Annotated in this window: 44 protein-coding genes (2 of these 44 cut by a window edge); 30 read left to right on the forward strand and 14 right to left on the reverse strand. The window is 44.3% G+C overall.

Annotated elements, in window-relative coordinates; all coding sequences use genetic code 11:
* The 4 genes from P0M28_RS00390 to P0M28_RS00405 all read right to left on the reverse strand — a co-directional run.
* A protein-coding gene (locus P0M28_RS00390; protein WP_302207357.1) for a ParB N-terminal domain-containing protein crosses the window boundary here: on the reverse strand, positions 1-788 show its 5' portion. 166 nt of this gene lie to the left of the window's left edge; 788 of the gene's 954 nt are visible here — the first part of the coding sequence; the start codon lies at positions 786-788; its stop codon lies beyond the left edge, outside the window.
* Positions 789-1,332: 544 nt separating this feature from the next.
* On the reverse strand, positions 1,333-1,530 hold the full coding sequence (locus P0M28_RS00395) for a hypothetical protein (protein WP_302207358.1): 198 nt from the start codon (positions 1,528-1,530) through the stop codon (positions 1,333-1,335).
* 104 nt (positions 1,531-1,634) lie between these two features.
* A complete protein-coding gene (locus P0M28_RS00400) occupies positions 1,635-2,435 on the reverse strand; it encodes a tetratricopeptide repeat protein (RefSeq protein WP_302207360.1) in 801 nt (266 codons plus the stop codon).
* Positions 2,422-3,039 carry an RNA polymerase sigma factor gene (locus tag P0M28_RS00405; RefSeq protein WP_302207361.1) on the reverse strand — a complete coding sequence of 206 codons (618 nt, stop codon included), beginning with the start codon at positions 3,037-3,039 and terminating at the stop codon, positions 2,422-2,424. Before P0M28_RS00405 ends, P0M28_RS00400 begins: the two co-directional genes overlap by 14 nt.
* A 293-nt stretch (positions 3,040-3,332) precedes the next feature.
* On the opposite strand from P0M28_RS00405, the gene P0M28_RS00410 reads away from it, so the two are divergent.
* From P0M28_RS00410 to P0M28_RS00425, 4 genes are all read left to right on the forward strand, one after another.
* Positions 3,333-4,337, forward strand: coding sequence for a hypothetical protein (locus P0M28_RS00410; protein WP_302207363.1), 1,005 nt, complete (start codon positions 3,333-3,335; stop codon positions 4,335-4,337).
* Positions 4,338-4,542: 205 nt separating this feature from the next.
* Positions 4,543-4,665, forward strand: coding sequence for a hypothetical protein (locus P0M28_RS00415; protein WP_302207364.1), 123 nt, complete (start codon positions 4,543-4,545; stop codon positions 4,663-4,665).
* A 292-nt stretch (positions 4,666-4,957) separates the two neighbouring features.
* On the forward strand, positions 4,958-5,257 hold the full coding sequence (locus P0M28_RS00420) for a GIY-YIG nuclease family protein (protein WP_302207365.1): 300 nt from the start codon (positions 4,958-4,960) through the stop codon (positions 5,255-5,257).
* A gap of 395 nt (positions 5,258-5,652) precedes the next feature.
* Positions 5,653-8,436, forward strand: coding sequence for a CHAT domain-containing protein (locus tag P0M28_RS00425; RefSeq protein ID WP_302207366.1), 2,784 nt, complete (start codon positions 5,653-5,655; stop codon positions 8,434-8,436).
* 167 nt (positions 8,437-8,603) lie between these two features.
* Here P0M28_RS00425 and P0M28_RS00430 read toward each other — a convergent pair whose 3' ends face one another.
* Both P0M28_RS00430 and P0M28_RS00435 read right to left on the reverse strand, forming a co-directional pair.
* Complete coding sequence (locus P0M28_RS00430) at positions 8,604-9,656, reverse strand: ABC transporter transmembrane domain-containing protein (protein ID WP_302207367.1); 1,053 nt, start codon at positions 9,654-9,656, stop codon at positions 8,604-8,606.
* 203 nt (positions 9,657-9,859) lie between these two features.
* Entirely contained in the window at positions 9,860-10,906 is a 1,047-nt protein-coding gene (locus P0M28_RS00435) for a P-loop NTPase family protein (RefSeq protein WP_302207369.1), read from the reverse strand.
* Between the two features lie 207 nt (positions 10,907-11,113).
* Between P0M28_RS00435 and P0M28_RS00440 the strand changes: the two genes are divergently transcribed.
* The 8 genes from P0M28_RS00440 (at position 11,114) to P0M28_RS00475 (ending at position 18,701) form a co-directional block, all read left to right on the forward strand.
* A complete protein-coding gene (locus P0M28_RS00440) occupies positions 11,114-12,115 on the forward strand; it encodes a DUF2490 domain-containing protein (protein ID WP_302207370.1) in 1,002 nt (333 codons plus the stop codon).
* Between the two features lie 300 nt (positions 12,116-12,415).
* Positions 12,416-13,042 carry a DUF6624 domain-containing protein gene (locus P0M28_RS00445; protein WP_302207371.1) on the forward strand — a complete coding sequence of 209 codons (627 nt, stop codon included), beginning with the start codon at positions 12,416-12,418 and terminating at the stop codon, positions 13,040-13,042.
* A 141-nt stretch (positions 13,043-13,183) separates the two neighbouring features.
* Positions 13,184-13,714: a Crp/Fnr family transcriptional regulator gene (locus tag P0M28_RS00450; RefSeq protein ID WP_302207372.1), complete on the forward strand. Its 531-nt coding sequence runs from the start codon at positions 13,184-13,186 to the stop codon at positions 13,712-13,714.
* A gap of 59 nt (positions 13,715-13,773) precedes the next feature.
* Positions 13,774-14,649: an N-acyl homoserine lactonase family protein gene (locus P0M28_RS00455; RefSeq protein ID WP_302207373.1), complete on the forward strand. Its 876-nt coding sequence runs from the start codon at positions 13,774-13,776 to the stop codon at positions 14,647-14,649.
* Positions 14,650-14,865: 216 nt separating this feature from the next.
* Positions 14,866-15,915, forward strand: coding sequence for an aminoglycoside phosphotransferase/kinase family protein (locus tag P0M28_RS00460; protein ID WP_302207374.1), 1,050 nt, complete (start codon positions 14,866-14,868; stop codon positions 15,913-15,915).
* Between the two features lie 116 nt (positions 15,916-16,031).
* Complete coding sequence (locus P0M28_RS00465; protein WP_302207375.1) at positions 16,032-16,880, forward strand: HAD-IIA family hydrolase; 849 nt, start codon at positions 16,032-16,034, stop codon at positions 16,878-16,880.
* A 296-nt stretch (positions 16,881-17,176) separates the two neighbouring features.
* Positions 17,177-17,968 (forward strand): carbonic anhydrase, encoded by a 792-nt coding sequence (locus tag P0M28_RS00470; RefSeq protein ID WP_302207376.1) that lies wholly within the window; start codon positions 17,177-17,179, stop codon positions 17,966-17,968.
* 37 nt (positions 17,969-18,005) lie between these two features.
* Positions 18,006-18,701 carry a DUF2490 domain-containing protein gene (locus P0M28_RS00475; protein ID WP_302207377.1) on the forward strand — a complete coding sequence of 232 codons (696 nt, stop codon included), beginning with the start codon at positions 18,006-18,008 and terminating at the stop codon, positions 18,699-18,701.
* Between the two features lie 182 nt (positions 18,702-18,883).
* On the opposite strand, the gene P0M28_RS00480 is transcribed toward P0M28_RS00475, so the two are convergent.
* The gene (locus P0M28_RS00480; RefSeq protein ID WP_302207378.1) at positions 18,884-20,239 is read right to left on the reverse strand and encodes an amylo-alpha-1,6-glucosidase; all 1,356 of its coding nucleotides are present in this window, start codon (positions 20,237-20,239) and stop codon (positions 18,884-18,886) included.
* Between the two features lie 239 nt (positions 20,240-20,478).
* Between P0M28_RS00480 and P0M28_RS00485 the strand changes: the two genes are divergently transcribed.
* The 5 genes from P0M28_RS00485 (at position 20,479) to P0M28_RS00505 (ending at position 23,958) form a co-directional block, all read left to right on the forward strand.
* Positions 20,479-21,255 carry an SDR family NAD(P)-dependent oxidoreductase gene (locus tag P0M28_RS00485; protein ID WP_302210953.1) on the forward strand — a complete coding sequence of 259 codons (777 nt, stop codon included), beginning with the start codon at positions 20,479-20,481 and terminating at the stop codon, positions 21,253-21,255.
* Between the two features lie 154 nt (positions 21,256-21,409).
* Entirely contained in the window at positions 21,410-21,721 is a 312-nt protein-coding gene (locus P0M28_RS00490; protein ID WP_302207379.1) for a putative quinol monooxygenase, read from the forward strand.
* 55 nt (positions 21,722-21,776) lie between these two features.
* Positions 21,777-22,631: a fumarylacetoacetate hydrolase family protein gene (locus P0M28_RS00495; protein ID WP_302207380.1), complete on the forward strand. Its 855-nt coding sequence runs from the start codon at positions 21,777-21,779 to the stop codon at positions 22,629-22,631.
* 74 nt (positions 22,632-22,705) lie between these two features.
* On the forward strand, positions 22,706-23,038 hold the full coding sequence (locus tag P0M28_RS00500) for an L-rhamnose mutarotase (protein ID WP_302207381.1): 333 nt from the start codon (positions 22,706-22,708) through the stop codon (positions 23,036-23,038).
* A 134-nt stretch (positions 23,039-23,172) separates the two neighbouring features.
* Positions 23,173-23,958, forward strand: a complete 786-nt coding sequence (locus tag P0M28_RS00505; RefSeq protein WP_302207382.1) for an L-fucose dehydrogenase — start codon at positions 23,173-23,175, stop codon at positions 23,956-23,958.
* A gap of 41 nt (positions 23,959-23,999) precedes the next feature.
* Here the strand turns inward: P0M28_RS00505 and P0M28_RS00510 are convergent, their stop codons facing one another.
* The 3 genes from P0M28_RS00510 to P0M28_RS00520 are packed head-to-tail and all read right to left on the reverse strand — an operon-like array spanning position 24,000 to position 26,609.
* The gene (locus P0M28_RS00510; protein ID WP_302207383.1) at positions 24,000-24,539 is read right to left on the reverse strand and encodes a nuclear transport factor 2 family protein; all 540 of its coding nucleotides are present in this window, start codon (positions 24,537-24,539) and stop codon (positions 24,000-24,002) included.
* Positions 24,539-26,242, reverse strand: coding sequence for a M56 family metallopeptidase (locus P0M28_RS00515; protein ID WP_302207384.1), 1,704 nt, complete (start codon positions 26,240-26,242; stop codon positions 24,539-24,541). Before P0M28_RS00515 ends, P0M28_RS00510 begins: the two co-directional genes overlap by 1 nt.
* Complete coding sequence (locus P0M28_RS00520; protein ID WP_302207386.1) at positions 26,235-26,609, reverse strand: BlaI/MecI/CopY family transcriptional regulator; 375 nt, start codon at positions 26,607-26,609, stop codon at positions 26,235-26,237. The genes P0M28_RS00515 and P0M28_RS00520 overlap by 8 nt, the downstream gene beginning before the upstream one ends.
* Before the next feature lie 231 nt (positions 26,610-26,840).
* On the opposite strand from P0M28_RS00520, the gene P0M28_RS00525 reads away from it, so the two are divergent.
* The 5 genes from P0M28_RS00525 (at position 26,841) to malQ (ending at position 36,676) form a co-directional block, all read left to right on the forward strand.
* Positions 26,841-27,335, forward strand: coding sequence for a hypothetical protein (locus P0M28_RS00525; protein ID WP_302207387.1), 495 nt, complete (start codon positions 26,841-26,843; stop codon positions 27,333-27,335).
* 406 nt (positions 27,336-27,741) lie between these two features.
* Complete coding sequence (treZ, locus tag P0M28_RS00530; protein ID WP_302207389.1) at positions 27,742-29,583, forward strand: malto-oligosyltrehalose trehalohydrolase; 1,842 nt, start codon at positions 27,742-27,744, stop codon at positions 29,581-29,583.
* A gap of 171 nt (positions 29,584-29,754) precedes the next feature.
* Positions 29,755-32,217, forward strand: coding sequence for a DUF3536 domain-containing protein (locus P0M28_RS00535; protein ID WP_302207391.1), 2,463 nt, complete (start codon positions 29,755-29,757; stop codon positions 32,215-32,217).
* Positions 32,218-32,366: 149 nt separating this feature from the next.
* Positions 32,367-35,105 (forward strand): malto-oligosyltrehalose synthase, encoded by a 2,739-nt coding sequence (gene treY / locus P0M28_RS00540; protein ID WP_302207393.1) that lies wholly within the window; start codon positions 32,367-32,369, stop codon positions 35,103-35,105.
* Positions 35,102-36,676 carry a 4-alpha-glucanotransferase gene (gene malQ, locus P0M28_RS00545; RefSeq protein WP_302207394.1) on the forward strand — a complete coding sequence of 525 codons (1,575 nt, stop codon included), beginning with the start codon at positions 35,102-35,104 and terminating at the stop codon, positions 36,674-36,676. Before treY ends, malQ begins: the two co-directional genes overlap by 4 nt.
* A gap of 184 nt (positions 36,677-36,860) precedes the next feature.
* On the opposite strand, the gene P0M28_RS00550 is transcribed toward malQ, so the two are convergent.
* Positions 36,861-38,513, reverse strand: coding sequence for a hypothetical protein (locus P0M28_RS00550; protein ID WP_302210954.1), 1,653 nt, complete (start codon positions 38,511-38,513; stop codon positions 36,861-36,863).
* A gap of 717 nt (positions 38,514-39,230) precedes the next feature.
* On the opposite strand from P0M28_RS00550, the gene P0M28_RS00555 reads away from it, so the two are divergent.
* From P0M28_RS00555 to P0M28_RS00590, 8 genes are all read left to right on the forward strand, one after another.
* Positions 39,231-39,818: an aspartyl/asparaginyl beta-hydroxylase domain-containing protein gene (locus P0M28_RS00555; RefSeq protein ID WP_302207395.1), complete on the forward strand. Its 588-nt coding sequence runs from the start codon at positions 39,231-39,233 to the stop codon at positions 39,816-39,818.
* A 309-nt stretch (positions 39,819-40,127) separates the two neighbouring features.
* On the forward strand, positions 40,128-42,524 hold the full coding sequence (locus P0M28_RS00560) for an ABC transporter permease (protein WP_302207396.1): 2,397 nt from the start codon (positions 40,128-40,130) through the stop codon (positions 42,522-42,524).
* Between the two features lie 99 nt (positions 42,525-42,623).
* Entirely contained in the window at positions 42,624-45,026 is a 2,403-nt protein-coding gene (locus tag P0M28_RS00565) for an ABC transporter permease (RefSeq protein ID WP_302207397.1), read from the forward strand.
* A gap of 106 nt (positions 45,027-45,132) precedes the next feature.
* Complete coding sequence (locus P0M28_RS00570; protein ID WP_302207399.1) at positions 45,133-47,568, forward strand: ABC transporter permease; 2,436 nt, start codon at positions 45,133-45,135, stop codon at positions 47,566-47,568.
* Positions 47,569-47,710: 142 nt separating this feature from the next.
* Entirely contained in the window at positions 47,711-50,089 is a 2,379-nt protein-coding gene (locus P0M28_RS00575) for an ABC transporter permease (RefSeq protein WP_302207401.1), read from the forward strand.
* Positions 50,090-50,130: 41 nt separating this feature from the next.
* Positions 50,131-50,487, forward strand: a complete 357-nt coding sequence (locus P0M28_RS00580) for a helix-turn-helix domain-containing protein (RefSeq protein WP_367281890.1) — start codon at positions 50,131-50,133, stop codon at positions 50,485-50,487.
* Positions 50,488-50,691: 204 nt separating this feature from the next.
* A complete protein-coding gene (locus P0M28_RS00585) occupies positions 50,692-53,154 on the forward strand; it encodes an ABC transporter permease (RefSeq protein WP_302207402.1) in 2,463 nt (820 codons plus the stop codon).
* Positions 53,155-53,254: 100 nt separating this feature from the next.
* Entirely contained in the window at positions 53,255-55,651 is a 2,397-nt protein-coding gene (locus tag P0M28_RS00590; RefSeq protein ID WP_302207403.1) for an ABC transporter permease, read from the forward strand.
* Positions 55,652-55,707: 56 nt separating this feature from the next.
* On the opposite strand, the gene P0M28_RS00595 is transcribed toward P0M28_RS00590, so the two are convergent.
* From P0M28_RS00595 to P0M28_RS00605, 3 genes are all read right to left on the reverse strand, one after another.
* Positions 55,708-56,553, reverse strand: coding sequence for a MotA/TolQ/ExbB proton channel family protein (locus P0M28_RS00595; protein ID WP_302207404.1), 846 nt, complete (start codon positions 56,551-56,553; stop codon positions 55,708-55,710).
* An 82-nt stretch (positions 56,554-56,635) separates the two neighbouring features.
* Positions 56,636-57,082, reverse strand: coding sequence for a LuxR family transcriptional regulator (locus P0M28_RS00600; protein WP_302207405.1), 447 nt, complete (start codon positions 57,080-57,082; stop codon positions 56,636-56,638).
* A gap of 160 nt (positions 57,083-57,242) precedes the next feature.
* Positions 57,243-57,671, reverse strand: the 3' portion of a protein-coding gene (locus tag P0M28_RS00605) for an inorganic diphosphatase (RefSeq protein WP_302207406.1). It continues 72 nt past the right edge of the window; the window shows 429 of its 501 coding nt (coding positions 73-501); its start codon lies off the right edge, out of view; it ends in the stop codon at positions 57,243-57,245.

Raw genomic sequence — 57,671 nt, forward strand, 5'->3', positions numbered from 1 at the left:
TCTTTCAGCTTCAATTCGTCCGATGCATCTTTGATTCGGGCATCTTCTTCCATCATGGCCTGCTTCTCTTTATTAGCCTGCTTAGCCCGGCGAATAGCTTGCGCTTTGTTGTAAAGATCAGCCGCATTTTTAACCTTACCTACTTTACGAGCGTCTTTTTCCTGAGCAATGAGTTGAACATCACCCTTCTTCACTTTCACATTTCCTGATAAAATATCGTGCTTAAGTTCAGGATTGGTTCGCCCAATAAGCTCTAGCCCCTTCGCAAATTCAGCATCTCGCAAAATGGTACGGTCACTTACGTTAAACTCTTTGGCAAGTATTTCGGAGGTTTTATCGCCGCTTTGACCGCTAGAGAGCACTTTATCGTACCCGCCTCGCTTTTTCTTCATTCGCTCATACTTCAATCCTCGAAAGTAGCTAAGCTGGTCGGGGTTTAGGTTACGCCGCCCCAATTGGTGGTTAAGCATCCAATCTTTCGCTTGTTCTTTACTAGAAAAAGTATGTAAGCGTATCTTAAAAGAAATTCCATTACGCTGGCAGATATCCAGACGGTTATGTCCGTCGATCAATACCATTTCGCCATCGCTCTTTTTCCAGACCGTAAGCGGATCTAGGCACCCATTGTGCTTAATATTTTGCTCAAGCTGCTGTTTAGAGTCAGCCGTGAGGGGAGGAATAAAGCGTTTTAAATCACTTTGAACTTGGATGTCGCCAGTATTGACTGTACCAAGTTCGGCTCCATTGTCGCCAATAACAACGGCTTCCTGCATTGCAGTGTCTTCCATAAATTTGAAATTAATACGTCGTTTAAAAATTTAAATAAAAGAAAATAGTTATATGGTTTTAGTAAGAATATTAATACCGGCAATTAGTTATGCTACAACGGTGTATCTGCTTTGTAGAAGTAGGTGCAGAATGAATAGAGATACTACTCTTGCTTCCAGAATAAAATTTTGTCCCACTGTTCATCCTCTGCAATAACTTTTATAAAATTCTAAGTTGCCAAATAGTCTCTGTATGGGGCGATCAGACTGTATGATTAAGCAACCATTAATTAATGGGTAATACTTATAACGTAACAAAACTAAATAGATTGGGCAGTTATCGATTTCAAATAAAGGCTAAATTTTTATAAACCTCACCATTATTAGGTATAAAATATGAATTAAGAAATTTGAACCAAGCTCATTATTTTAATTTATTTATATAAAATTAGATTAAAATTATTTAACGCTTCGCTAAAATTCCTTTTACTGGTTACCTGTGCTTCTTTTACACCGAGATTAAAACCCACGGTAGTCAAATTGTCGAATTTCACCACTTTTGCTGCTAAGAATCGTCACCCTCGTCAATATCATGCTTTCCTAACCATTCGCTCCAGGTGGGAATTTTTCGGGCTGCCGGATGCAGCGAAGGATCGTAGAGTACTTCCTGATACTCGCCGTAAGAACGCCTAAGTAGCTTTTGAAATCCCTCAGGCAATTCTGACCACTTGAGTTTCTTCTTGGGGGTCTTAAGATCGGTCATGTAAAATATTTCTGGTATAATCTACTGTTAACCACTATTGTTTTATCTGTACGGAAAAATTCCGAAATGGTTAATATCAGCTTGCCCTTTTGCTCGAGGTTCATTTAGTTTTTCCACTTCAGCATTCTCAGCTTCCACAGATCAGCACCAGAAATATTTTGCCGAAAATTATGATTAGGGTCTTGACTGATTTTTTCCAACAACTCTTCTGCTTTATCAAAATCACCAATCTCAATAAGGGCCAGTGCCTGATAATAATCTGTTTCTTGGGCAAACATGGGTGCTTCCTGACTGCGGTTCTGCTGACGAATACTTTCAAACTGCCGAACTGCTTGCTCGAAAGTAGCCTGCTGCATATAACTCATGGCTGCCAAAAACTGATCTTGCACCCCGGGGTTAGTCATTTGCTCAAACTGCTGAGTTAACTGGGCGTAGTCTTTCACTAAATATAAAGAGTCTATTACCGATGCTTCCGTTCCCGCATCCCGAGTAACCGGAAGCTTATACTCTACGTAATGACCATTGTACCAACTGTCGGTGCTCACTGTGGCATACTGGATAAATAGATAGCCTAGCCCCCCCACCAACACAACTGCAGCTACTCTGGCTACCCTAGTCCACAGGGAAATAACCGGAGTTGAATCAGGCGTAGTTTCCGATACGGGTTCTGAGGCTTGTTCCGCCACAGCGATTGGGCGGTACTTGGTATGCCATCGCTGTACTCTTTGCTGAATAGCGGTAGAATGAACCGCATCTTGCGCCAAGCGAATAATCTGTACATCCTGCTGCAAATCAGCATCTTCACTAATCGTTTTTTCTACGTACTGCGTATCAGCTTCACTCAGTTCGCCCTGGAGGTACTGCTCCAGAATCTCGATCTTATTGTTCTCATTAATATTCAACATAGCGAGACATTGTTTTTAAGTTTTCTATAATCGTAGGGGAGCTTTTCACATTACTGATTAGCTCCTTCAGACATTTGTATTTCTTGTTCCTGATTACTTGCTCATTGGTATACTGCGGCAAGTACTCCAGTATTTCTTTGATCGAGAGGCTTTGATAGTAAAACAACTCCAGAATTTTACGGCAGGTGCTACCTAGTTGGTCGAGTAACGCCACAATGAGAGCTTGCTTTTCTTTGTAAGCCAAATGTTCGCTTACATCCGGCTCAACATCATCGCGAGCATCTTCGTAAACTTCGTGTCGCCGGGTAGTACTTTTCCGCTTTCTCAGCTCACTAATCCACAAGTTGCGGGTAAGCGTGTACAGGAAAGATTTTACACTGGCCTGACCTCGATATTTTTCTTTTTTTACCATTTCAATAAAGGCCACAATTGCTTCCTGAATTACGTCGGCAGCATCGTCTTCATCGCCACTATTATTTCGCACATAATTCTCCAAAAGACCGTAGTATTCACGATAAATAAACTGAATAGCTTCGTCAATATCTTGTTCGGTTGTAATTGCATGAACTACCTGTTGGTCATTGTAATCTCGGGCAACGTGCATGAATAATTATCAGTTTAAGGTCGATGTAATTGGGAAGTTTGTAACCGTTTGCTGGAAAAATAGTAAAAATATTTAATGCGATAGGCTTTCTACTTTGTTTTCCGCAGTAATGAGCTCAAACCACTGCATCGATCAGCGGTATACTGTTAATTTTTTATTATACTTTTTACAACAGCATCTTACTTATATTTAAGATCAACTTTTTTTCTAACTATTTTTTCAAAATCCCGGTTACATTACCATTTTGGCATACGACACTGAAGAAAGTTTTAAAAAATTAACCTCAAACAATCATGCGTAACCCACAAAAAGCCATTCACTACACATTTGGACTACTTTTTCTTTGCCTGACGATCTTGTCATGCAATGATGACGACGGTGTTGACGACCCCACTCCGATAGAGCAAGATACTACTGTAGTTACAAATCCGCCGCCAGCTCCACCCTCCCAGCCACCAGCTCTGCCCTCCTTTGACTGTTCGGTATTTACCTACCCCGATACTTTGTTTTTTATTTCAGAAGCTCCAAACAATTTGGTAAGCCCCGATTCAGCCCTGGTAGGTACTTACAGTTCGTATCCTTTGGGGTTAGCGATTGACCCTGCTACCGGAGTGATTGACGTGAATGCCAGTGAGACGGGGCTTAAGTACGAAGTTCGTTTCATTCCTACGGGCACTACCGATACTTGCCGGACGTTTGTAACGATTTCCGGTATTAATTACTTGGATAAGATTTACGTGCTAAGCACCGGCGATAGCCTGGCTCTGCCCATTTATAATGCTAGTCCGATGGCGATGCTTCCTTGTAATGATGACGATGATGATGAGGACGACGAAGACGATGATGATGGGGATGATGACACTGATGATGACGATAGCGAATGCGAATTTGACGATGGTGCCGATGATGACGATGGGGATGGTGACGACGATGAGCCGGCTCCCGGACAAGAAGTAATTCCTCAGGGGGTAGCGATTAACAAAGCTGACGGATCAATCAACCTCCAGCAAACGCTCAATAACGGCACCTTTGGTTCCACTACTCCCGCCAACGGTACTTTTCAGGACTATACCATCTTCTACCGGCTCAACGATGCCAGTAACGAAGCATTAAACTCTATTGATGTTCGCTTCTACTACTACGAAACCGAAGAGGATGTCCCCCAGTCGATTATAGATGAGATTGCTGACCGCAATAGTTTTACCTTCACGAACAGTCGCTTACTAAAGAATGCTAAAACAATGGATAGAAATGGCCGACCGCCTTATCTGTTGATTGTTAGAACACCACAAAGATAGCCAAAGAGACGAGTAATCTCAATGATCTCTCGTCTGGCGATGAAAGATTTTTTATTGACTATTTGTAACATTTAAGGTTAACCATAGGTATTGATAGTATATCTATTAACTTTAAAAGCATTACCTATGAAAACGACATCTCTTTTTCCCTGATGCTTTACTCTCTTCTTTGATTACTTGCTGAGTGAAAAATACAAAACGGGAGATGGCTGAACCACGATGGCTTCGCAGAGCCTCGCTATTCCATAGTGGCCTTGACGATATAGGAAGCAACCAAGCTTCCCCTTGCCGTCATCGCGACGTAGGAATCGATCTTACGCCCCGGTAGGAAGAAACGGTACATCAGACAAGTACACAGCGGGAATACATAGCGAAGAGATCGCTTCGCAGAGCCTCGCGATGACGGTACATGAAACAAAATATCCTCACACCGTCATCGCGACGTAGGAAGCGATCCCACACTATGGCGGGTGGGAATTGTGGGTAGGTACACATATACATAGATCGCTTTGCGGAGTCTCGCCCACTGCGTGGCGCGATGGCGTGGAATATGAAAGTTTTTTTGTAAAATTGTCAGGAACTGTTTCCTTCCCACTGCATCGCTAACAATCTTAATTACTATGGAACGAGGGGGCTGGGTGTACATGATGACCAATCAACAGAACCGGGTACTGTATACCGGGGTAACCGCTAACCTTATTGCCCGGATACACGACCACCGTACCCAGCGTTACTCGAAGAGCTTCACGGCACGCTACCGCCTGTACCGACTGGTTTACTACGAAGGCTTTTCCCGGATTGAGGAGGCCATTGCCCGAGAAAAACAAATCAAGGCGGGTTCGCGCCGAGCGAAAGAACAGCTTATCAATGGTATGAACCCGCAGTGGCGGGATTTGTGGGAGGATATTCAGCAATGGTGAGGCGGTTGAGTAAACAGCAACTCTTTACCGTCATCGCTTCCCCCGGAATCTGTCCGGGGGAAGCGATTGCGCGGCAACCGTCTTACGCCCCGGCGGGGTACGTTGTGTAAGGTGGCTGTAATTTCAGGACGGGAGATGGCTTCGCGGACTCGCCATGACGTTATAGGCAACTAAACTGCCCCCACCGTCATCGCGACGAAGGAAGCGATCCCACGCCCCGGTGGGAGAGCCACATGTGTGTGGGAGGCACTTAGACTTCAGGGCGTGATATGGCTTCGCGGACTCGCCATTCCATAGTGGCCATGACGGTATAAAGAAACTACCAACAAAATAATTAATCATTAGTTTACGTACCGACTGTGGTTGCCTTTTTCTAACTTGAGGCCGACAACCGTATGAGACGATTCGTATTCTGCTTCCTTTCCCTGTTTACCCTAACCCTACCACTGTACGCTCAGCCTGATACTCTAGTTACTTACCAACAAGCTGAAAGTTACTACAACACCGACGTTCCCACGGCTGAAACGGATAGTCTAGCCCTTGTTAACTATTTAAAAGTCATTGATGAATTGTCAGGAGATAACAGTGTAGAAAATGCCCCCTTTCTACTGGATAGCTACGAAAAAGCCGGAATTATCCATCAGATTTACGAAAGAAATGAGCAAGCAGTTGGAATGTACCAAAGCGCTATACATACGGCTGAAAAATTTTCTCTGAGTGACTCACTCCTCTATCGCCCCTATTTATACATTGGTAACGCTTACTACGCTCTACATAGTTTTGACTCGTCTCTGGTGTACCTCAAAAAAGCTGAAGAGCTTTTGGGGCTATACAACCTAGAGGAGGCTGATCGAATCTATAACGCATTAGGGATGATCTACTATGAAGCAGGAAATTACGAGCAAAGTATCAATTACTTTTCTCGCGCACTAGAGGCATTGAATAAGTTGGGGATCAATGACCCACAGGCTACATTCACATTTACCAGTAATATTGCTTCAGCTTTAGGGCTATTAAAAAAGTATGATTTGGCAGCAACAATGTACAAAAGCTTAATTCCGTTGGGTTTAGAATTGAATGAAGTCTATCTTAATTTAGGGGCGACATATCTTGAGGAAAAAAAAACTAACGATGCTTTATATTATCTCAACAAGATTGATTCTACAAAATCCTCAGATTTAAAACAAATTATAAAATATGTGAGCATCGGAAATGCACTTTTGTTACAAAAAAAGACCTCCTCAGCTAAAGATGAAGCACTGAAAGCTCTTAAGTTACTAAAGAGCGATTCTACTGTATCTGGTGAGGAATTTAAAGGAAATAGATATGCTGGAGACGTGTATCGATTGTTAGGAGAAACCTCTCTCCAGCAAGACCAACTACAAGAAGCCCTACGCTACTACCAGCGAGCCATTATTCAGTTTGACTATGGTTTTAGTGATACCACGGTATTCAGCAACCCTCACGATTTTGCTTCGGCCTTTAGCAACTTCGCATTGTTTGGTAGTCTTACCGCCAAAGCGCATTGTCTGGAATTACTGTACCAACAGAACCAAACATCTGATTACTTAGTCGCTGCTCTGGATACCTATCAGTCGGCTTTTAAGATGGCCGATTACGTAAACAAGTGGTTTGACAATGAAAACGCTCGCCTTTTTTTAGCCGATGAAGTACTACCCGCCTATCAGCAAGCGGTAGCTTTTGCGGTATCAGCTTACGAACACACCCAAAACCCAGCTCATTTGGAAACGGCTTTCCGTTGGGCGGAGCAGAGTAAAGCGAATGCCCTGGCTGCCGCCTTGAAAGAAAATACAGTACGCAACTACACGGGCTTACCCGATTCGCTCCTCACCCAAGAACGTACTCTTCAGCAAAATTTATCCCGCCTGTTTTTGCAGATTGACCAAGCCGAGACCGAGGAAGAAATAGGTGTACTAGAAACTGAAATAAGGGATACTGAGCTAGCCCTCTCGCGGCTGCAAGATCGCCTGCACGATTTTCCGGCCTACCGTCAGCAAAAATTTCAGTACGATAGTCTGGATATTACTTTCTTGCAACAAGAAGTACTCGATAAGCAAAGCGCGGTGTTATCGTACTTTTTGAGCGATAGTATTATTTACTTATTTGCCTTGCAGTCTCAGCAGCTCACCTACTACACCGCCCCTCGCGATTCGGTGTATGCAAATAATCTGCAACGACTACAGCTTGAGCTGAGGACAATAAAAGCGGGGCAGTCTTATCAGGGTGCCAAACTAGCCAAACGTTTATACGAGCAATTACTGCTTCCGACCCAAACGGTACTGAACAAAACCTCGTCGCTTATCATCATTCCCCATCAAGAGCTAAATTATCTTCCTTTTGAGTCGCTAATAAATCCTCAAGACGACTACTTGCTCGCCAGTCATAGTGTTAGTTATCAGTATACCGCTTCCTTTCTTCAATCTGACCCGGTTTTAGTAGATAATCTGAATAGTGCCCTCGCCTTAGCTCCTTTCTCTGCGAATGAAGCTTACGAACCCACGGGGCTAAGCCCACTAACTTATTCCGTGACGGAAACTGCCCAACTTGGTGGAGTAATACTAGAGCACCGCGAGGCCACGAAGGCTAATTTTTTGCGGTATAGCGACGATGCTTCTATTATTCATCTGGCTACTCACGCCGTTGCTAACAACGAAGACCCTTCGCGCTCGTATATTGCTTTTTATCCTTACACGGAAGCCGACAGTGCTTACAAGCTATTTGCTCATGAGTTATATAATCTTCCCCTGCAAGAAACCCAATTAGCTTTTCTTAGTGCTTGCGAAACTGCTACTGGTAAGATGATAAGTGGGGAAGGAATTATGAGTTTATCGCGAGCATTTGCTTACGCAGGTTGCCCTAACCTAATTACTTCGCTCTGGAAAGCGGAAGATAATGCTACTGCCTACCTGAGCGAGCGTTTTTACCAATATTTAAGTAAAGAGTACAGCATTGCTGACGCACTACGCCAAGCCAAATTAGATTTGCTGAACAACCTGAAGCTTGCCCAGTTTCACGCTCCTACCTACTGGTCTCACTTGGTTTTTGTCGGTACTCCCCGTTCGTCCCAATTATCTACTGTTACCCCTTGGATTATTGGCTCCGCCGGAGTTCTGGCTGTCTTACTAATTTTTATGTGGCTGCATACGAAGCGGAAATAGCCCTCACAATAGAGGATATTTCGATAAATTTCTAAGGTTCGTGATGTCACGAACCTCGGGGTAGATAATTATCAGAATAAGGTTTAATGGAGTAACTCTATGCACCGACGGGCGGGATACCGTGTCTCTTACCCGTCATCGCGATCATTCATAGACTCTGATACTAATCAAGCTATCATGGGCTTGGCCTCAACTGGCTTATTCTTCCCTGAAGCAGCTATCCTCTTTACTTCTCCCTCTTCTTCCTTATTCAAAAACACTTCAATCTTATTGAGCGAAAGCATACCCCGCCGAAGTACGCCCGGTACTTTAAACAACCTTCTTAGTGGTGCAATTACCGAAGCCAGTACCAATAAGTACACTAGCAACGCCCCGCCACTGATTTGTAATTCGGGGTGTACTGCCACCTGCCACAGTAGAATTCCGGTGAGTACGTGTCCCATAAGTGGGGCAAGCATCTGCCGCGCGTTTTCCGAGACGTGATACGCCCGATCAGCCGCCAATAGCTTGTGGGTTTTCTTCCGAAACTTCCGGATTACCTCTTTTTCTCCCGCTACGGTCTTAATCTCTTCGTGCTGGGCAAACTTGCTGGCTACGTAGGAAAGCATAAAGCTTTTACGGTTACGCTTCTCCTTAATTAACGGATTTTGGTAGCGGTCTAACCCAATCATTAGCGGAATGTACAGCACTAATGATATTAGTAAAATAGTACTCAACGTTACGTTCAGCAAAAAGAGAATACCAAAGCCCGATAGCAAAAACAGCAAATCTTTTATCCCTCCGTGCAAGCCCTTTATCAATAAGTTTTTCACACTACTCATATCCCCGCTGTAGCGCAGCAAGTAGCGTCCGTAAGGTTTGTGCTGGAAGGTTTCGGGCGACCAGTTGATTTGTGTCGCAAACAATCGCTGGGTCACCTGATGAATAAACTGTTCGGCCTCCCGGGTAATCCAGTACTTTTCGGCGTAGGTAAATACTGCCTTTAAGACAATCACCCCCACGAAGAAAATGAAAAAGGCTTCCATCGTCTCTAGCTGCACTCCGAAGAGCTTGAGCAACTTAGTACGGTTGGTGATTGACTGAAAGTGAATGTCAAAGAATGCTCCCAGCGATACCGAAACCATAAACGTACAAACACTGCCCAGCCAGCCCAGTCCTAAAATGACTAAAAGGTATATTCGTCGGGTGCGCCAAAATTCAGCTAATAGAGAAGTAGACATAATCTTTAAAAAAATGGGAACCCGAATACCGAATTCCGGATAATTTCATACACTGTTTTACTTATTACACGGCTTTTATTAAAAGCAGTTGGCAGAAGGCTATAAGTTTTTCTGCTAACTGTCTACCAGAACCGGAAGACGTATCATGGATTCTAGTCTTCCGGTCCCCGTCGGCCGCCCATGTACTTTCGGTTTTTATTAGTTCATTGGGCAATGCGAAGTTGAGCGCGAGCTATCACTTCCTTGGCCCCCTCTCCAGTAAGGTCTTCCAGATTGTAGACTGGTACCGAGCTATGCCCCTTCACTTCTTTTACTAACAACGGACTAGCGGTAAACATACCACATAGGGCTGTCGGAGTAATACCCCACCCTTCAAGAGTCTGTATTCCTTGGATGGCAGCCAAGCTATCGCCAGCGGAGAAGATCACTTCATCTACCGTGTTCATAAAGCGATGGTTGGTCATCAGCATCTTGGTTTCCCGCTGAATAATCCCGTCGGCAATTTCTATAACCACGTAGTCGGGTTGCTTTTCTAGCGTAAGACGAATTAATGATTCATACAGGTTAAGCAGTTCGGTTTCGGAGCAGAGGTAGGTAGAGGGGTAGCCAAAATAGCTAAAGTCAGTAGAAATATCGGCACCCAAGTCGTAGGCTAGATCCGCATCTTTGGTATAAACCGTTCCGGTAAGTTTAACGTAGGCCACTTTCTTTTCCTGCTTTTTCAATCCGTGAACCAAGTAAGCTGCCGAAGTGGTTTTGCCACTGTCCATTGAGGAGCCTACCGATAAAATTACTTTCGTACGAGAAGCACTCGCTCCCGAGAATGTGTGCATTTGCTCGGCTTTCAATTGCTTGGTATTAATTACCTCTCCGGCAGCATCGGTAGCGTACCCTACTATCTGTAAGCAAGTAGGGCCAACCCGGTGAAATTTGCTGTGCATACTGTGTACCTGCCCTACGGTTCCGCCCCCACCCAAGATGTGAAACTCTTGTTGCACGGTGTCCGGCACGTAGCCTTCAAACTGGCCGGTAGCGTAGCGGGTACCAAAGGCGGCCATAATCCGGTCGCCCGGCATCAGCGAGACGTTACGTCGGGCAGATGATTGCATTTTGGTGTGTTTTCCAATGCTGAGGACTTCAAAGATGGCTACATCGCCTACCTGCGGTACGTAGTATTGAGGGCGAGCGGTATCTACTTGATATGTGTTTACATCAGAGCAAATAAATGATTGTTTAATGCGCGTTTCCATAGGAGTTTAATTTTAATTAGTTATGCGATTTTTTTGTTGTGATTGATGCGATCTAAATTGCTTTAGATGCCCCTATGTCGCAGTGCATCGATCAAACGTAACTGCCTTCCAGAAAAAAAATCAAAATTTTTCAGATCTACTTTTTTTCCTTCTCTACTGGTTACACTCGCTCACCTTTCCACGACCTTGCTCAAACCTTTATTTATCATGGCACGACGAACTACATCACTCGCTATTATTTCCGGACTCAGCATAGGCATTATAAGTACGCTACCTTTTACTGCCGAAGCGCAGTACCGCGGGGTACGCTTCAACGTAAGGGTTCAAAAGAACTTTGAGTTGAAAAACGAACAGGAAATCTCTTTTCAGCAGCACCTGCAAATCACCCCTGATTTTATAGAAGGCGGTATTATTGAAACCGATGATCCTGACTTTCAGGAGATTGATTTTATTGACCCTGTTTTTCTTCCCGAAGAGGAAGATGACGACTGGGATGATGAGCAAGACGAGAAATGGGAAGAGGACAACGACAACGAGTGGGGTGATGATGGCGACGACGACAGGTGGGATGATGAAGAAGACGACTGGGACGATGAAGAGAACACAGTGCCACCGGGGGGAGGAGTGGCTGGCACCCCCACAACCACCGAACCAATAGTAGATGAAATGCTTCGCGAACCCGACCGCATTGAGCTAGGCTTTCGGGGAGCTAGTAGTGTAACGCATCGCCTTCCGCTATCCGAAAACTTTGATTTAACCAATGGGTACACTTACTTCATCCGACCTAACCGCATCAACACCCACCGTATCCATACTGATTTATTTTACGGCCAACGGATCTTTGAACGCCGCTTTACTTATTCTTCCCGCTTACGTCTGCAACATAGTGCCGGAGAAATTAAGCGCGACATTCGCGTGAGCAGCTACGCTCGCCTAAACTCCCAACTACGACTACGCGGAAAGGTATCCCCCTTTATACGCGCTGAGATCCTGTACCGGATTCGCCTTCAACGACGCGATAGTGAATTTAATCGGGTACGGGCTGCTGTGGGTACCGATTTTCGGATTAGCCGCCGCCACCGCATCCGCTGTGTTTACGACTTTCAACGTCGCTTTAACCGCTCCAATCCTGAGAACTCCAGCGTGCTCAGTTTTGAGTACCGCTTCCGCTTTGCCGATAGCCGAATGGATCGCTGGGAAGAGGATTAAATTTACTTTTATTAGAGTAATGCTTTCAGACAAGTAATCCCTCTCATTTGCTAACCATTAGAAACGCTAAACTAAATCCGAAAAGGTATTCTTGAATAGTAAAACGTTTACAAACGGGAGTAATCATCGATAAATACTTAGATTCTTATTAACGGTTCGGCAGAGCATAATGATGTGAATTATAATAAAAGCTGTTTTAATTATGTTTTTTCAAAAAAAATCTGCTAGATCAACGTGGGTGTATAGAAAATATACGCAATATTGCGTATATCCAAAAGTTGGCAATAATTACAAAAAAACATGAAAAGATTCATTTTAGTAATAACGATTGGGGTTTTCTCATCATTATGTTACAGCCAAAGCGCACAACCCAATAAGAAAGAATTAGACACATTAAAAACTAAACTCGAGACTCTTTTTATGGAAGACCAACTTTTCAGAAGACTATACCAAGATGCTGAAAAGAAATTTGGACAGGATTCTGCCGAAATGGAATACTTCTGGAAAGTTGTTGAAGAACAAGATGATAGAATCGAATTAGAATTTATTGCGATAATTGAAAAATACGGGTGGCTTGGAATTAGTGAAGTTGGTAGATTAGCTAATACCGCTCAATTTAGCATAATGCAACATAGTTCGATAGAGACTAAAAAAAAGTATGCGCCATTAATGAAAGAATCTGTTTTAATTAACGAATCGCAACCAGTACAGTACGCAAGATTAATTGACAGAATGCTTGTTAATGATAATAAACCACAAATTTATGGCTCACAAATAACCCAAGATGAGACTGGAAATTCGATTTTCTTTGAAATTGAAAAACCTGAATTAATCAATAAACGCAGAAAAGAAATTGGTTTAGACGGAATTGAAAATTTTGCAAAACAAAGACAAATTGAATGGAATGTTGTCCAAAAAGAAAAATAACTATTGCCAATAATGGCTATAAGTAATTGCTTTTTCTCGCCTACCTCTGAAAATCCTCGCATATTTTCAATTTGGTGTGTGCTTGCAGAATTAAGTGCTAAACCCACGCGACTACTCGTAGCCGAGACCGTAAAGCTCTAAATGATTAACAAATCCGAAATACTGGAAAAGCATTTTAACTTACAAGAGCTGCGCGCCGGAGAATACTTCGTAAAGGAAGGGCAATATTCCAAGCATATCGGGTATGTAGAGGCTGGATTGCTTCACTCCTACCAGATAGATCGGACAGGCGATACAGTTACTACCAATTTTTTTCTACCAGAGGCATTTTGTGGTTCATTTTTCAGTTTTTACCGCCATGCCCCGGCATTAGATTCTGTAAAAGCAATTACGGAGGCTCGCATTCATACGATTGGATATGATCAACTACAAGCCTTGTTTCGGGAAGATTTGGGCATCAATCAACTGGGGCGACTGGCTATAGAAGAGGTGTGTATTGAAAAAGACATCAGGCTTACCAAAATGCTGAAGCTTGATGCCAAAGACCGTTACCTGTGGTTTATCAAAGAATATCCGGCTGTTGTTGAGAAGTCCCCTCTAAAATTCATTGCTAGCTACCTGGGCATGAAGCCCGAATCATTGAGCAGAATCAGAAGAGAGTTAATTTCCTAACATAGGTCAATCCAAAGTCCGGTTTATTCTAAGTTCTTTGTGTCATAAAAAATACTGTTATGACACACACATTATCAAAACCAATAAGATTTAAAGAAGGAGACGGTGCGCTTCACGGCTTTACCACGGGCAGGGTTAAGGTCAAATCCAAATTCAGAACTGCCCAAGGCAATGCATTTACCTCCAAGATTAACTTTCTTCTGGATCGCCAATTTACAGAATATATGCCGATTATGGTTTGGGTACTCGACCACCCGGAAGGAGTATTTGTTGTTGATACGGGAGAAAATGCCAAAGTGAGTAATCAGGGGTACTTTAAAAAAGAAGGCCCTTTGGCAAACTACATCAACACCAAATCATTCATCTTTGACGTTGAACCCGAGGAGGAAATAGGCCCCCAATTAAAAAGACTTGGCTACAGTGAAAGCAGCATAAAAAGCGTGGTTCTTACCCACTTGCACCTTGACCACTTCGACGGCCTACATTATTTTGAGACTACCGATATTGTGATCAATCAGCTAGAGTGGGAAAAACCTAGCTTCGCCCTGCCCAGTTTATACCCTGAGTGGTTTTCGCCAAGTACGGTTCAGCTAAAAGAAGCCAGTGACCGTCATTTCAAGCACTCCCTCCCGTTGGTTGCATCTGGCGAGATAAAACTAGTCCACACTCCAGGACATACTGTTGGACATTGCTCAGTACTGGTAAAAACTGCTGATATGCATTACTTGCTAGCCGGGGATATCACTTACAATCAGCATCAATTGCAAAACAATATTTACGCTGGCGGACATCAAAGCTTTAGGCTTTCCGGAAGTACCTATCAGGCAGTTAGAGAGTACGCCTCAAAAAACAAACTCGTATACCTTCCATCCCACGATAATCAGGCATTGGATAGGATACAGAACGATACATATTTAACGACCGGGCTTCGTTAATGAATGAAATATAAGGGCGAACAAGACTAACTTACTCCTATATCGTAGCCCACTTACGGAGTGTAGTTAGGAAAGAAGAAAACACAAGCCTTTTTTTGTATAAAAAATAACAAGCGGAAGCGAAGCAGAAATTGTAACAATTTATTCGTCACTACTACTAGAATCTTTGTAAATAGCATCAGAACATAGTAGTCCCGATAAATTGTCTGCAAAGAAATGAGGTTTATAAACTTTGAAAATATTATTAGAGATGCGTGGGAAGAGTACGACCCCTCCCGCAATGTAATTTCAGTCACTGATATTAGTGCTAGGGTTTCTACCAACCACGTATTTCGGGTAAAACTGGAAAACAACGATGCAGTTATTGCCAAACTTTCGTACTTCGGTTACTACGAGCACTTTGTGGAAGACCACACCCTTATTAATGCCCTGGCAAATAACCTAAATGCCCCCTACCATCACTTCTTGGCACGGTCGCTGATGAAAAGAAATCATCTCTATACCTACCAGTATTCCCAGTCTAGCATTAACGTATGGGTAATATTTTACAATCCGGTAGGGGTGAAAAGGAAATTACCGCGGGTACTAAGTGAACTTCAGATTAGGCGGCTGGGACAAGAGGTAGCCAAATTTCATCGAGCGTGCTTCAAGCTCAAGAATATTCTGCCCGATTGGTCTAAAACTATGGCGATTGATATTGAGCAGTTGCGTAAAATCTTAGACTCAGATGATGGTCAATTTGAGCACCGTATGCATATCAAAAGCATTCACCAACAATGCGATACCCTCTTTGAAAACATGCAGGAGTTGGGAGCCTATGATCTACCCGCTATTCCGGTATTTGTAGATTGGAATATCGGTAACTTTTCGGTAGATGAAGACTTTAACTTTTACTCTCGTTGGGATTACGACTGGTTTCGGATGAGTTCGCGAGTAATGGACTTTTATTTTTTTAGCCGGGTTTGTTCCTCCATCGGCGATCAAACGAGCTTTAGCTACCTGATTGACCCCTTGATGGAAGAGCGTTTTCTGTGGTTTTTGGAAGAATATCATCAAGTGTATCCGCTGTCGCGCGTAGAAATATTATTTATGAAAGAAGCCTACCGGTTCTTCATTCTGAACTACGTGATTAAAGACGGTCGGTACTTCTTCCACGAAATTTATGCCTCTCGTTTGCAGCAAGAAGCTCATTCGGTGTATTTTCCTGAGCTAGACCAGAAGTTCAGTGCAGATAAAATCTTGGCTAAACTGGGGTTGAGTGAGTGAACGGAGATTATTTTCGATACATCGTTTTTCCAAACTTGAACCTCGTAAAATTGCTAATTGCTAATTACCCTCAATTCTCGCTTTCAGCATTTTTATTAACTTCTTAATTTTCCCAAATGGATATTCAGTTATTTAAGTCTATTGCCGACCAATATAAAGTCATATTTTTTGATGCGTTTGGAGTGCTAAAAAATTACGAGGGATTGATCGATGGGGTTGAAGAAACGATGAATTATTTGCACGAGCGAAACATAGGGTTTTATGTGCTTACCAACGATGCCTCGCGTAGCCCGGCTGAACTTTGCAACAGCTTTCAACAGTTGGGTCTTACGGATATTACCGCAGATAAGATTATCTCTTCGGGTATGCTGGCCCGCGAGTATCTGGGCTATAAAGTAAAGCAAGGAACCGTAGCCTACTTAGGCACACCTGAATCTGCCCACTACCTGGAAAGCCTAGCGTTGAAAACAATTTCTATCAAAAATCTAGAGTTAGCTCAGGCCGAAGAGATTGAGGCGGTAGTGTTTATGGATGATGAGGGCTTCGATTGGAGTGAAGACCTTAACAAATTACTCAACTTACTACGTCGCCGCAATATTCCGGTTGTGGTTGCCAACTCTGATCATACCTATCCGGTGTCCAAAAGCCGAATTGCCATTGCCATTGGCGCCATTGCCGATATGGTAGAGAATCTCATTGGTAAGCGCTTTCTGCGGTTTGGCAAGCCCGACGCTCAAATGTTTGTTTTCGCCTACGATCATGTGCAACCTTTTCACCCCACTGATAAAAGTGAAGTACTAATGGTTGGCGATACGCTAGAAACCGATATTATCGGGGGCAATAAGTTTGGACTAGACACTGTACTCGTACTCTCAGGAAACACAGCTCCGCATCAAGCTGAACAAGCCATTCTCTCTACCGGAATCACCCCAACGTACGTATGTGACTCCATTGCCATTACGTAATTCTCTCTAGAGCATGGTTGTACCCTGGTTTAACTGCAAATAATGTAGCAGCGATACTTAACATCTCTGACGTATTCTTGAGCAAGGGAGTAAGACGTAAACCAAGATATTTCTAATCATATTTTCTAGAACTTAAACGCATCACACCCCGTTGCATTAATAGTCAATGTACACTAAGAATTTTTAAAAGCTGATTGACACATTTTTCCAAAATTGGTAGATACCTGAAACAGAAATAGTAGGTTTTAGGTGTAAGCCTCAACACATTTACCGTTTACAACATTTTTTTATTACACATGAAAAAGTTACCATTCATCGCCTCTATTGCTGCAGCATTCATACTTTTTTCCTTGGCAGGCTACGCCCAGCAAACCGCTAAAATTACTAATTTACTGGAATTGGAAGAAGGCCAATATTTCGCCGACCGAGATAGTGCCTACCTTGATCCGTACTATGGCTTGAAAAAATTGATCTACGGAAATAGGCGCTTTGCTGAAAATAAGAGTATTAAGCCTCGTCAAACTGATGCTGACCTTAAAAATAACGAACTAGGCCAAAAGCCCTTCGCTACTATTATTGGTTGCGCGGATAGCCGGGTTCCCAACGAAATTATTTTCGATCAAGGGGTTGGAGATTTGTTTATCACTCGTACTGCTGGGCAGGTGATGGCCGAGGCGTCCTACGGAACGATTGAGTACTCTTCTGAGGTGCTAAATACTAAGCTGATTGTGGTACTAGGACACGAATCATGCGGAGCGGTGCAGGCGGCTATGCAGCTCCCAGAAAATCCTCCTGGCCACGTAGTCACGCTTATTAACGCCATTAAACCAGCTTCACTGGTTGCCAAAAGAGCCAATGTAGGGGAAGAGGAATCTCTAAATTTAGCTATCCGACAGAACGTACTAGAACAAGTTAATTTACTAAGAGGGTTAGAACCCGTGCTGAGCCGAAGCTTTGAGAAAGGTAATCTTCTAATTGTTGGGGCGGTTTACAACCTAAGCACCGGTGAAGTAGAATTTCTTGAAGAAACCGTTACCAGCTTACCAAAATTTGCCCAAAACCAAGAACCAGCCAAAGCAGAGAAGTAAGTTCACTTCGCCAACATAGCTTTATTGATTTAGAATCATGCGAAAAATACTGCTGGCAGGAATACTGATATTCCTGAACCTATTGGGCTACGCACAAGGTGGTCCCGATGAAGATCAACTGGGTGCTTGGTATATGTACTTTTTTAACAAACGCTTCGGCGAAAGCCAATTCGGAATACAAGGTGATTATCAGTTTCGGTTTTGGAACTTAGGAGGGGATCTGGAACAGATACTCTTGAGAACCGGGGCAACGTACCGTCCGAAAAATGCTGATATACTATTCACCCTAGGCTACGCAAATATTACCACGGGTACCCCGGGTGAGAGTACTAGCCGGACGAATGAAAATCGGATTTATCAGGAAGCATTGTTTTCTCAAAGAATTGGTAGCCGATTTCTACTTACCCATCGGATACGGTACGAGCAGCGATGGGTAGCAGATCAAGATTTACGGACTCGGTATCGGTATAATTTGTTCGTGAATGTGCCCCTCAATAATACTGATTTGGCTAAACGTACGGTTTATCTAGCACTCTATAACGAAATATTTATCAACGGACAAACTGATGTTGGCGACGGCCTAACAGTACAATTTTTTGACCGAAACCGTACTTACTTAGGAGTTGGTTACGGATTACTGGATAACTTGAGGATGCAGGTTGGCTGGATGAAGCAAACCACGGCTAATTGGAGTAAAGGGCAAGCCCAGCTAAGCCTACACCATAATTTTTAGGCAGTAAGTGAGATCATAAAGATGCTATTTTCGGTTCCAGATGATTTCATGTGGTGAGAGAGACTTGCAAAGTTTGTGATGATCGTATCGCTCTTAATCATAAGAAGAGTAAACTTCGTACGTCTTTCTCATAATGACCAAAGGAACTTAAACCACACAGATTCCCCTGTAACCTTATTTTCTTACTCTTTCAGTTCTTCTTGTAGAAAATCAATACATAACGCCGCTGACCAAGAGAAGCGATGGCTACCGTAACCCTGCTTTTCTTTTCCTACCACATCTTTAATAGGATCAAAGTATTCGTAGAAGCCGTAGTGGCTAATTAGCTCTAACGATTCTTGCTTAAGCTGCTCAGCTAAATCAGCAAACCCGTAGTGCTTCAGTCCGTGATGTAGCATCCAGTTCATGTTGATCCATACCGGACCACGCCAGTACTTTTTAGGGTTGAATTTTGGACTTGTCGGGTTGTATGATGGGCATAGATACTTATTTTGATCAACCGAACCGCTAAATGATTCGCTTAACAAACGGTCAACAATTTGCTGCGCTTGCTCTTGGCTAGGAATATGGGCGTATACCGGAATCAAACCTGATGAAGCTTGCATCTCAATGCGCTCATCGTTGTGTAAATCGTACGCATCGTAGATACCTGTTTCGGAATTCCACAGCTTTTCGTTCATCGACTTTATCGATAGCTCGTTCCACTCCATCAACTGATCAATGCCTTCACCGATTAACGCTGCTAGCTCAATTAGTGCTTGGTTAGATTTTACCAAAATGCAGTTGAACAGCGGATCTTGAATTACAAACGGGCAACGCTCTAAAATAGCTTCTTCGTTATAATCGCATTTGCGGTAGATATCAATTAGATGAATGTAGCGATTGTAATCGTAGTCAGTCGGGCGGTGTTCGGCATGACCGTTATCCAAATCTTTGCGTTTATATGGCGGGATTTTGATTTTATCAAAGGTAATTCGCTCCATCGGAGTATCCCAGGTTGGCGAGTTATCGGTACCCGACTCCCAGGGGTGGCGGATATAGACCAACCCTTCGTTAAACGGATCGCGATGATCGTAGAAGTAATGGTGCATCTTCAGGATTTTCGGAAACATCTCCTTCACAAAATTCAGTGCCCGTTGCTTGTCCTGAGCATTATTATAAATGTGCTGGAGCACAAATCCATGTACCGGAGGCATGGTGATTCCTGAGGTCTTTTTATTTTCGGGAGCATTGAACGACCGCCACGTTTCCCAAAAATCGGAACTCGGAAAATAGTTATAGTCAAACTCCGGGTTGAAAATAATCTGCGGAACCATACCGTTCTTCCACTGTCCGCTAAACAGCGAACGGAGCTCCGACTCAGCCCGATCCATATGGTAGTGAGAATAGCCAATCGCAATAAATCCCGCATCCCAGTTCCACTGATGAGGGTATAGGTTAGGAGCCGGCTTGGTGAACATACCCGTCCAGTTTCCGGCTAAAATATCTTTTGCTTCGGCTACTAGCGTTTTAGAATCTATCAATTCTGTAGTATACATAGTCTTCTTTCGTTTATTACATTGTAGGCAAGTAGTTATCTAACTGACGCTACTACGCTACAATTGTTTGGCAATGGTCTCAGTTTTGCGTTTACCTGACACTTTTTAGTTTTTTCAATCCAATTTAACATAAATGATACCAACTTATTTGCAATAAATTGTATTCTACAGTATAAACTCACTTCAATATTATTTGTAGCTTTGGCAGTAACTAAGTCAACTTAACTGAATCTATGCCTATTTTTGATTTGTCTGAACAGGTTGCCGTTATCACCGGCGGGGGGAAAGGAATTGGTCAGAGTATTGCCGAAGTGTTTGCCAAGCAGGGATCTGAAGTCCATATTCTGGAAATTGATAGGGCAAGTGGGCAAGAAACCCAAATGAAAATAGAGCAGGCGGGTGGCCAAGCTTCGGTGCACGCTTGCGATATTTCTCAGCAGGCTGAGGTAGTAGCGGTAGCTGAGCGAATCTTTCAGCAAAGTGGCTCGATCGATATTTGGGTAAACAACGCCGGAATTGCCCACATCGGCAACGTAGAATCTACCACTGAGGAGGATTTTGATCGTATTTATGCCGTCAACATCAAAGGGGTGTACAACGGTATGCGTGCCTGTGTACCTTTAATGAAGCAGCAAAAAGGTGGGGTTATCTTAAACTTAGCCTCAGTGGCCTCAGTGCTGGGTATCTCCGATCGCTTCGCTTACTCTACCAGTAAGGGTGCCGTACTTACCATGACTCTTTCGGTGGCCAAAGACTACGTAAAAGACAATATTCGCTGCAATTGTATTGGCCCGGGGCGGGTACATACTCCCTTTGTCGACGGTTTTCTAGAGAAAAACTATCCGGGGCAAGAAGCCGAGATGTTTGAAAAGCTTTCCCAAACCCAACCCATTGGCCGAATGGGAAAACCTGAAGAAATTGCTCATTTAGCGCTATATCTTTGTTCCCAGGAAGCGGGCTTTATCACCGGAAGCTTTTATCCGATTGACGGTGGGTTTATTACCCTAAACAGTTGACAGAGTAGGAAGTACTGACTGATAATTGCAGACATAGCGCAGATGAGTAATGATTAGTAAGCAGTGTAAACAGAAGGGAAGGAAGAAGTGTAAACTGTGGTCTATCGACCGTCGTCTGTTGACCAAAAATCAGCAGCAATTTAGCCATTGAACCATGAACAAATACGGACTACACGGAAAACTAACCGCGACGGGAGGCAAGGGAGAACAACTGGCTACTATTCTGCTGGAGGCATCCCGTTTGGTTGCTTCAGCAAAAGGTTGTCACCTTTATTTAGTTAGTCAGGATCAAGCTCATCCAGACGACGTGTGGATTACCGAGGTTTGGGATAGCAAAGAAGACCACGATCATTCTTTAAAAGATGAAAAGGTGCGAGCACTGATTACCCAAGCCATGCCACTACTAGCCGGAAAGCCCGAGAAAGGGCAAGTGCTTGATGTTCTGGGGGGAGCTGGCATATCTTAAACTAACTTAATTTTACACTTTTTATCATAACCAACTTCACACACTACCAAACACTATGAAACTATTCCGATTTGGAAACCCTACTTCTGAAAAACCCGGTATCAACTACCAAGGAAAGAATTTAAACGTCCAAGCTTTCGGGGAAGATTATACTCCCACATTTTTTGCCAACGATGGATTAAACCGCTTGCAGAACTGGCTGAACGATAACGCGGATAGCTGCCCCGAAGTAAGTGATACTGAGCGAATGGCTCCTCCCCTAGTACAGTCAGGGAAAATTATTTGTGTAGGTTTGAACTATAGAGACCACGCCTCAGAAAGTAAGATGGAGCTTCCAAAAGAACCCATCATTTTCTTTAAAGCTACGTCAGCCATTGTTGGGCCTAACGATGATTTAGTTATTCCTAAAGGCAGTGAAAAAACCGACTGGGAAGTAGAACTCGCCGTAGTAATCGGCAAAAAAGCGTCTTACGTTTCCGAGAGTGAAGCGATGAACTACGTAGCTGGTTATATGGTGCACAACGACTACAGTGAGCGGGCTTACCAGTTGGAACGCTCGGGGCAGTGGGTAAAAGGAAAAAGCTGCGACACTTTTGCTCCTATCGGCCCTTACTTAGTTACTAAAGATGAGATTGAAGATGTGCACAACTTAAATCTTTGGCTCAAAGTAAACGGAGAAACCAAGCAACAAGGCACTACGGCTGACTTGATTTTTAATGTGCCCCATCTGATAAGCTATTTGAGTCAATTTATGAGCTTACAGCCCGGTGATATTATTTCTACGGGAACCCCAGCCGGAGTAGGCTTAGGCTTTGATCCTCCAATATTCTTAAAAGCCGGCGATGTGGTAGAACTTGGCATTGATGGCCTGGGCAGTTCTCGCCAAGAAGCAGAAGCATACCAAGGATAAAAGTTAACAGTCCATAGCCGACGGTCCAGCACGAGGTAACTGTGGACTGTCGGCTATGGACTGTGGACTAAATTATGAAAGACTACGCGCAAACCGTTAACCTTAAGAACGACCCGGAGGTAATTCGTGAGTACGAAAAGCACCACGCTGCCGTTTGGCCCGAAGTGCTCTCGGCTCTGAAAGAAGTAGGGGTTATTGATATGAAGATTTATCGGTTGGGTCGCCGCCTGTTTATGTTTATGCAAACTGAAGATGATTTTGATCTGAACGTAGATATGCCTCGCTACCTTGCATTACACCCGAGGTGTCGGGAGTGGGAAAGCTTAATGGGAACATTTCAGGAAAAAGTGCCCGAAGCCCAACCTCACGAAAAATGGGCCATTATGAAAAAAATATTTGAATTCTAAGCCCTGTGAAGGCAAGAGGATCAGATACCGACTGATTTACTAAAATTTTCCGTATTCTTTTCTTCGTTTTCCAATGACAATCAAAAATTTGTAATTTTCTAGTTTACAATCAGCCATTTAACGATTTACTTCTTATGGATTTACACCTTGCTAATAAAGTAATAGTTGTTACGGGCGGAGCCAGTGGTATTGGTGAAGCTATTGTACGAGGAGCCGCTCAGGAAGGTGCTATTCCCGTGATAGTCAACCGAAGGCTCGAGCGGGGCGAGAAACTAGTTGCCGAACTCAAGCAGGCCGGATACCAATGCCTCTTCGTTCAGGCTGACCTAAGTGAGATTGATCAGTGCCAACGAGCTGTTCAAGAGACAGTCGACCAACTAGGGCGATTGGATGTGCTGGTTAATAATGCCGGAATAAACGATGGTGTTGGCTTGGAAAGTGGTTTTCCTGAGGCGTTTATGCAGTCGTTACAAAACAACTTACAGCATTACTACTCATTGGCGCATTACGCCCTACCCTACCTGAAAAAAGCGAGAGGAAATATTATTAACATCAGCTCTAAAACGGCAGTAACTGGGCAAGGAGGCACATCGGCCTACGTTGCAGCTAAAGGTGCTCAACTAGCCCTGACCCGCGAGTGGGCCACCGAGCTACTCCCTCACGGAATCCGAGTGAATGCGGTACTTCCGGCGGAGGTGCTTACTCCTATGTACGAAACTTGGTTGAACAGCTTGGCCAATCCAAACGAAAAGAAAGCACAAATAGAGCAGCGTATTCCCCTGGATCAACGCATGACTACTGCTCAGGAGATTGCCGATACGGTACTGTTTCTGGCTTCTGATCGCTCCTCCCATACCACTGGTCAACTTCTCTTTCCCGATGGTGGCTACACGCATCTGGATCGGGCGATTCATTCCTAGACTACGCGCAATTAGTTATGTAGGTTCCTGGGTGAGGTTGCTTATTCACCGTTGTGGCCTATTCCCGTATTTTGAAACAGCCCCTTGGGCTGAATCACATCAACTCTAACTACTTTTTCGTTCTCAAATGTGAAAACTTCTACGATATTTTGTCCAACCTTGTCAGCTTCTTCAAACCAAACTTTATCGTGCATAATCACTTTGTTGTCTATTTCTACCAGATGCTGTATTTCCGAACGAACATTGGGGTGACTCTCAAAGTGTTTAGCTCTGTTCTTCATTAAATTCGCTCTTCCGTCAACCTTCATTTCCGATTCTACGAATACTTGAACTTCGTCAGCAAAGCCTTTTACATATTTTTTAGCATCCTGTTCATTCACCGCATCTATCATTTCCTTAATGATTCTGCTTTGCTCGCCAGTAATTTCATATTTGGGTGGTTGCTCAACATTGCATCCGACTGTAACAAAAAAGGTCAGTAGCGTAATTTGTATTATTCTTCTCACTAGTTCGTCACAATTAATAAAATGGTAACAGGACTCATCGAAGAGTCCTTTATTAATAGCAAAAAATGTCTTCACTAATCTTCCGCGATTGAAATAGCCATCGGTGCTTCCTTTTTGAGGGCAGAATACATCTCTGCGTATTTTTTATCCGTGCCTTTTTTTTCAAAAATATCCCAATAACCTTCGCCGTATCTTGCTTGGGTTCGCTCTTCGTATAGCTGATAGAAGGCTTTTTGGAGATGATGCACGTTCGTTAGGTACTCGCCATAGGTATTATCATCGCTAAATCGGGCACTTACTACGTAATTGGTTTTTTGCTGAGCTACCTGATCTTTCACAAAGTCATATGTCTTCTGCTGATTTGCCAAACCAGTATTTTCGCCCATAACAACTTTTAAGAGGTTCAGATTATTTTCTCTAGCGTATTCATCGGTAACGATCGGAACACTCAATTCTGAATTATTTTCGGGAAGAGGAGGAAGCATTAACCGTACATTTGTTGACTGTCCATCTGACGTTTGTCCTATGTACAGCACCTTGAGTTGATTGGCTCTTCGCATTTCTCGCTGTACTTTCCTCACCAACGACATTAACTGGGTTCGATCAATTGTTAGAACCATAACGATTCTCTCTTCTGCCTCTTTTTCTAATACTGAAGCAAGTTCATCAAGCTCGACCACTTCACCATTGACAGTAACTATATTTTCATTCACAGTTATGTCTACGGTGGCAGTTGGATCAGACAACTTAAAATGAGAAGCAGTAATTACTGGTACATCAATTTCTTGGCTAACACCAGTTGTAGAAGCTTCCGTCTCAAGCAGCATCTGCTCATCAAGCTTGGAGTTACACTGCACAATTACTAAGCTAAAACCTAGTACTGCAAATAGAGTTAGGACTACTTTGGCTTTGCCTGCCCATCCTGATTTTTTTACGTTCATCATGGTTATTCTCTTTTTAATGAATGATAAATTAAAATGATGTATCAACCCGTAGGAGTTGGTGCTGACCAATTGCCTCAAAAGCAAGGTTTGATACGCAACTAAGGAGTAACCCTGATCGATCGTTTTTTTGTCTGCTATGTATTCATGCGTTGTTTTTAGGGATTTTATCAGTTGCCAGACCACCGGATTAAACCAGAGTACCGCCGCTGAAAGTTGAACAAATAATAAATCTACCGAATGCCTTTCTCGGATATGCACCTTTTCGTGGGCCAGTATTTGGGCAAAGTCTTCACCCAGCACTATATCTTGATGTACAAAGACAGAGTTCAGGAAAGAAAAAGGAGCAGTTGAGTGTGAAACTTTTACCACTCTCACTTCATCAATTACTTCTGTTTCATTACGAATCATTAGTCGGTGAACCCAAATGTACAGCCCGATAAGCCGAAAAATCACTACCGCGAAGCCAATTCCATAAATAGCAAGAGCAATAGTTATTAGTGAAGAATAGAAACTGGTTTGTTCTTGAACTAATACTTTCTCACCGTCTGGTTCAGCAGTATGATTTTCTATATTGGCTGACCAACTCTCAAATGCATCGTAGTAGAAGAATCGGACTTCACTCAGTTCCTCAATAGGCTCATTTATCGCACTGCCAAATGAGAGTGATACATCAAAACTCAACAACGGGAACAAGAAGGAAAACACCGGAATAGCCAGCAGAAAAAAACGGTTAAGCCCGAAGAAAGTCTCCTTACGAAGCAATAGTAAATACAAAGCATAAAGTACTACCAGTATCACACTAGCTTCCAACAAGTATACAATCAAGCTAGTCATCTTTCTTTAACTTTAAGTCCTTCAGCATTTTCATCACTTCATCTAGCTCTTTTTCGTCCAGCTTTTTACTTTCCGAAAAGAAGTTGACAACTTGCTTGAGCGAATTATTGTAGTAATCCGATACCAGACGGGAAAGCTGCCCTTTGCGGTACTCCTCCTTAGAAATGAGTGGATAGTACTGGTACGATTTTCCGTAGGCTTGATAGTCTACAATATTTTTCTGCACCAGTACCCGCACAATGGTTGACACCGAATTGTAAGGAGGTTTTGGGTCGGGGTACTGCTCGATAATATCCTTGATAAAACCGCGCTCAATATCCCAGAGAATTTTCATAATCTTCTCCTCAGCCTTAGTTAAAGTCGTCATCACTTGTTGAGTTTTATTGATCAGCAAGACAAGTGTACAACTTAATTTTAAGTTAATCAACTTATTTATAAATAATTTAACTTAAAATTAAGTTTCTAGTGAAATCTAGGGCTTTGCTAATGATATTCTCTTCAGAAAAATTATTGTTGGAACGATGTAAGTGTTATTTCTTCCAACGATTTTCTGAATTTGACCGTCTTTATGCTAACTGGTCAGGTTAATCAACTCACAATGAAAAGCATTTGCTTCTTTGCACTACTTCTTTGGCTCTGCAATATTGCTCCTGCTTACAGCCAAAGTGGCTTGGATAGTATCTCTCCCCCGTCTACTTCTAAAATTAAGTGGATGGAGCGACAAGGGTTTCCGGTTACCCATTATCAATGGAATGAGCCCGAGGTGAACCTTCGTTTGCAAAAAGCCCTAAAGTACCGGAGCCGCTCCCAGCTTTATGTTATCAGTGGCTCAGGGTTGGTGCTCTCGGGAGTGGCACTAACCACCGCGGGTTTTTTCGGATTTATGTTTGAACTACTCTTTGCGCCAGTATTTGCTTCAAGTGGTGATTATAAATCTAATTTTTCTCGTTATGGTACCATAATGATTATAGGAGGTATTTCGGCAGGCACCGGAATTACGCTTACACTGACTGGAGGACAGTCTAACTGGAGAAAGGCGCAGAGAGAGATGAGACAAGCCCGAAGAAAATACGATTCTAGTCAGCGCCCCTAATCCTTCAAACCATATATTTACGCTAGTAAAACCACTAGTGCCTTGTCAAGTTTAAAGCAGGTATCCTGGTTGGGTTCCAAAAACATCATCGCAATCATTGGCGGTAATAGGAAGCGATCTCATGCACAAGTGGGCACAGAATAGAGGGGTTTAGATAGCCAAACCGCATCAATCAAGCCACATTAACTTCGCTATTCTATCGTAGAATGACCACCGTGAGGGCATAGAAAAAATAGAATCTATCAGCTTTACATGATACTCCGCCAATAAACAGTCTACTTAATATCAGTTATTTGTAATTTCACTTTTTAATACCCTACCAAACGGCGAACTTTATTGAATAATATTCGTTTTAGCATCTTTAACTAATGCGTACTACCGCAATTTTTTAGTAATACTTTTTTTCATGCAACCCACTCTTGGAGCTAACCATCAATCAGGTAAAACCACTTTTACAGTTTGGTCACCCTTGGCAAAATCACTAGAGGTTATTATCAGCGGTAAAGATACGCAGCCACTAACAGTAGGTGATTTCGGTTACTGGACAAGTTCTGAAATGGATACCGTTCAGCCGGGCGATCGCTACCAGTATCGTATTGATGGCGGATCCCCTCGCCCCGACCCGGCCGCGCTTTCGCAGCCCGACGGAGTGCACGGTGCTTCGGCAGTGGTAGATTTGCCAGCGTTCAACTGGTCGGATACTCACTGGCAGGGAATTGCTCTGCGAGACATGATTATCTACGAACTGCACGTAGGCACCTTTACGCCCGAGGGTACTTTTGAAGCGATTATTGGTAAGCTAGACTACTTAAAAGATCTGGGCGTTAACACCATTGAGCTAATGCCCATCGCCCAGTTTCCGGGAAACCGTAATTGGGGCTACGATGGGGTTCATCCTTACGCAGTTCAGCACTCTTACGGCGGAGCAGTTGGCCTTCAGAAGCTAGTGAATGCCTGTCACCAACAAGGCATCGCGGTACTGCTAGATGTGGTTTATAATCATTTGGGGCCAGAGGGTAATTACCTCTCGGAGTTTGGCCCTTACTTTACCGATAAACACCATACACCTTGGGGGTTAGCAATAAATTTTGATGATGCCTACTGTGACGGAGTACGGCACTATTTTCAGCAAAATGCCCTGATGTGGTTACGCGATTTTCACATTGACGGACTACGCCTCGATGCTATTCACGCTATTAAAGACTCGGGTGCTAAACACTTCTTAGCCGAGTTGAGTCAGGCTAAAGAGTTACTATCCGAGCAAACCGGACGAAACTACGTGCTAATCGGCGAATGTGACCTGAACGATCATAAGTATATTAGTCCGCAACAAGTTGGTGGCTACGGCCTAGACGGACAGTGGATTGATGAGTTTCATCACGCATTGCACACCATGCTTACCGGAGAAGATGACGGTTACTACGCCGATTTCAGTGACTTTTCCCATCTAGCAAAAGCTTACGAAAAAACCTATGTGTACGACGGTATTTATTCGCCCTACCGCAAACGCACGTTCGGCAATAGTGCCGAAGGCCGCCCCCACTCCCAATTCGTAGTATTCGCTCAGAACCACGATCAGGTGGGTAACCGAATGCTGGGCGACCGACTTACCGAAACCTTGCCTTTTCCCGCGTTGAAACTAGCGGCTGGAGCAGTATTGGTTTCACCTTACGTTCCTATGCTATTTATGGGCGAAGAGTACGGGGAAACCCGACCGTTTCAGTACTTTGTCAGTCACACTGACCCTGAGTTAGTGGAGGCCGTACGGCAGGGACGGAAACGGGAGTTTGCGTATTTTCAGAAAGAAGATCAGGAAGTGCCCGACCCACAATCCGAAGAAACATTTAACCACTCTAAACTATCGTGGGATTGGTCAGTACTAGAGTCACAGTTATTATTCAAGTATTATCAGGCACTAATTAAATTACGCAAAGAACTTCCAGCTTGGCAAGACGATAGCCGACCAGCCCTAGAAGTTACAGTACCAGAGCCTAAGATTATCTTACTCACCCGGCAACATACGGCCGATGAGTCGGTAGCTCCTACGCTCATTGTGCTTAACTTCTCCAAGAGATCAACCCTATTCACTTTACCAATGAGTCGCGATGAAACCTACGAGAAAATTTTCGATTCGGAAGATACTGCCTGGGGCGGAGAAGCTCCGCAGGCTAATCTTATAATGGCCCACGACACTTCAAGCCAGCTACTTCCCTACAACCTAGCCATCTACCAGCGCAGCACCGAATAATGAGCAATGAGCAATGAGCAAAATTACGAGGTCCAAGTTTGGAAAAACAACGCATCAAAAATAAATTCCGGTCTCCGGTCTCCGGTCTCCGGTCTCCGGTCTCCGGTCTCCGGTCTCCGACATCCAAGTATGACAATCAAGCAATCGAACTATTGAACAATCGATATAATTATGAGCAATAAAAATAAGTACGTTTGTATTCACGGGCATTTTTACCAACCTCCTCGCGAAAACCCCTGGTTGAACCGGGTAGAGGTACAAGATTCGGCCTATCCGTTCCACGACTGGAATGAGCGAATCACGGCCGAGTGCTACTCCCGGAACTCGGCGGCTCGAATTCTGGATGAAAAAAGACGCATTCAGGATATCATCAACAACTACGCTAAAATCAGCTTCAACTTTGGCCCCACGCTGTTGCAGTGGATGAAATTGAAGGCCCCCGACGTGTACGAAGCCATTCTGGAAGCCGACCGACTTAGCCAAGAACAATTCAGTGGGCACGGTTCGGCCATTGCCCAGGCGTATAATCACCTAATTGTTCCGTTGGCTAACGCCCGCGACCAAGAAACGCAGGTACTCTGGGGGATCCGCGATTTTGAAGCACGCTTTAAGCGCTACCCCGAAGGAATGTGGCTGCCCGAGACCGCCGTAAATACCGAGACGCTAGAAGTGTTGGCCAAGCACGGCATTAAGTACACCATACTCTCTCCTTACCAAGCCCTAAAAGTTCGGAAGATTGGAGCGAAAGACTGGCAGGATGCTACCGGAGCCAAGGTTGATCCTCGTCGTCCTTATCTTTGCAATCTTCCTTCCGGGCAAACGATCGCTTTGTTCTTTTACGATGGGCCGGTCTCTCAGGGAATTGCGTTTGAAGGATTGCTTAACAACGGAGCAGCCTTCGCCGGACGACTAATGGATCAGCTCGACCACGGTGATAAGAAACCGCAGATTATGCACATTGCTACCGACGGAGAAAGCTACGGCCACCACCACCGCTACGGTGAAATGGGTCTCTCCTACTGTCTGCATCAAATTGATAATGACCCGAACGTATCCTTAACTATCTACGGTGAGTTTTTGGAAAAGCACCCCCCGGAGTACGAAGCCAAAATTATAGAAAATACCGCCTGGAGCAGCACGCCTCACCTAGAACGATGGTCAGAAAATGGTGGCGGAAATACCGGAGGGCACCCGGAGTGGCATCAACACTGGCGAAAACCGCTCAGAGAGGCCTTTGACTGGCTACGCGATACCGTTAATCCCATCTACGAACAAGAAATTCAGTCATTAGGAGTTGACCCGTGGTATCTTCGCAACGAGTACATCACGGTGATACTAGACCGTTCCCGCGAAAATGTGGAGCAGTTTATTACTCAACATTTTGGTTCGGATTTGACCAATCAACAAAAGATCAAGATTCTGAAACTGCTGGAAATACAGCACCACGCCATGCTGATGTACACTAGTTGCGGTTGGTTCTTCGATGAGGTTACAGGCATTGAAACCATGCAAGATATTTTGTACGCCGCCCGGGTGCTTCAGCTTATTGAGGACGTAACCGGCACAAATTACGAACGTCATTTTCTGGAACTATTGGCGAAGGCTGAGAGTAATATCCCGGAACATCAGAACGCAGCGGTGGCTTACGAATTATTTGTACGCCCCTCTATTGTCGATATGCCCCGGGTGGGTGCCCACTACGCCGTTTCCTCGCTTTTCACCGAATATCCCGAGCAAACTCGTATCTATAGCTACGATGCCAAAGCGGAGAACTTTGAGTTACTAGAAGCTGGTAAATACAAACTTGCCATTGGCAAGGCCGTGCTAAACTCGGAGGTAACGCTTGAAGAAGCCCAGATTACCTTCGCTACATTACACTTGGGCGATCATCATCTGTTTGGAGGAGTGCGCGACTATTTTGGCGAAGATGCTTTTCAAGCCATGCGAAATGAAGTGGTTCCCGCTTTCAAGAAAAGTAGAGTACACGAAGCGATTGTGTTGCTAGATAAGCATTTTGGCACCCACAATTACTCGTTTTGGCATCTGTTTAAAGACGATCAGAAGAAGATTCTTAGTCAAGTGCTCGAGCAGACCCTAACCTCAGTAGAAGGAACCTTCCGTCGGGTGTACGAAGATAATTACTCGCTACTGCAAGCAATGAAAGAGCTTAGCATCGATCCTCCTAAACCGTTGAAATTTCCGGGTGAGTTCACGATCAATGCTAACCTGCGCCGCTTGCTACAAAGCGATGAAATTAATATGCGGGAGCTGAATATGCTCGCCGACAGTCTGGAGCATCTGTCGGTAGAAATTGATCATGTGGGACTGAATTACCAAGCAGCCGAACGTATCAATCAGCTTATGAGAAATTTTAAGAATGATCCGGAAAACGATCAGTTGATGCACAAAGTGGTTCAGTTGATTCAGGCCTGTAAAAAGGTGCATCTTGCTCCTGACCTGTGGGAAGCGCAGAATATCGCTTTCACTACGTATCACCAGAATTATCGTCAGAAATGCCAACTTCGTGATGCCGACGATGAAGAAGCACGCGCCTGGTGCAGTGCCTTCGAGACGCTATTCCGAGAACTTAACATTCACGTAGTTGATGATGCCCCCGTACCTCAGCTTTCATAATTTTAGTTATTGGAAACGGGAGGCCGGAGTCAGGAGGCCGAACCTCAGATTACCCTGGGACAAACTGATCATAAGTAATATTTCATGTTTTTCCGGACTCCGGTATCCGGTCTCCCGTTTCCGTCCTTCATCATCCATGTCAATTAATTATGTACATCCCCCAATCAACCTACCGCTTACAGTTTCACGCCGACTTTAACCTGAGTCGCTTGCGAGATATTTTAGATTATCTGCAAGCGTTAGGGATTTCTACCGTATACGCCTCCCCTATTCTGGCCGCCCGGCTGGGCAGCACCCACGGCTACGATGTGATTGACCCACTTCAGATTAATCCTGAAATAGGAACCGAAGCCGCGTTAACTGAGATTGCTGAAGAACTTCGGAAGCGGAATATTGGCTGGATTCAGGATATTGTACCTAACCACATGGCCTTCGATCCGGCTAACCCCTGGATTACCAGTCTGCTGGAACTGGGGCCTCGTTCTCCGTATTTCGAGCACTTCGACGTAGATTGGTGGAATGAGCACCCGGATAATTACGGTAAGCTAATGCTGCCCATATTAGGCGAATCGCTGACTAGCGTACTGGATTCTGATCAACTTCGGCTTTCTTTCGACGACTTGGGCTTGGCGGTTCGTTATTACGAAAACCGAATACCGCTCAGCGCAGCTTCGTATACCGGAGTTCTTACCAACATTATTGACCAAACTAGTGATCCCGAAGATAAAGCGCAATTCACTAGGCTCCTAGTTGCTTTAGAACCATTCGCTCTAGACATTGCGGGTGCAGCCAACCCTGATGAGTGGCATCACTTCAAAAATCAGTGGCAAGATGTGTTCCTGAAAGATAAGTTTCGTTTAACGCTTACCGAAGCTATTGAGCAGCTTAACGATAATGATGCGTTTATTCAAGAATTGCTCGATAAGCAGCACTTTCGGTTGGTTTACTGGAAAAAAACTGAGCGAGAAATCTACTACCGCCGATTCTTCACCGTAAACGATCTTATCTGCCTCAACATGCAGAACCCTACCGTATTTGATGATTATCATCAGTTGTTGAGCGCGCTCATTCAGAAAGATATTATTCAGGGCTTACGCATCGATCATGTTGATGGACTTTTTGATCCTACCCAGTACCTGGAACGACTGCGTAATTTAGTAGGCAGTGATACTTACTTAGTGGTAGAGAAAATTCTTGAGGAAGAAGAGGTAATTCCAAATGAGTGGCCTATTCAGGGAACCACCGGCTACGATTTTTTGGTACAGGTGAACCGGTTTTTTAGTAGCTCCACGCAGTCCGATCAACTAAGCAAACTCTATCGGCTGTGGGAGCCTGAAGAGCGATCGTACACTGATATTGTATACGATAACAAAATGTTCATTTTTCGGGAGCGGATGCAGGGCGAACTGAATAATCTTTTTCGCTCGCTAGAAACACTCAAGATTATTCCCGAAGCAAACACAGCTTCTTCCGAAGAGTTGCAGGCAGCACTGGCTCATATGCTGGTGGCTTTTCCGGTTTACCGTATTTACGATAACCAGCTACCGCTCGCCGAAGAATCGCTTCAGTTGCTGGGTAAGATTTTTTCTGAAGCCCAAAATAAAGCTCCGCAGCTCTCAGCAGCATTTGATACGCTACGCGCTATTTTCAACGGAGTGCCCGATAAAAGTGAAGAGGTTAATAAAAATACCCTGTATTTTATTCAACGCTGCCAGCAATTTTCCGGGCCACTAGCGGCCAAAGGCATTGAAGATACTACTTTTTACCAGTATTATCGGCTGATTTCGCGCAACGAGGTAGGCGATAACCCCGATCACCTGGGAATGATCACTAATGAACTTCATCAGTGGTTGCAGTCGCGCTCTTTACTGACTATGAACGCCACGTCTACCCACGATACCAAACGCGGTGAAGATGCCCGCATCCGAATTAATACGCTGAGCGAACAGGTAGATGAATGGACGAAGTTGAGCACCAAGTGGAAGAATGACCATCGGCAGTACTGCACTGAAGTAGCCGGAAAGTGCTACCCTACCAATAATGATGTTTACTTCGTCTATCAGACCTTAGTAGGAACCTACCCGTTTCATATCTCTCCGCTAGAAGACAATTATACCGAACGTCTAGGCAACTATTTGGAAAAAGCCGTCCGAGAAGGCAAGGCAAATACGAACTGGTCGTCACCCAATGCCGATTATGAGAAAAGTCTGGCGGACTTTACCAAAAGCATACTCAGCAATGCTGACTTCCTGGCGGAGTTAACTGATTTTGCCCAACCACTGGCGCGTAAATCGGTAACGTATTCTTTAGGTCAGACCGTACTAAAAGCAATGGCTCCGGGTGTACCCGACATTTACCAAGGAACCGAGTTTTGGGATTTAAGCATGGTTGACCCCGATAATCGCCGTCCGGTAGATTACTCCGCCCGCAGGCTTTTACTTGAGCAGTTTTCTCAAGACTCCGACACCTTATCGCAAGCCCGACAGTTAATCGCTAACCCTGATGATCCGGCGATTAAAATGTATACGCTCTACCACAGTTTGCAACTACGAAAGCGATGGCCCGCGCTATTCGCGGAGAGCTATTATCAACCACTGAAAGTTACCGGAAAGTATGCAGCTCACGTATTGGCGTTCTTGCGTCGCCACCAAGATCGTTTCGTACTCGTCGTCATTCCCCGGGAAGTTATTCAACTACTATCCGAAGACTCATACTTCCTGCTCGGGGCACAATGGGAAGATACGGAGGTAGCTATACCGGAGCTTCCGGCTGGTTTCTGGCGCCATGAGTTCACTGGCGAGATTGTTCACCGTTCGGAAACATCTCTTCCAATTTCTGCTATCTTGCAACATTTCCCGATTGCTATTCTAACTAACCAACAATCATGATAACCCAACGGCGGAGTGGCGTCTTACTTCATATTACTTCATTACCTTCGGAACACGGCATTGGGAACTTAGGCCCCGAAGCCTACCGCTTTGCTGACTTTATGCAGCGCAGCGGGCTTACCTACTGGCAAATCCTTCCGCTAAATCCGGTAGATCAAGGCAGTGGTTACTCACCCTACAGTGGCCTTTCTGCCTTCGCGGGTAATCCCTTGCTCATCAGCCCGGAGCTACTAGTGAAAGACCGTCTGTTGCGAAAAGAAGAAGCAGCAGTCTCTACCCGTTTTCGGGCGGATCAAGTAGATTTTAAGAAAGTAGTGCCCGCCATTCGTGCGTGGCTCGACTTGGCGTTTACCCGATTTGCCCGCAGTAAAAGCAAGCGTCTACGCCAAGCCTACGAGCAGTTTTGCATGTACGAGGCCGATTGGTTGGATGACTTCGCTGACTTCACGGCTTTTCGCCAGCACTTCGGGGGCAAGAGCTGGGAAAAATGGCCATCAGAAATTCGTGATCGAGATGTGTTGGCGATGGATGAGCTAAAGACAAAAGTGCGAAAGGGTATCGATCAGACCAAGTTTGAACAGTTCATCTTTTTTCGTCAGTGGAATACGCTCAAAGTCTATTGTCAAAAAAAGGGGGTTAAGTTTTTAGGTGATATTCCGTTTTACGTAGGCTACGACAGTGCCGATGTGTGGGCGCATCAGGAGATATTTAAACTCAAAAAGTCTAAGCTGCCCAAGACCGTCGCGGGAGTGCCTCCCGATTACTTTAGTGAAACCGGGCAGCTCTGGGGTATGCCTATATTCAACTGGAAGGAGCTGCAAAAGAAAAACTACCACTGGTGGATGCACCGGGTCAGTCATAACTTAGCCATGTTTGATCTGGTTCGACTAGATCATTTCCGAGCCTTCTCTGCTTTCTGGGAGGTAAATGCTTCCGAAAAAACTGCCATTAACGGTAAATGGAAAAAGGGACCGGCCGACAAATTTTTTAGACGCCTAAAAAAGAAGCACCGAAAGCTACCAATTATTGCCGAAGACTTGGGCGATATTGACCAACCCGTGCATGATCTGATGAGTGAGTTTGGTTTGCCCGGCATGAAGGTACTACACTTTGCTTTCGGCCCCGGTATGCCCAAGAGTGGCTATATTCCTCATCATCATGTGCCCAACACAATTGTGTACACTGGAACCCACGACAATAACACGAGCCGGGGCTGGTTTAAACGCCTGAGGGTAACTGACCAAAATAATGTATCCAGCTATTTGCAGCAGCCGGTAACGGAACAAAACGCGGCTTACCTACTAAGCTGCTTAGCGATGCAATCGGTGGGCAAACTCTGTGTTATTCCTATGCAGGATTTTCTAAACCTAGGAGAAGAAGCTATTATGAATCGCCCTTCTACTCCGAGCGGCAACTGGGGCTGGCGCATGAAACCCGATGCCATCACCACTCCCCTAGCCCGGCAGATAAAAAAAATGAACCAGCTCTACGACCGTCTACCGGAACCCATAGTGCTAAAGAAAACCCCTCGTAAGTCGGCCAAGAAAAAAGCAAAAGCGACTGATTCTTGAATGTCAATCAACGGCTCACAGTCCACGGTCAACAGTCTATAGTCCACAATGGTCATTCGTCCTTTGTCGCTAGTCATTGGTTGGTCATTAGTCATTGCTAATTGCTCACTGCACATTGTTCATTGCTGATTGCTCCCCGCCAACAATCCATTATCACCCCTTTCATATTTTCACTGCTAATTCCTCACTGCTCAGTAATTACTTTCACTCCCTTGAACATAAACGGGTTATCGCTGAGCCTCAACTTCTGGCCGCTAGCAATAGTAACATTCTTGAGAATTACTTCTTGTGTTTTGACGTAGGGAAACTTCTCTCGGTAAGAATTGTCCGTCATCTCCGGGTTAAAATCGGCAAAAATAGCCGGCCCCGGGTAGTCTTCTGGGTGATTAGAGTCGTCGATGTGAAGATTCTCGATAGTAATTCGTTGGGGCATGTAGCAAACGTATCCGAAATTATGCTGACCAGTATAGTGGCCACTGATTAGACTAGCGGTGCTTGGTCTACCGCCATTGGGCACAAACACACAGTCCCGAATTACAAATTCGCCTTGCCAGGTACTGCCGTAGTCGGGGCGTAGGTTAATAAGACTTCTACCTCGGATGGTGCTATTCTCTACGGTGAAGGTTCCCGTACCAATGGCATTAATGCCCATATGCCCCAGCGTAGAATTGCGGATGGTAGCATTGGCCACCCCCATATGGGCATCGAACCGAGAAAGGGTGCAGCTATCGTAGAGCAGATTCTTGCAGTAATTTGATCCTAAAATTCCCCAGTAAGTACGGTCATTAATGTCATTAGTCTGGCTACAGTTTACAAACGATACATTCAGCGCGCGAGTGACCGAAAGATCGTAGGAACCCATTGAGACGAGCTTCCCGGCTCGGCCAATAGTTCGGTAGGTTTTATGTCCGGTTAGGATGGTATTCTGAACCGTGACGTGCGAGCAGTCGCGAATATTGAGAAAACCACCGTAGGGTGCTCCATGTTCGCCTTCGCCCGTAATGCGATGCTCTAATTGGTCTACCAGCACATTAGAACGCCTGATGGCTATATTCCGACTGTAGTAGGTGTACTTGGACTCTGCCTGATTGGCAATGGTAGTAAAACGTCCTCCGGTAATACGTAACGTATCTTCATCAATAGGCAGTGCGGTGATCTCCGTAATCTGATCAAAACTCCAAATAATCGGAGTGTTTATGTCCACATTACCATCTTTATCAACAACGAAGATATCCGTCTGAGGGGCACCATTGTTTTGATTTAGCCCGTAGCGGATATACCGTCGTACGGTAGAATCAGTAACCGTAATCAAGCAGGGCTCTGGCAGGGAAATAGTAATTTTTGCTTGATTCTTTTTCAGAGAGTTGATCCCAGTAGGGTTGAATGCTTGCTTACTAGAACTAACCATAAAGATCGAGGCTTCACGGTTTTGCACCTCAGTATCATCAATAATGAAGGCGGCTGTACCAAAATCAGTATCGGTTTGGATAACTGCAGTTCGCTCCTTACCACCAATGTAATAAGTAGCTTCTTCGTTGGCCTTCACGCGTAAGTTATGTTGATTGGCAAATGCGTGGGTCGCCACAATGGCATCCATATCATCGGTTTTACCATCGCCTTGGGCACCAAAATCACGATAACTAACGAGTCCGGCAGTTTTAAACTTAGCTGCATCTTTCGGCGATACATTCACCTGCAACGCTCCGCTTTTACTGGTGTGTACTTTTGTTTTCTTCTTTTCAGAAGTAATCACTACATTTTCAGAGGGGTTGCCCGTTTGGCCCACTGCTACCACTACACTGGTTAGCAGGAAGAAAAATAAGAGGCAGTATTTCATCATAAGTGTAGATAGCTGGTTGTTGAGTGAATCGTATGACAAACTGATCATTCTCGCGCACAAACGCAAAATACGATCTCGCTGGCGATAAAGAAAGCCCAGCTCATCGGATATTGCCACCCTCAATAAAATCGGGAGTAATCGGCTAAACGTCGACAATGCTTATTATCAGGCCAAGGGGTTAGTACCCTGTAAAGTAAACAATTATACATTTTAAATGTCATTGCGAGCGTTCTACGCTGGATGAGGAACGAGCATGGCAATCTTGCACTACGGCGAGCGGTACGTGAGATTGCGGCATCGGCCGTCCGACACGCTGCTCATTCTTCACAGCTCGCAATGACGGCACTAACACAGCATACAGAAACTTATTTTACAGTGTAGTTAGTAAGCAGTAAGACAAAATACGTTATGCATTTTCCCCCGCGCCGTGTAGGCTTTTTTAAAGGAGGTAGGGGATTTCTAGCATTTATTTTTCCTATTCAGCCAAATAGCTATCATCAATTTGATCTTGTCTTACTGCTTACGTAGTGTTATCATAAGTAAAAAATGAAGTTTGACACATGTTCGCAAAGTAGTGCGTGTCTGTGACCAAGAAAAAAAACAGGCCGATTAAAAAAAATATTTTTTTTTAGAAGAAGCAGTTACGTTCGGTCTACCCACAGCGACATAGGGGCATTAAAAGCATTTTTAAAACCAATTTAACGAGATAACAAAATGAAGTACTTTAAGCGCATCAAACAGAACATCCCTACCCAGCCTTTTTTAGATCAAATAAATTCCATTGAGGATGCCTGGGCTGGCTCGACCGGACGCCAAGATAAAATAGCAGTACAACGCGAAGCGCTTGCCATCCCCCTACGTGGCTTGAGAAAATCGGCCATTGGTGATAGAAAGCGTCGGGATGTACACGAAAGCCGATGGACTACTGGCAGTCAACAGTACCCTCTCTTTGTTGAGTTTCTAAACAACTTTGCCCAAGAACGAAATGAAATTTTGGGACGGGCTAAGGTCGTCTGTTTACCCGCTGGTAAGCAGGTATACCCGCACATTGATCGGGGTGAATACTATCGCGTTCGTAATCGTTATCATTTTGTTTTGCACTCAAGCCTGGGGTCCTGGATGAAAACGGGTGATGAAGAAGTACGTATGCAGGAAGGTGAGCTATGGTGGTTTGATAACAATCAAATGCACGAAGCCCGCAACGATGGCGATCAGGATCGTATCCACGTGATTTTTGATATGCTGCCAGCTGAACTGGAGGAGGAAGTATTCGGAGCGCAAAGCAGTAGTCTGGCATCCTGAAAAAATATCTAATCACAGAAAGTGAAATATCAAATGAGACTCCTTTGTTGTTCACCCAGATGTCGGTCGCGGTGATCCAAAGGAGCCTCTCTTCCATCATCTGGGAGATCCAGGATATTTATGGATAATTAGTTAACAAAATCACTCAGCTAGCAGTCAAACCCAGAGCAACTAGGTCTAGAAAAATAGTATCCTAGCTCGTTTAGCTACCACTCACTGCACTCTGGCGGTCGTTGACTGCAAAATGATAGTTTTTCCGAGACTCATTAGATAGTTTAGATGATGGGTAATGATTGTGAATAATGAACGATGAAAAGCATTACTCATCCATCATTAGTCATTATGATAAAGAACTATCTCAAAATCGCCTACCGCAACTTTATCCGAAGTAAAACCTATTCCTTCATCAATGTGCTTGGCCTAGCTCTCAGTATGTTTTGCGCCATACTGATTATCCTCTGGATTCACGATGAGCTGAGCTACGAATCATTCTGGCCGAACTCCAAGCAGATTTATCGTTTAGTCCAGGCTCCAGAAATGAGCGATGGCACTGTGTTCAAAGCAGCCGCCAATACAGCATCTACCCCCGAGCTACTGAAAGAACAGTTTCCTGGCATCGATGAGTACACTCGCTTTCGCCCTTTCCCCGGTCGATCCTTAGTTGAGTACGGCGAGGCGAAGTTCTACGAAAATACTACCTACGTAGACTCGACCTTCTTTCAAGTTTTTCAACTTCCCTTCATTATTGGAAACCCGGCTACCGCACTCGATGATCCTAACTCAGTAGTCATCAACGAACAACTAGCCCAAAAGTACTTTGGTGAGAATTGGCAGCAAGAAGACATCTTAGGCAAGATACTGACGATTGACCAAAATCTTAATTTTGCCATTAGCGGGGTTACTGAGAATTTACCAACCAATACTCATTTTCAGTTCGATATTCTGCTACCATTCCGCAAGTTATACGAACTCGGTTTTAATTTGAGTAATGACAATAACTACTACTACGCTTACTTTTTGCTAGGTCAAGATGTGAATGGAGACGCTCTTTCGGAGAAAATCACTGAATTCGCCAGAGTAGACGAAGATCTTAACGACTACTTCTATCTGCAAGCACTAGATGATATCCACCTCTACTCTAACTTCGATATTGATGTATACGGCAGCACCGAACCTCGCTATCCCTACGTCAATATTTTTATTGTAGTGGCACTGGCTATTCTCCTGATTGCCAGTATCAATTTCATGAATCTCTCTACCGCTCAATCCGAACGAAGAGCCAAGGAAATTGGATTGCGGAAAGCCGTGGGTTCGCAGCGCAGCCAAATTATTGGGCAACTACTGAGCGAATCAGTACTGTTATCATTACTGGCTTTAGTAGTCGCCACTGGAACCGTGTTACTATCTTTATCGGCCTTTAACGAGATGGTGGGAAAGACTATTGCGCTGAGTTCCGAAAAATGGATTATTGGCATCAGCTTTATTGTAGGAACGGTACTAATTGGTTTGATAGCCGGTAGCTACCCCGCGTTAGTTTTGTCAGCGTTTAAGCCCGCGCAAGTGCTTAAAGGTGGTCTCTCCGCAAAGCAGGGAGGTACGCTGTTTCGTCGGGTACTGGTTGTTACTCAGTTTGCTGTCACCATTATCCTAATCTTGGGTACTACGGTGGTATATCGGCAATTTCAGTACTTTGTAGAAAAAGATTTGGGCTACGATAAAGACTTACTAGTGTATATGCCGATCCGAGGTGATATACGGAACAACTACGATGGGTTTAAAAACGATATACTGCAACAACCTGCTATCAAGGGACTTACTACTTCTTCTGATATTCCTACCTATACAATAAGTGCTTCTACCGTTGATTGGGAGGGTAAAAATGAAGACGATAATATCTTATTTCATCACTTTTCGGTGGACTTTGATTATATAGAAACTTTGGGGTTGGAACTGCTAGAAGGAAGAGCTTTCTCACCCGACTTCCCAGCCGATTCATCCAACTACATCTTGAATGAAGAAGCACTAAAGTTCACTGGATTTAATGATCCTATTGGAAGGACGTTTAACCTGGGTGGAAATGAAGGCACTATTGTAGGTGTCGTTAAGGACTTTAACTTTAAGTCGTTACACCAGAAAGTAGAACCGTTGGCACTACACATGATTTTTCGCCCTTCGTATATTATGGCAAACGTAGCTCCCGGAAACACAACAGCTTCCCTAAACTTACTAGAGCAAGCTTGGAAAACGCATAACCCTAACTATCCGTTTGAGTACCGCTTCATGGATGAAGAGTACGAGCAGTTGTATCAATCGGAGAAACGTATGTCGGACGTTTTTGGCTACTTCACCTTCTTCACCCTATTCATTGCCTGCCTTGGTCTGATTGGCCTCATCAACCACATGCTTGAAAAACGCAAAAAAGAGGTTAGTATCCGGAAAGTACTGGGAGCTTCTATTTCCAGCATTCTGTCACTTCTCTCCAAAGAATACATTCGCCTCATTCTGATTGCGTTTTTCATTGCTATTCCAATCGCCCACTACTTCATCAGCGATTGGCTAGACAATTACGCTTACCAAGTGGATATTCATTGGTGGCTATATCTAGTACCCGGAGTTTTAGTTCTACTGTTCGCTTTACTTTCCGTAGGAGGGCAAACATTGAAAGCTGCTCACCAAAACCCCGTTGAGAATTTGCGAAACGAGTAAGTCAATGTACAATGAGCAATGAACAGTGAACAATTAATATGTTGTAAACCATACCATTAATTGCACATTGCACACTGTTCTTTGCCAATTGAATAAGTTATGATCAGAAACTATTTGAAAACTGCCCTTCGCCGAATTAGCCGAGACAAAGGCTTAGCATTTATCAAAGTGCTCGGGCTGAGCATTGGCATTACCTGCTGCTTGGTCATTTATACATTCGTGTCCTACGAGCTTAGCTTTGACCAGCACCACGAAAAAGCTGACCAGATTTACCGAGTAGTGCAACATACAAAGTATACTGATGATACCTATTACTGGAGTTCCACTGCTTATCCCCTAGCCGAAGCTCTACGTAATGATTTTCCTAATGATTTGTCACTCGTTACCCAAACAGCGGGTCCGGTTACGCGCAACTTCGGTCTGGCTGATTCGGATAGTGAACTGGATAAATTTGATGAAGAGCAAGTACTGTTCGTTGACCCGTATTTCTGGCAGGTGTTCGATGTAAACTGGTTGCAGGGTAATTCTGAAACGGCTTTTTCAAATATGAACTCAGCGGTACTGACTAAAAGCTTGGCAGTCCAGGTATTCGGAAAAAGTAGCGTTGAAGCCAACAAAGTAATTGGAAAAATACTTCAACTTAACCATAAAGATGCGCTACAAATAACCGGAGTGGTGGACGATCCACCGGTAACTTCTTCTATTCGGTTTCGGATGCTAGTCCCTTACGAATTCTTCCGAGTCAATAATCCCTACTTTGCTGAAAACTGGTCAGGTAACTATCAGGGTACTACTTACATTATTCCGCAGGCTGATACTCCGGTGAGTGAATTGGAACGGCAAATCGATACCTGGAAATCGAAGTATCTGGATGAGCAGGATCGGCAGCGGATTAGTTATGCGCTTCAACCACTACCGGAAATCCACACCGAAACGTTGTACAGTACCAGCATCAATAGCTATACCATGCCAATGAAAGTCACTCGGTCGGCTAGCTGGATTGGTATATTCATTCTGTTAATCGCCTGTATTAACTTTATCAATCTGGCGATGGCTCAGGCTTCTCGGCAAGCCAAAGAGGTAGGAGTCAGAAAAGTACTGGGTGGAAGTCGAGTGCAGCTCTTCACGCAGCATCTTAGTGAAAACAGTCTGATTGTAGGAGGTGCCATTGTTATATCACTATTGTTGACTACTTTCTGCCTACGTCAGATCAATGATTTACTCGCCGTCTTTCGGCTAGAGTTATCGTTAAGCAGCAATATTATCGGAATTAGTTTGCTACTGGCTTTGATAGTAAGTGCTCTGGCTACCGTGTACCCAGCTCTAGTCGTCTCAGCCTTTGAGCCAGTGAAGGCACTAAAAGGCAATATCGTCTCGTTTCGGGATCGCAGCTTTGGCTTGCATAAGTCGTTAATTGTGCTTCAGTTTTCTATTGTGCTGGTATTAGGAACCTGTGCACTAGTAGTGTACCAACAGTTAAAGTACGTTCAGGACATCGACCTAGGATTTACTACCGAAGCAATCGTCACTACTAAAGTACCGAGTGAACAACAGACTGAAGCCCTGCGAACTCGCCTTCTAAATCAACCAGCGATTACCGAAGTAACCCTGGCTACGGGTGCCCCTACCGCTACCGGAATCCGCAACGGCACTACCGCTCGCCTCCCCCACCAAACCGAAGTAGACGGTATAGAATCTGAGATGAAGAGCATTGATTTGCACTATTTAGATTTCTATCAACTAGAACTGATTGCCGGAAGAAACTTCACGCGAACTAGCACCCAGTTTGACGAATTTATTGTAAACGAAACACTTGCCAACGCCCTCTTTACATCACCCGAAGCAGCCTTGGGACAGGAATTAGATATTAACGAAGGGCGAGCCACAATTGTGGGAGTGGTAAGAGATTATCACAACAATTCATTGCAGGAAGAAATAAGCCCCGGTGTTTTCATTAATTGGGACTACGGTATTTATGAAGCAGCGGTCAGATTATCGGGCTTGTCGGATGGACTGGCCCAGCTGAAAGAAGGTTGGGAAGCGGTATTTCCTCAACGTGTTTACGAATACGCTTTTCTAGACGATCAGTTAGCCTCCAGTTATCAGTTGGAACAAATGATCCTGCGAGGCTTTACGATCTTCGCCATCCTAGCTATCCTGATTGCCTGCTTAGGCTTGATCGGGCTTACTACTTTTAGCCTGACCCGCCGAACCAAAGAAATTGGTATCCGCAAGGTGCTGGGAGCCACGGTGCAGCAGGTCTTCGCGCTGCTTTCTCAGCAGTACCTCAAACTCATTATTATTGCGGCCGTCATTGCCGTTCCGGTTGCCAATTATTTTCTGGCCGATTGGCTAGCCGATTTCGCTTACCGAATCACGATAGCTTGGTGGTTCTTTGTGCTACCAACGGCTATGGTTTTACTAATTGCTTTAATTGCTATCAGCACTCAGACCCTTCAAGCAGCCACCCGGAACCCGATGGATAGTTTACGGAATGAATAATTCAAACAATGAACAGAGAACAATTAGCAGTGAACAATTGAAGCTAACAACTTCCTAATTAAGTTACTGCACATTGCTAATTGCTCTTTGCTAACTGATTAAAGTTATGACGAAGAACTACTTCAAAATAGCCTATCGGAATTTGCTTAAGAATAAGCACTTCTCGCTGATTAATATCATCGGGCTTTCCATTAGCTTATGTGCCAGCCTGTTTCTGGGCATTTTCATTCTGTTTGAATTGAGCTACGATAATTTTCATGAGCGAAGTGATGATATTTATCGAGTGGGCGCGGCGATGTACATTGATGGCAAAGAGCAGGCTCGAGTTCCTAAAAATCTACCTCCACTAGCCGCCGCCTTACAAAGCAGCTATCCGGAAGTAGAAAGCTTCGTTCGTTTGGTTCCGCTAGAAGGCTCAGTAGCGATAGCCAATGAAGATAATCAAAGCGTATTTAACGAGAAAAAACTCTTTTTCGTGGATTCTACTTTCTTCGATATCTTTTCCTTTTCGGAGGTATCCGGCGAGCTTTCTACGGCACTACAGCAACCTAACAGCATCGTCCTGACCCGAGCTATGGCTCAGAAATACTTTGGTAATGATGAAGTCATGGGGAAGACATTAGTTCTTAAGGAAGGAAATATGAAAGTTCCGTTGAAAATCACGGGAATATGCGAAGATGTACCTACTAACTCTCATCTCGCCTTCGACTTTCTGGTTTCCATCAATACGCTGATTCCTCTCTGGGGTGAAGAAAGAGTAAACGAGGATTGGGGAAGTTGGACCTTTTATACCTATTTGCTGCTCAAACCCGGTAGCAGTCTCCAGAAGTTAGAAGAACAGCTAGCCTCGTTTACCGAAAAGGAGATCGCCCCGAGGTGGCCCGCCAATTTTGCGATACAGAACGTACTGCAACCTTTGCCAGACATTCATTTGTATTCGGATATGGTGCAGGAAATCAAGCCCAACAGCAGCATTCAGCTTATCTACATTCTGGGAGCAGTAGCCCTGCTTATTTTGCTGATTGCCTGGATCAACTACACCAACCTCACTACCGCGAAAGCCATAGATCGAGCCAGAGAGATAGGTGTTCGTAAAGTTGCCGGGGCCGACCGAAAGCAGCTGGTTCAGCAATTTATCGGCGAGTCGGTATTTCTGAACTTATTAGGTTTGTTACTTGCTTTACTCCTCTTCTATTTACTGAAACCCGCGGTTCATCAACTGATCGGCGTGCCGCTGTATTTATGGCAGGATGAAAGAATCTGGCTATTGATCCTTAGCTTTTTCGTAATAGGTACGTTAGGCTCCGCTTTTTATCCGGCGTTGCTTATATCCTCCTATCCGATAAGTCGGCTTACCCGAGCCAGCTTTACTACCCCAGGGAAAGGAAATCTTCTCAAAAAAGCATTGGTGATATTTCAGTTTACTACTTGCTTGGCACTAATTTCTGCTACCTTTTCTATTGATCGTCAGCTTACCTTTATGCAGAAACAAGACCTAGGTATGGACATCAGCCAGATGCTGATTTTACCCAATCCTGATGTGGTAGATAGTACTTTTGCTCAGAAAGTCACCTTCTTCAAACAAGCACTTTCGAGAAAAGCGGGTATCCTAAATGTAGCCAGCTCGACTCAGGTGCCGGGCAATGCCGAGGATTTAATCAAGGGCGGTTTGCGTCGAGCTGAGAGTCCGTCAGAAGAAGGCGCGAACCACTACAGTTGGCGCATCAGTGCTGAATTTGCTACCACCTACGATTTGCGTTTTTTGGCTGGCAGAAACTTTTCGGAAGCCTACGGCAATGAGCAGCAGCATGTCATCATCAACAGAAAAGCGGCTGACATACTGGGGTTTGTAGATGCAGAAGAGGCTATTGATAAAGAAATCCGCATGAATCAGAGAGACCAGCCTATGACGGTCATTGGAGTAGTAGATAATTTTAATATGCGATCACTCAAAGCCGCTTACGATCCTATGGTTTTCTTTTTGGATAATGAAGGAGATTTTGGCTACTACGCGGTGAAAATACAAGCGAAAGAAACAGATTACGCCGCCATTCTCGCTGAAGTAGAACTGACCTGGAAAGAAGCGTTTCCTGGCAATCCATTTGACTATTTCTTTCTGGATGACTACTTCAACGCGCAATATAGTGCCGAAGAGAGGTTCGGAAATATATTTGGCATCTTTGCTTTACTGACCATTTTTATTGCCTGTTTAGGACTCTTTGGCCTCTCTTCCATCGCAACCATACAGCGAACCAAGGAAATTGGCATTCGGAAGGTACTCGGAGCGTCGGTACAAAGTTTATTGCTACTATTATCTACCGAATATGTTTACCTGCTTTTGATTGCGACTGCTATCGCCATTCCTATTGCTAACTACTTGATCACCGACTGGCTGCAAAGCTTCGCCTACCGCATTGAGGTAGATGCCTGGCTATATCTCGGGCCGGTAATAATAATCTTACTAATTGCTTTGCTTACTATCAGTACTCAAACGCTCCGAGCCGCTTACCAAAACCCCGTAGATAGTTTACGAGATGAATAATTTAGTCAATGAACAATTAGCAATGTACAGTGTGCAATTGATACATATTGGTATCACTAACAGTAGGTTGTTAATTGCTAACTGCGCGGGGTACTCTGCACATTGTTAATTGCTAACTGCTAACTGCTAATTGATAAAAGTTATGATAAAAAATTACTTACTCATCGCCTTCCGACACTTTTGGAAACAAAAGCTGTTTTCTTCCATCAATATCATAGGCTTATCATTGGGCATAGCCTGTAGTCTTCTGGTTTACCTCTGGGTGCAATATCAGCTAGGCTACGATCAATCACAGGCTAAAAAAGATAATACCTTTTTGGTATTAGGTGATTGGAGCTATTCGGATGGTAGCCGTGACATAAGTTTAACTACGCCGGCTAACTTAGCTGAGGAACTAAAGCAGAATATTTCGGGAATTGCTCAAACTACCCGACTAGTAGGCGACTGGTCCTCCGACAATATTCTCCAAGTGGGAGATGCTCTGATTACTCAAACCGGTATTTACGCCGACAGTACCTTCCTAAGTATTTTTACGTATCCGCTTGCACGAGGAAATCCGCAGCAAGCATTAGTAAACTCAACTAGCATTGTTATCAATAGAGCAACCGCGAACGCACTATTTGGCGCAGAAGAGCCACTGGGCAAAACCATTACTGTTCGTGATAAGGAAGGAAACCGGGAATATGTAGTTAGCGGAGTTTTGGCCGACCAACCGCTGAACAACTCGCTATCGTTCGATTTCATACTGCCTTATCCTGATCTTGAAAACCGCCACGAGTGGCTTAAGAAATGGGGAAGTAGCTCAGTAGTTACTGCGGTAGAACTGGAAGATCCAACACAGTTTGCCGAAATTAATCGACAGATACGCCCGATGATTACTCGTTATAAGGAAGATCTAAATTTCGAACTAAGGCTATTTTCCTACGCTGATCTTCACCTGCGCTCCCCCTTTCGGACTGGTGAGATTGGGTTATTTTCATTGGGTAGTATCACCTACGTCTACTTATTTTCAGCTATTGCCCTTTTAGTGCTGACGATCGCTTGTATCAATTTTGTCAACCTAGCTACTGCCCAAGCCAGTCAGCGAGCTACAGAAGTAGGGGTTCGTAAAGCAGTAGGAGGTTCTCGGCAGGTACTGACCGGACAATTTCTTTACGAATCGCTTCTAACCGTCACATTTGCCACTGGATTAGCCCTACTCTTAGTTGAGCTAGGCTTCATTATATTTGATTCACTTCTTCCCGAAGGATTATCCGTCCCCTACCATGAAGCTTGGTTTATCGTTTCGCTGTTGAGCGTGATTGCAGGTACTACGCTCTTGGCAGGTAGCTATCCAGCATTGATTTTATCCTCTCTCAATCCGGTGAAGGCATTAAAAGGGGGAACGATTTCAGGTACCAGAGGAAGTAAGTTACGTCCTGTATTGGTCACATCTCAGTTTGTACTGTCTACCATATTACTGACGGGGACGTTGGCGATCTATCTTCAGATCCAATACGTTCAGGAAAAAAACTTAGGATTAGATCGCAGTAATGTGATTGGCTTTTCTACTAATCCTACGATTAATCAACACTTTAGTACCTTCAAACAGTCTTTACTTCAACACCCGGCTTTTGTATCGGTGACCCGCGGAGGAGAGAATCCACTCAACATGCAAAGCGAATCGAGCGATCCCTATTGGCTAGGTAAAACCGAAGACGATAACCGCGCTTTTAATCTGGCCATGATCGATTACGATTTTTTTAGAACGTTGGATGTATCGTTGGTAGCTGGACGTAGTTTTTCCCCCGAATTTAGCCAAGATACCATTAATTATATCATCAATGAAGAAGCAGCCCGACAAATGGGGTTAGAAAATCCCGTAGGTTCTGAGTTACACTTTTGGCGGGGCAAAGGACAAATTGTTGGAGTGGTTAAAGACTTTCACTACCACTCACTACACCAGCCTATTGGCTCGATCATATTTATGTTATGGCCCGGCAACGCCGAAGAGGCTTATATTCGGATTGCCCCTGGTCAAACCTCCGAGGCCGTAGATGCTCTACAGCAAGTATATGCTCAATATCAGCCTGATGTTCCACTAGATTATCATTTCTTGGATGAAAGCTTTGATCAGATGTACCGCTACGAACAACGCATTGGGTCTATTGTCAATGTATTTGCAGTGTTAGCGATTATCATTTCTGCCCTCGGCTTGTTAGGAATGGCTACCTATACCGCTCAGCGTCGTCAGAAAGAAATTGGTGTCCGAAAAGTACTAGGGGCATCAGTGAGTCAATTGCTTCTATTACTTTCGAGTCAATATCTGAAACTAGTCGTGATAGCTTTAGCCATTGCTATTCCAGTAGCTAATTTCTTATTAGCAGAGTGGCTAAACAGTTTTGCTTATCATATTGATCGACAATGGTGGCTATTTGCCCTACCAGCGGGACTCTTGTTTGCAGTCATCCTACTTTCGGTAGGCGGACAAACCTTAAAGGCGGCTCAGCAAAACCCGGTAGATAGCTTGAAGGATGAATGAAGAAAATTGTTTACTATAAGTAAACTTACTGTCTTTCGTAAGTGTTTAATATTATTACCAGCCGAACAATCAACGAATACTGCGACGAATACCCAGAAGCAGCTCAAATCTTTGATGCCCAATTAGATACTCCCGAAGGTGATGAACTTGCCTTGTTATTACTAGTAATTAAGGACTACGAGCAAAGATATCATCCGGTGCCCTCCCCCGATCCTATTGAAGCAATTAAGCTTACCATGCAGGAAAAAGGATTAATTGCCCAAGACTTAGTACCTCTGCTAGGAAGTAAGAGTTACGTATCTCAGGTGCTTAACCGAAAAAAGCCACTTACCGCCGATATGATGCGCTCACTACACCAACATTTAGGAATCCCGGCCGAGGTACTGCTAGCAGGCTAGGAGTATAGCAGTCATAAACCATGCGTTTGCTTCTTGTTCAGTTGTTCCCTGCACCCTAGCGGTCGTTCACTGCAAAACGCTAGTATTTTCAACACTCAACGGATAGCTTTCGGTACGAATAATTACGTGAGGAGCTGGAGAGCCAGAGGCGTGGAGTACACCACATCACAGGTATCCTACTCTATGCCCCACCCCAAACCACATATGCTAAAAACCCACTTCAAAACCGCCGTTCGTCATTTGGCAAAAAACAGAGTGTACACGCTCATCAACGTCTTAGGACTAGCACTCGGCATGACGGCAGCTTTGTTCATTCTTCAGCATGTTTATTTTGAACTGAGCTACGACACTTTTCACAAACAAGCTGAAGATATCTACCGTGTTCCCTTTGACTGGCACGCTACGGATGAAAATGGAGTGCATACGGAAGTTTACGCTTCTAATGTCCCTGGCTTCGGTCCTACAGCACAAGCGGAGATTCCCGAAGTAGTGGCGACCACTCGCTTGTTTCATGTGCTTACGTCCGTTAGCTCAAATGTACTTTCGTACGAACCGGTAAACGGCGAACGTATTAGCTTTCATGAAGAGAATGGCTTTTACGCGGACTCTACCTTCTTTGATGTTTTCACTTTTCCGCTGCGCTACGGTAATGTTGAAACTGCTCTAACCAAACCCCAGAGTATTTTACTCACTACCAGTTTAGCCGAAAAGTACTTTGGTCAAAGTTGGGAGCGAGATACACCGATTGGGGAAATAATTGAAATTAATGGAATGCAGCAGGGGCGATTTACTGTCACAGGTATTCTGAAAGATGTTCCCACTAACTCCCACATTCAATTTGACTTTTTACTCTCCTACTCCTCTTTTCGTAGCGATGCCGGGGTGAACCGAAGCTGGGCCTGGAGCCAATGCTACACCTATCTGCGACTAACCCCTCAGGCTAACCCCTCGGTGGTAGAAGAAAAGATTCGAGATATTATTAACAATCACTACGATTGGGAGAAAAAGCCTATCATGTTTTTGCAACACCTCACTTCTATTCACTTAGATTCCGATCTGCTGTTTGAAGCGGGGGTGAATGGCTCCCGTACTTCAGTTTACTTCTTATCTGTGATTGGAGTGTTTATTCTGATTATCGGCTGGATCAACTACCTGAATCAGACCATTGCCAAGTCTTTTGACCGAGCGGAAGAAGTGGGAGTAAAAAAAGCAATCGGGGCATTAAAGCGGCATATTCTCGGTCAGTTTATGATTGAGTCCGCCATCATCAACACTATTTCAGTTCTGTTGGCGATACTACTCGTAGCTATTTTACAGTCTAGCTTGATTAGCTATCTGGGGTGGAATCTATCCGCAATAGAAATGAAGGGACTCTTTGCTTCTGATGTATTTATTTGGTTCATACTACTTTTTCTGATTGGAAGTCTACTATCCGCTTTGTATCCGGCTCGAGTCATGATTAAAACTCCTACCATCGGGCTAAAGGTAACGAAGAAGGTTTTTTCTAAAGGCGGTTCACTCTCCCGCCAAGGATTGGTCGTTTTTCAGTTCATCGCTTCACTCATCCTAATTTTTGGTAGCTTAATTGTATATCGCCAGCTAGTATTTATGCAGCAGCATGATTTGGGAATGGATATCAATCAGGTGATGGTACTGAAGACCTCTCCTCAATCTGACAGCACCTACCAATTGAGCTTACAGTACTTCAAAGATCAGGTGAAGGCTTTGGCCAACGTAGAAGAGGTTAGTGCTACCAACTTCGTACCCGGTAAAGAGATTGCTCACAACCGAGGGTTGAGCCGTACCGACGGCGGTACCAAACGAGGTAGTAACTTCTATATGGTTCGTACCGATGAAGACTTTCTGGAAACGCTACAGCTAAACTTAGTCGCCGGACGAAACTTCAGCCCGGGTTATACCGCCAGTTCAGTTGAAAGAGTAGTTGTCAATGAAGCAACAATTGATATGTTGGGTTATGATAGTCTAGAGGCGGCTCTCAATCAGCGAGTAACCGTGTTGGGTGAAAGAAACACTACCTTAGAAATAATCGGTATTGTTAAAAACTATAACCAACAGTTACTGCAAAAGTCTCCCGAATCTATCGTGCTACGATACGCGCCATCGGCGGCAGGCTACGTAGCGTTGCGGTTTCAACCAATAGGCAATGTACAGCAAACTGTAGAGCAGGTACAAGCCACCTGGAGACAAGCTTTTCCCGATCAGCCCTTCGATCATTTTTTCCTGAATGAATTCTTCAATCAACAGTATGTATCCTACCAACAGTTTAACAAAGTATTTGGACTGTTTACCGCGCTGGCCATCTTTATTGCTGGTCTGGGGCTATTTGGATTAGCTACCTACACGGTTGTGCGTCGTACTAAAGAAATTGGTATTCGGAAAGTGCTCGGGGCTTCAGTCAGTAGTATTTTAGTGCTCCTTTCGCAAGAATATATTAAGCTTACATTAATTGCTTTTGTCATCGCAATGCCACTTGCTAACTACCTATTTTCCGAATGGCTCAACGGATTTGCTTATCGCATTGGCATTCCCTGGTGGCTATTTGTTGGAACGGGACTCGCGATGCTAATCATCGCCCTCCTAGCAACCAGCACCCAAACTGTGAAAGCCGCCCGACAAAACCCAGTAGATAGTTTACGAGATGAATAATTCACTCAATGAACAATTAACAATGTACAATTGATACATATCAATATCTCTGCCTGTAAATTGTTAATTGCTAACTGCACATTGTTAACTGATTAAGGTTATGATAAAAAACATTTTTCTTACTGCCTACCGTAACTGCTGGAAGCAGAAAACGCTTACTGCGATTCAAGTTGCTGGACTATCAATAGGCTTGCTGTGTAGTGTGCTAATTTTCCTGTTTGTTTATCAGCACTATAGCACTGATACCTTTTATTTTGAGGCTGACCGTATCTACCGGGTAGTATTGGATATACACATTCAAGATGGCAGTATTGAATACGAACCCGGTACCAGTCTCCCATTGCATCAAGCACTGAAAGAGGAATACGCCGCTGTTGAGCAGACGGGATTCTGTATGCAATTCTTTCGCGATCCCCAGTTTGCTGTTCCTACCAAAAGTAGTGAGCCTAACCGATTTATAGCAACCGAAGGGGTAGCCTACGTCAATGCACCATTTTTGTCGATGTTTAACTATCAATTCATTGAAGGAAATCCAGAAACTGCCCTTGCTGAACCTAACCAAATCGTAATCACCCAGCAGCAAGCCCAAAAATATTTTCCTGATGAGAACGCTTTAGGAAAAACCATTCGTATCAATGACCGAACCAATCTAGTTGTAGCCGGAGTAGTTGAAAATCGCCCAGTAAATACGGATATTGATTTTAACGTGCTGATTTCATTGCCAACTCTCAAGGTCATGAGCCCAGGCTATCAGACGGAGAACTTCACCTGGATTGGTGGTAAAAAATGGACTTTCGTAAAACTAACTGATCCAGATAAAGCTCAGTTGGTTGATGAGGATTTGTCCAACTTTGTCAGCAAGTATTTGGGTGACAATTTTGCCCACTGGCACTTTCACCTTCAGTCGCTCAGCAATATGCACTTCGATACCCGTTATGACGGCACTATTCGTAAACCATTACTGCATTTACTAAGTGCGGTGGCTATTATCATCGTGTTAATCGCCTGTATCAACTTTGTAAACCTTTCCACCGCCTTGGCTATTTCCCGATCAAAAGAGATAGGAGCCAGAAAAGCGTTGGGCAGCTCTCGGTGGCAAATCTTCTGGCAGTTTATTGTCGAAACTTCATTAGTCGTCGGCTTCGCTCTGATACTCGTGGTGCTTGGTACGTTAGTAGGGCTTCCTCAACTCAATAGCTGGATTCAATCTCAATTGGATCTGCAACTGCTGGCAAACCCTTCGGTAATAATTAGCTTACTGCTTTTTGTTGTACTGATTGTTTTCTTAGCGGGTAGTTATCCGGCGTTAGTGATGTCAGGCTTTCATCCGATACGAGCTTTAAACAATCAGATAAGCACCAAAGAGGTCGGTGGATACCGACTACGCCAGTTGCTGAGCTTTTTGCAGTTCACCATTGCCCAAGCGTTTATCATCGGTGCAGTAGTTGTTCTCTATCAGCTTAACTACTTTCAAAAACAAGACCTGGGTTTCCGGCAGAAGGCGGTCATTACTACGAAGGTTCCTCGGAGTGATTATTCCCGACTATCTTCCTTTAGAAATCAGCTTAAACAGCATCCTGATATTCAAAATGTCAGCTTTCATCAATCCCCACCGATCACTAGTACTAATGAAGGAGGCTACGTGCGATTCAACCATAGCGATAGTTTTGAGCCTTTCTTGGTGCGCGACCGCTGGGGCGATGAAGAATATTTAGAAACCTACGATTTGCAATTACTCGCCGGGCGTAATATCGTTCTGCGCGATTCGGCTACCGAGTTTTTGGTGAACGAAAAATTTGTTGCTACCCTGGGTATCTCTTCGGATGACGTTCTGGGCAAGCATCTCTACGCCGATAATGCCCAAACCGAAGGTACGATTGTGGGTGTGGTAAAAGATTTTCATCATCAGTCGTTACAAAACCCAATTGAGCCACTGGTTATTTACCCCTACCCCAGAATATTCACTCAGGCAGGTATTCAGGTGCAATCCGAAAATATCTCACAAACGCTACAACAGATACAAACCACCTGGGAAGCCACTTTTCCTGACCAAGTTTTTACTTACCAGTTTTTAGAAGATAGTATCCAGCAACTCTACGAGAAGGAGCAGCGTATCGCCAAACTTATTCGGTTATTTACCATTGTATCTATCCTGATTTGTAGTTTGGGCATGATCGGTTTAGCCATGTATACCGCTCAGCAACGAACGAAAGAAATTGGAATTCGCAAGACTCTGGGAGCCTCAGCTATGAGTATTTTATTGCTACTCAGTAAAAGCTTTGTCCAATTACTGCTATTAAGCTTTGTCATTGCGGTGGCAACTGCCAATTATGTCTTGCAAGACTGGTTAGCTGATTTTGCGTATCGGGTCAATCTTGAATGGTGGATGTTTGCTGCTTCGGGCTTACTCATGCTCTCTATTGCAATACTTTCGGTCGGCAGTCAAACCTTGAAAGCTGCCCGACAAAATCCAATTGATAGCCTGCGGGATGAATAATGATGATTACAATAGCACTCTCATTATTCACTAATTACTGTTCATGCGTCATCGAGCTAAGGAGCTTCTGTGCCTTCGTTCTTAAGATCTACCAATATATCTACAAAAGCGATGGAAGCCCGCTCCATATCATTCACCAGGCTGTCAATCTTGGCCACGCAGTAGTTATAAAATAACTGGAGGATAATCGCTACGATGAGTCCCGCCACGGTGGTTAGCAGAGCCGTCTTAATCCCACTAGCTACCAAAGTAGGCGAAATATCTCCCGCCGCTTCAATAGCGTCAAAGGCGTTAATCATGCCAATGACCGTTCCCATAAAACCTAGCATGGGTGCAATAGAGATAAACAGGGAAATCCAAACCAAGCCTTTCTCCAACTTACCCATTTCTACCGAACCATAGGAGACAATAGCTTTTTCTACCACCTCAATCCCATCCTCCCACTTTTCCAAGCTTTGCCGAAAAATCATCGCTACCGAGCTTCTTTGCTGTTGCAGTCGGTGTAGTGCTTGGTTGACTCCACCACTTTGTAAATCACCCCGCAGATTCGTAAGCGTTTGCTCTACATTTGACGTAGCTAGGTTGAGGTGAACAATACGCTCTATGGCAATCAGCAACCCCAGAATTAGACACAGTAGTACGGGGGTCATAAACCTCCAGTCGCCATTAATAAACTGCTCACGAATGACTTGATGCAGATTGGGCACCGCTTCTCCCTCGGAGGAGGTTTCCTTGGTTTCATTCCCATCTTTGGGTGTAACGGTTTCAGAGTTAAGTGTATCCTGTATCCTACTTACTTCTCGCTGACTAGAATCATTCTGAGCGAAGATGATTTGAACGGTTCCAATGAAAAAGAGAAAAATGAGGCCGAATAGGTGAAGTTTTTTTGTTGATAGGTGCATGATCTTTTTTCCAGTAAAGAACCAGGGTTAAACCCTATACTGGCAAATCAGAGCGATAGACAACGAATCAACACTGCGCTTTTTAGGCTATTTTGTTTAGATAAACGATCAGATCAGTCTCTTTAGGAAGGTTTAGTTTTTTACGAAGGCGATAGCGGGCCGTGTTAACGCTGTCGGGCGTGATATTGAGTTGCTCGGCAATTTCTTTAGACGAATAATTCTGATGCAACAGCGCGCAAATCTTCAAATCGTGAGCAGTCAAATAAGGGAACACACTGAGCAATTGATTCTCAAAGCTCTCGCTTTCGCCTACCACCCATGATTTTTGAGCGTGAAGCTTCCCCTGAATAGACTGAACGTAATTAGCCCGATTGTTCATTCGCTTTAAAACCGCCCGATTGCGGTAAATACTTATGACAAAAGGAACCACAATGAAAGTCATCCCAATTCCTGCCTGTAAAAAAAGAACCAGATTAACGTAGGTACGGTGTTTGGCCTCGGAAATGACTAATTCTGTATCAGAATTCATAATCAGCTCATTTAGGTTAGTTGGTGATATAGCTACCCGGGCAGTTTGATAAAAATACAGTACGATGCAAAATCCAATAACTGCTATTAGCAGCAAGGGCTTAGAGGAGATTTTTGAGGAAAAAGTATTTTGGTACGTTATCATCCCACTTCAATCGGTGCTAATTCTCTTCCTGATAACGCTGTTTTGATTCATGGTATACCGCAATAGCTGCTTCTCGGTCTTCCCAGCCGTCAATCCCTACTTTCTTTTTTTCCAAGTCTTTGTACACCTGAAAGAAGTGCTCAATTTCTCTTTTCAGATGCGGATTAATCTCATCCAGCGTATTGACCTTGTTCCAAATTGGGTCGCTCACCGGAACGCAGAGCACCTTGGCATCCGGCCCCTTTTCATCCCGCATTCGGAATAGGCCAATCGGTTTTACCTCAATCAAACAACCCGGAAACGTGGGTTCGGTGACTAACACTAGCGCATCCAGGGCATCACCGTCGCCCGCTAGGGTTTCAGGGATAAAGCCGTAGTCGCTAGGGTAAAACATGGATGAGAAGATCATCCGGTCGTAGCGGATCATCTTTTTTTCAGGATCATA

The organism is Tunicatimonas pelagia (genome assembly GCF_030506325.1).
In the GTDB taxonomy this organism is placed as follows: Bacteria; Bacteroidota; Bacteroidia; order Cytophagales; family Cyclobacteriaceae; genus Tunicatimonas; species Tunicatimonas pelagia.

What these genes read in the sequence shown, in the direction of transcription:
- P0M28_RS00515 (WP_302207384.1), bottom strand. Translation starts at nt 26,242, where the DNA reads ATGACTAGCTTGATTGTATACTTGTTGGAAGCTAGTGTGATACTGGTA.
- P0M28_RS00585 (WP_302207402.1), top strand. Translation starts at nt 50,692, where the DNA reads ATGCTAAAAACCCACTTCAAAACCGCCGTTCGTCATTTGGCAAAAAAC.
- P0M28_RS00455 (WP_302207373.1), top strand. Translation starts at nt 13,774, where the DNA reads ATGACACACACATTATCAAAACCAATAAGATTTAAAGAAGGAGACGGT.
- P0M28_RS00435 (WP_302207369.1), bottom strand. Translation starts at nt 10,906, where the DNA reads ATGGAAACGCGCATTAAACAATCATTTATTTGCTCTGATGTAAACACA.
- malQ (WP_302207394.1), top strand. Translation starts at nt 35,102, where the DNA reads ATGATAACCCAACGGCGGAGTGGCGTCTTACTTCATATTACTTCATTA.
- P0M28_RS00445 (WP_302207371.1), top strand. Translation starts at nt 12,416, where the DNA reads ATGAAAAGATTCATTTTAGTAATAACGATTGGGGTTTTCTCATCATTA.
- P0M28_RS00415 (WP_302207364.1), top strand. Translation starts at nt 4,543, where the DNA reads ATGGCTGAACCACGATGGCTTCGCAGAGCCTCGCTATTCCATAGTGGC.
- P0M28_RS00405 (WP_302207361.1), bottom strand. Translation starts at nt 3,039, where the DNA reads ATGCACGTTGCCCGAGATTACAATGACCAACAGGTAGTTCATGCAATT.
- P0M28_RS00410 (WP_302207363.1), top strand. Translation starts at nt 3,333, where the DNA reads ATGCGTAACCCACAAAAAGCCATTCACTACACATTTGGACTACTTTTT.
- P0M28_RS00555 (WP_302207395.1), top strand. Translation starts at nt 39,231, where the DNA reads ATGAAGTACTTTAAGCGCATCAAACAGAACATCCCTACCCAGCCTTTT.
- P0M28_RS00480 (WP_302207378.1), bottom strand. Translation starts at nt 20,239, where the DNA reads ATGTATACTACAGAATTGATAGATTCTAAAACGCTAGTAGCCGAAGCA.
- P0M28_RS00395 (WP_302207358.1), bottom strand. Translation starts at nt 1,530, where the DNA reads ATGACCGATCTTAAGACCCCCAAGAAGAAACTCAAGTGGTCAGAATTG.
- P0M28_RS00400 (WP_302207360.1), bottom strand. Translation starts at nt 2,435, where the DNA reads ATGTTGAATATTAATGAGAACAATAAGATCGAGATTCTGGAGCAGTAC.
- P0M28_RS00520 (WP_302207386.1), bottom strand. Translation starts at nt 26,609, where the DNA reads ATGACGACTTTAACTAAGGCTGAGGAGAAGATTATGAAAATTCTCTGG.
- P0M28_RS00505 (WP_302207382.1), top strand. Translation starts at nt 23,173, where the DNA reads ATGGATTTACACCTTGCTAATAAAGTAATAGTTGTTACGGGCGGAGCC.
- P0M28_RS00465 (WP_302207375.1), top strand. Translation starts at nt 16,032, where the DNA reads ATGGATATTCAGTTATTTAAGTCTATTGCCGACCAATATAAAGTCATA.
- P0M28_RS00575 (WP_302207401.1), top strand. Translation starts at nt 47,711, where the DNA reads ATGATAAAAAATTACTTACTCATCGCCTTCCGACACTTTTGGAAACAA.
- P0M28_RS00550 (WP_302210954.1), bottom strand. Translation starts at nt 38,513, where the DNA reads ATGAAATACTGCCTCTTATTTTTCTTCCTGCTAACCAGTGTAGTGGTA.
- P0M28_RS00500 (WP_302207381.1), top strand. Translation starts at nt 22,706, where the DNA reads ATGAAAGACTACGCGCAAACCGTTAACCTTAAGAACGACCCGGAGGTA.
- P0M28_RS00565 (WP_302207397.1), top strand. Translation starts at nt 42,624, where the DNA reads ATGATCAGAAACTATTTGAAAACTGCCCTTCGCCGAATTAGCCGAGAC.
- P0M28_RS00595 (WP_302207404.1), bottom strand. Translation starts at nt 56,553, where the DNA reads ATGCACCTATCAACAAAAAAACTTCACCTATTCGGCCTCATTTTTCTC.
- P0M28_RS00590 (WP_302207403.1), top strand. Translation starts at nt 53,255, where the DNA reads ATGATAAAAAACATTTTTCTTACTGCCTACCGTAACTGCTGGAAGCAG.
- P0M28_RS00560 (WP_302207396.1), top strand. Translation starts at nt 40,128, where the DNA reads ATGAAAAGCATTACTCATCCATCATTAGTCATTATGATAAAGAACTAT.
- treZ (WP_302207389.1), top strand. Translation starts at nt 27,742, where the DNA reads ATGCAACCCACTCTTGGAGCTAACCATCAATCAGGTAAAACCACTTTT.
- P0M28_RS00430 (WP_302207367.1), bottom strand. Translation starts at nt 9,656, where the DNA reads ATGTCTACTTCTCTATTAGCTGAATTTTGGCGCACCCGACGAATATAC.
- P0M28_RS00470 (WP_302207376.1), top strand. Translation starts at nt 17,177, where the DNA reads ATGAAAAAGTTACCATTCATCGCCTCTATTGCTGCAGCATTCATACTT.
- P0M28_RS00525 (WP_302207387.1), top strand. Translation starts at nt 26,841, where the DNA reads ATGAAAAGCATTTGCTTCTTTGCACTACTTCTTTGGCTCTGCAATATT.
- P0M28_RS00460 (WP_302207374.1), top strand. Translation starts at nt 14,866, where the DNA reads ATGAGGTTTATAAACTTTGAAAATATTATTAGAGATGCGTGGGAAGAG.
- P0M28_RS00440 (WP_302207370.1), top strand. Translation starts at nt 11,114, where the DNA reads ATGGCACGACGAACTACATCACTCGCTATTATTTCCGGACTCAGCATA.
- treY (WP_302207393.1), top strand. Translation starts at nt 32,367, where the DNA reads ATGTACATCCCCCAATCAACCTACCGCTTACAGTTTCACGCCGACTTT.
- P0M28_RS00535 (WP_302207391.1), top strand. Translation starts at nt 29,755, where the DNA reads ATGAGCAATAAAAATAAGTACGTTTGTATTCACGGGCATTTTTACCAA.
- P0M28_RS00490 (WP_302207379.1), top strand. Translation starts at nt 21,410, where the DNA reads ATGAACAAATACGGACTACACGGAAAACTAACCGCGACGGGAGGCAAG.
- P0M28_RS00425 (WP_302207366.1), top strand. Translation starts at nt 5,653, where the DNA reads ATGAGACGATTCGTATTCTGCTTCCTTTCCCTGTTTACCCTAACCCTA.
- P0M28_RS00420 (WP_302207365.1), top strand. Translation starts at nt 4,958, where the DNA reads ATGGAACGAGGGGGCTGGGTGTACATGATGACCAATCAACAGAACCGG.
- P0M28_RS00600 (WP_302207405.1), bottom strand. Translation starts at nt 57,082, where the DNA reads ATGAATTCTGATACAGAATTAGTCATTTCCGAGGCCAAACACCGTACC.
- P0M28_RS00495 (WP_302207380.1), top strand. Translation starts at nt 21,777, where the DNA reads ATGAAACTATTCCGATTTGGAAACCCTACTTCTGAAAAACCCGGTATC.
- P0M28_RS00475 (WP_302207377.1), top strand. Translation starts at nt 18,006, where the DNA reads ATGCGAAAAATACTGCTGGCAGGAATACTGATATTCCTGAACCTATTG.
- P0M28_RS00570 (WP_302207399.1), top strand. Translation starts at nt 45,133, where the DNA reads ATGACGAAGAACTACTTCAAAATAGCCTATCGGAATTTGCTTAAGAAT.
- P0M28_RS00450 (WP_302207372.1), top strand. Translation starts at nt 13,184, where the DNA reads ATGATTAACAAATCCGAAATACTGGAAAAGCATTTTAACTTACAAGAG.